Genomic DNA, 55,401 nt, shown 5'->3' on the forward strand with positions numbered 1-55,401 from the left:
AGTGAAGGAGAACTCACGGAAAGAAGGAGTGGATGCCGCATCCGCTCCTTCATTCCGTGCGAACTCCTTCGCAACGGGCGGAGCGGCGGACGGACGGACGGGCGGACGGACGGGCGGACCGGCGGCTACGCCTCGCCAAGGAAAGCCAGCGCCGCTTCCTTGAAGTCCCGCGAGCCCGGAGCGTTGAAGTGGTTCCGGTTCGGGATCTCGAAGAAGCGACCGTCGGGGGCGGCGGACGCCAGCGCCCGTGAGCCCTCGATGATGGCATCCTTCGATCCCGTGGCGAACAGGATCGGCCGGGTCGGCGCATCCGAAGGGTCGGGGTCGATCATGCCCGACGACCGCATGCCCTCCGCGAGCGCGACCAGCGCCTGCAGGTCGTTGCCGGGCACCCGCTCCGTCAGCGCGATGTAGTTCTGCGTCGTGGGGTCTTCGACGGGAGTGCCGTCGGCGATGTACGTGCGCACCTGGTCCAGGTCGAGACGGGCCAGGGGGATGCCGTCCGGCACTCCGCCGAGTACCGCCCGCCCGATGCGGTGCGGCAGCTCGCGCACCACCTCCCAGCCCACCCGGGCGCCCAGCGAGTAGCCGACGTAGAACGCGTCGTCCACGAGATACGTGTCCATCACGGTCTCGACATCCGTCACCAGAGTCCGGATGCGGTAGCCCTCCGGGTCGTGCGGCTTCTCGCTGCGCCCATGGCCGCGCTGATCGAGCGCGAGCACCCGATAGCCCGCGCGGGTGAGCTCGCGCACCCAGCCCGTGAGTACCCAGTTGTCGCGGGCGCTCGACGCGAAGCCGTGCACGATCACCACGACCGGGGCGTCGAACTCGCCCCAGGTGTAGGTCGCCAGCCGTGTGCCGTCCGCGGCGTACACGTGCTGAGGGTCGGGCATGCTGGTCAGGTCGGAGAGGGGGGTGGCCACCCCTCCATCTTGGCCCTGTTCCTGCGCGGTGGCCCCGGTGCAACCCCGAGACCCCGCCCTGACGCCGAGACCCCCTCCTGCCGACGTGGGCAGGAGGGGGTCTCGGCGCGAAGACGGAGTCTCAGCGGATGACGCGGATCAGACCCGATCCCGCAGGGCTGCGCCGAGCTCGGCATCCACGTTGGTCCAGTACTGGAAGAACCGCTCGCGGATGTCGTCGACCGTGATGGAGCGGCCCTGGCCGGTGAGGGTCTCCAGGAAGCGTGCACGCTGCTCCCCGTCGAACACCTCACGGTAGAGCGTGCCCGCCTGCCCGAAGTCGTCGTCCTCGGCGTGCAGGGTGGCGGCGGAGCGCACGAGCTCTCCGTCGGCCTCCCAGTTCGCCTCGTGCGCCACGGTCGGATCTGCTTCCGGGCCCCCGGCCGTGCCGAACGAGTTCGGGTGGTAGGTGCGGTGCGCGGCGTCGTTGAACTGGTACCGCATCGAACCCTCGTGCTGGTAGTTGCGCGACTCGGCGGCGTGCGGCTGGTTCACCGGCAGCTGGTTGTAGTTCGGGCCGATACGGTGGCGCTGCGCATCCGGGTAGGCGAAGATACGACCCATCAGCATCTTGTCCGGCGACAGGCCCGTGCCCGGCACCTGATTGCCCGGCGTGAAGCCCGCCTGCTCGATCTGAGCGAAGAAGTTCTCCGGGTTCCGGTTGAGGGTCAGCGTGCCGACCTTGATGCGCGGGTAGTCCTTGAGCGAGATGGTCTTCGTGAGGTCGAACGGGTTGAAGCGATAGTCCTTCGCCTCGCCGTACGGCATGATCTGCACGTAGAGGTCCCAGGAGGGGTGCTCGCCGCGGGCGATCGCGTCGAACAGGTCGCGACGGTAGTGGTCGGCGTCGGATCCGGCGAGCTGCTGCGCCTCTTCGGCACCCATCGCCTCGACGCCCTGGTGGGACACGAAGTGGTACCGCATCCAGAACAGCTCACCGGCGGCGTTCACCCACGAGAAGGTGTGCGAGCCGTAGCCGTTCATGTGCCGCCAGCTGCGCGGGAGGCCGCGGTCGCCCATGAGGTAGGTCACCTGGTGTGCGGTCTCGGGCGAGAGCGTCCAGAAGTCCCACTGCATGTCGGGGTCGCGCAGGCCCGAGTCGCCGAGGCGCTTCTGCGAGTGGATGAAATCGGGGAACTTCATCGCATCGCGCAGGAAGAACGTCGGGGTGTTGTTGCCGACGATGTCGAGGTTGCCCTCTTCCGAGTACAGGCGCAGCGAGAAGCCGCGCACGTCGCGCCACGTGTCAGGGGAGCCCTGCTCGCCGGCGACCGATGAGAAGCGGATCAGCGCCTCGCTCTTCGCGCCCGGCTGGAACACGGCCGCCCGCGTGAACTGCGACACGTCTTCGGTGACGACGAACTCTCCGAACGCGCCGCCGCCCTTCGCGTGCGGGTTCCGCTCCGGCACACGCTCACGGTTGAACGCCGCGATCTTCTCGACCAGGTAGTGGTCGTGCAGGACCGTGGGGCCATCCGGGCCGACCGTCAGCGAGTGCTCGTCGCTCACGATCGGGGTGCCGGCCTGGGTCGTGGTGGCCGGACGGCCGGGAACAGGGTTCGTCATGGTTCTCTCCTTCTGCGCGCAGGCGCGACGAATACACCCATCCGCGGATGGGCGATCGGCGAGCGGCTATTGCGCGGCGTTCTGGCAGCTGGGGCAGAGGCCCCAGAAGGTGACCTCGGCGGTCTGGACGGTGAATCCGCCCGTCGAGGACGGGGTGAGACACGGCGCTTCGCCGACCACGCAGTCCACATCGCCGACCGCACCGCAGGAGGTGCAGACGACGTGGTGGTGGTTGTCGTCGATGCGCCGCTCGTAGAGCGCCGCGGAGCCTGCCGGTTCGATCCGGCGGATGAGACCCGCCGTCGTCAGGTCCGCGAGGATGTTGTGCACCGACTGGATCGACGTGGTCGGCAGCACTTCGGACACGGCGCGGTAGACCCGCTCCGCATCCGTATGGGCCATGGAGTCCAGAGCCTCGAGAACGGCGACGCGGCCCGCGGTCGCACGCAGCCCGGCAACGCGAAGCGCCGAGTCGAGTTCCGTCTCCATGGTTCGAGCATACCCGTTCATTTGAATAACTCAAAAGAACGCATATCGGGATGCTGCCCCGCGCCGGTGGTCTCGCGGCTCAGGCGCCTTCAGCCCAGTCGAGCACGCGGGTGCCGATCAGCGTGAGCCAGCGGGAGGGGTGGCCCTCCCCGACGTCGACGGGAAACCAGGTGCGACCGGCGAGCGGAGTGCTCTGCACCCACGTGCCGTCCGCCCGTCGCGCGGCGCGCACCAGCTCGACGGCATCCGCGATCCGGTCGTCGGGGTCGACGCCTTCGACGAGCGACACCTCGCGGAAGTGGTCCAGGGCCGTGAGCGCGCTGTACCGGTGTCGACTCGGATACACGAAGCGCCCCACGAACGGGCCGACCTGCTCTCCGGTCGACTCGCGGTACAGCAGCCGCCGTCGCAGCAGGTACTCCTCGCCCGAGTGCCGCGCCTCGCGCAGTGACGTGTCGCCGGTGAGTCGCTCATAGGCGAGCATCCCGCGCACGGCGTTGAGCGTGGAGTGGAACGACGACCGCACCGAGTCGCCCTCCTCCGCCTCGCAGTTCCACCCGCCGTCCTCCAGGCGGTGGGCCGGGAACCAGCGGGCGAGGGCTGCGACGTCCGCTCCCAGCCACGCGCCGTTCGCCAGCGTGTACGCGTTGATGCACACGTCGACCTCGCCGCCCCAGTAGGGCAGGTCCTCGTACTCCCACCGGCTGTTCCGCGCCAGACGCTCCGCGGTGTCGCCGAGCACATCGGCATCCACTCCCCACTCGCGCAGAGCGTTCAGCGACCAGGTCGTGGCCGTCCACGGCTGCCCCGGCTCCTCTGCCTCCGGGCTGCCGAAGAAGCCCGCCGGGAAGTAGGCGCCCCCTGCCCACTGGCCGTCGTCGTCCTGTCGCGCGAGGAGCGCGGCGCCGAATCCCTCGGTCGCCACCCGGGCGCGCGTCGCCTGCCACACCTCTTCGGGCTCGTGGAGCAGGTCGCGCTCCACCTGCCAGCGCAGCGCGGGGTCCCCGTCGAGCAGCCAATCCGTCGTCTCGGTCGCGATCGCCATGCGGGCACGCTACTCCTCGGTGCGACGGACCGACACCCGTCCGATCAGGATTCGGCCGGTGCCGAAGGCAGCTCGGGGCCGTAGTTCCACGACAGGATCGCGGGCTGCTCGCGCGCGAAGCCGAGCACCGAGACCGATCCGGCATCCAAGCTGATCTGGGCGCCGAACCGCGGAGCGAGTCGCAGGTACACCGCCGTCAGGATGCGCAGGAAGTGGCCGTGCGCCACCAGCGCGACATCGCCCTGCGCCATCGCCGGCAGCACCCGGGTGAGCACCCGCGACGCCCGCGCGGCGACCTCTTCCACGGTCTCCCCGGGGGTGCTCCCGCTGATCACACCGTGGGAGAACGTGCTCCAGCCGTAGCCGAGTTCCGCGCGGATGTCCTTCGTCGTGCGGCCCTCGTATCCGCCGTAATCCCACTCCACGAGGAGGGGGTCGATCTCGGCGTGCAGACCTGCGAGCTCCGCGGTGCGCTGCGCCCGCACGAGAGGAGAGGTCAGGATGAGCGAGAAGTCGTAGTCCGCCACCAGGGCGCCGGCGCGGCGGGCCAGATCCTCCCCGCGCGCCGTGAGGGGGATGTCGGTGAGCCCGGTGTGTCTGCCGGCCCTGGACCATTCGGTCTCGCCGTGGCGCAGGAGGACCAGCTTTCCGGACGGTGCTTCGGAGACGGGGTGGTCGACGATCGATTCGCGTGCAGGCACAACGACACCGTAACCCGCGCCGGCCCCCTCCGCGGCCTCAGCCCCGGTCAGGTGCGCAGCGCCCGGCCCCACGGCTCGGCCGGATCGTGAATCGCCACGGCCAGCGTCGTGTCGGACTGACCGTAGTACGCGAACCACTTGTCCTGGAACTTCACGAGCCCCTCCACGAAGGTCACGTTCGAGACGAGCCCGTGCATGTCCTCGAACGTCTGTGGGCGCAGCCAGGGCTCCTGCAGCCGCGCGATGACCTTGGTCGGCTCATCCGGATCGATCGCGATCTGCCCGCAGCGGTAGTCGACGTCGACTGTGCCGTCCTCGTGCACGACCCGGGTGGCGCCGTTCGTGAGGAACAGCAGCAGGCCGTTGTCGGTGACGACGGGTGAGGTGCCGATCTCGACCAGCGCCTCGTCCCAGGTGCCCGGCGTGGGCGAGTACATCGGCTCGGTGTCGGCGGTGCCCGGAGTCCAGTGGATCAGGTCGTCGCTGGTCGCCCAGTAGATCGCGCCCTCGCCGAAGTACATCCACCACTTGCCGTGCATCCGCTGCGGCACGATCACACCCGCCTTGGACCAGTTGAACCCGCGCGGGTCCATGGTCTTGAAGGTGTCGAAGTCGTCGAACAGCGGACCGTGCTTGGTCCACGTGCGCAGGTCGGTCGAGGTCGCCAGGCACAGCTGCGCGCTCCGTCGATCCCAGCCCGTGTACGTGAGGTAGTAGGTGCCGTCGATCAGCGCGATACGCGGGTCTTCGCAGCCGTACGTCTCGTAGTCCTCCGAGGGGGAGAGGATCGGCGCATCCTCGCGCGTGAAGTTCACGCCGTCGCTCGAGCGGGCGATGCCGATGTGGGAGATGATGTCGTCGGCGTGCGCCCGATAGAGCAGCACCACCTCGTCGCCGTCGACGAGCGCCGCCGGGTTGTAGAGGTTCGCCGACTCCCAGCTGGCGCCGCGCGGACGCAGGATCGGGTTGCCCTCGAACGGGACGAATGGACCGAGGGGGAAGGATGCTCCGGTGAACATGGATGCCCTTTCTGGCTGAGTTGCGGGGTCAGCCCTTGACGGCTGCACCGAGGTCGGTGGCGCGGAAGAACCGCTGGAAGACGATGAACAGGATCACGACGGGGAATGCGAGCGCCGCGGCACCCGCGAGGATCGCGCCGTTCGGGTTCGCGGTGGACTGCGCGACGTTGGAGATGTAGTTCGCGAGGGAGACGGCCAGCGGCTGCAGGCTCGCATCCTTCGTGATGAGGAAGGGCCAGAGGAACTCGTTCCACGGCCCGATGAAGGTGACGAGCACGACGGTCACGAGCACCGGCTTGATCAGCGGGATCGCGACCGACGTCAGCAGGCGGATCTCGCCGGCGCCGTCGATGCGCGCGGCCTCGAAGATCTCCACGGGCAGTGCCTTGAAGAACTGCACGAAGATGAACACCGCCGTCGTGTTGATCAGGAACGGCAGGATCATGCCCAGATACGAGTCGCCGAGGCCGTAGCTGCGGGTGATCTGCACGTAGAGCGGGATCATCAGCAGCTGGAACGGCACCATCTGCACGAGCAGCATCAGCACCCAGATCACGCCCCGCCCGCGGAAGTCGAGGCGCGCGATCGCATAGCCGGCGAGCAGGCCGAACACGACCGTGCCCAGCAGCACGCCGGCCGTGAAGATCAGTGAGTTCAGCAGCGAGCCGACCAGATCGATGCGCGAGTCGATCGCGACGAAGTTGTCGACGGTCCATCCGCTGGTCGGGAACAGCTCGCTCGGGGAGTTCGTCGGACTCTCCTGGAACGCCCCCACGATCATGAAGTAGAACGGGAAGGCGAAGCCGATGGCCGCGATCGTGAGCAGGATGATGCTCAGGATGCGGGGCAGTGAACGCTTCTTTCGCATCATCGCTCCCTGGTCGCGCGGTTGGCCGCCAGCGACAGCATGCCGACGAGGACCACGAGGATCATGCCGATGGCTGCTGCGGTGTCGGGGTTCTGCTGCTGGATGCCCAGCTGGTAGATGAGCAGCACCGGGGTGGTCGATGCGCCGTCCGGGCCGCCACCGTTGGTGAGCAGGTAGGGCTCGGTGAACAGGTTGGCCCCGGTGATGATCGACAGGATCAGCACCAGGGTCGTGGCGCTGCGCACGCCGGGGATCGTCACGTGACGGAACCGCGAGAGCACCCCGGCGCCGTCGGTCTCGGCCGATTCGTACAGCTCCCTGGGCACGTTCTGCAGCGCGGCCAGGTACAGCAGGATGTAGAACCCGAGCTGCTTCCAGGTCACGTAGAGCGCGATCATCGGCATCGCGAGCCCGCTGTTCACGAGCCACGACGGATCGGGGGCGAGGGGGCCGAGGATCGTGTTGATCAAGCCGTTGCCCGAGAACAGCAGCATCCACACGCCCACGAGTGAGACGCTCGCGGTCAGGTACGGCACGTAGAACGCGACCCGGTAGGCCGCGACCCACTGGATGCCGGTGTTCAGGGCCGCCGCGAGCACGAGCGCGAGCACGGCCGTGAGCGGCACATTGATGACCAGGAAGATCAGGGTGTTGCGGAAGGATCCGAGCACCCGGGGGTCGGTGAGCACCGTGACGAAGTTGTCGAAGCCGACGAACGGCCGCTCGACCTCGGTGCCCGGTGCCGTGAAGAAGTAGTCGTGGAAGGCGATGTAGACCGCGAACGCGAGCGGGTACGCGAAGATCGCGAGCACGAACACGAAGTACGGCAGCGCGAACAGGCCGCCGATGGGTTGCGCACCCAGCCATCGGGTGCGCAACCGCTTTCGGTCGGTCATGACGTCACTCGGCGACGAGGTCATCGATCTTCGACGCGGCGTTGCCGAGGAAGTCGTCGATCGACTCCTTGTCGAAGATCACGGCGGAGGAGTACTCGTCACGGAAGGCCTGCCACGCCTCGACCGAGTTAGGGATGCTGGGCACGTCGGCCGTCTTCTCCGCCTGCTCGGCGAACGCGACGTAGTTGGGGTTGGCGTCGAAGTAGTCGCCGTAGGTGTCGGTGAGATCGGTGCGCATCGGCATCTGCCCGGTGGCCTCGAGAAGCTGTCCGTCGCTCTCCTCGCTCGTCGAGAACTTCAGGAACTCCCACGCCGTGCCCTGGTTCTCGCACGCCGTGAACATCGACACGCTCTTGGAGTCGGCGAAGGTGGTCGGGTTCTCCCGGCCGTCGCTGGTCGGCACCGGCATGAAGCCGACGTCGACCGTCTCGGCGTACGACGGGATCGCCCACGGGCCGGCGAGCTGCATCGCGGTGGTGCCGGCCGACATCGCGTCGTCGGTGGAGGCCTCGTTCGGAGAGAGCTTCTCGTCGTAGAACGTCTTCCAGAACTCGGACACGGTGCGTCCGGCATCCGAATCGAACGTGGACTTGCCGTCCTCGACCAGCATCGTTCCGTCGGTCTCCGCGAGATACAGCGGGTAGAAGTCGAACCACGGCTGATAGAACTCGCTGGTCGGTGCGGGCCAGATGGCGCTCTGCACGCCGGAGTCGACGATCGCGCGCGATCCCTCCAGGAAGGCGTCGTACGTGTTCATCTGCGGGTTCTCCGGGTCGATGCCCGCCGCCTCGAACAGCGCCTTGTTGTACATGACCATGACCGGGTTCGACTTCCAGGGCAGCTGGTAGAAGCTGTCGTCGGTCGCATAGGCGTCGACGTCGCCGCCGCGCTCGGTGATGTAGTCGCTGCCGCCCTCGATGCTGCTGAGGTCGACGAGGCCACCCTGCTTGACCCAGCCGGAGACCGCAGCCGGTGCCACGTTGTACACCAGGCAGGGCGCGGTGCCGGCGGTGATCGCGGCGGTGATCGCCTCTTCCGACGACGAGCCGGCGGGGATCTCCTGGGCGTTCACCTTCTCGTCGGGGTGCTCCTTGTTCCAGGCGTCCACGACGGCCTTGCCCCAGGCGACCTCCTGCTCGTTGTTCGAGAGCCAGACGTCGATGGGCCCGGTGCCGGACGCTTCGCCCTCCCCTCCGCCACCTCCTCCGCCGGAGCATCCGGTGGCGATGAGCGCGACGGCGCCGATGAGTGCGACAGCACTGATCTTCTTGTTCATGGTGTCCTCCTCGACACGGTGGGTGATGACTGGGCGGGTTATGCGGTTGCGGGTGCCGCTGTGCTCTCGCGGAAGTGCACGACGTTGCAATCGACGATCTCGGTGCGCGGCTCCGCCCCGAGGATGTCGGCCTGCAGCAGTCGGGCTGCGGCGCGACCTCGCGCGGCCGGATCCGACGAGACGCTGGTCAGCGCGGGGGAGAGATGGGCGGAGAGGTGGTCGTCGTCGAACCCGGAGATCGCGAGGTCGCGCGGGATCGCGAGACCCTGCGATCGCGCGTAGGACAGGCCGGCGATGGCCATGGTGTCGTTCGAGTAGAGGATCGCGGTCGGGCGGTCTGGCAGGGCGAGGAGCTCGGCCGTGCGGGTGCGTCCGCTCGCCGCGGTGAAGTCGCCCTCGCGGAGCAGCTCGTCGTCGCCGATCGCCTCGACGAACGCCTCTGCGCGCGCCTTCGAGTGCACGTAGTCGAGCGGCCCGGAGACGTGGGCGATGCGCTCGTGGCCGTCGGCGCGGAGCCGGGTGATGATCTCGCGCACCGGCGCGGCATCGTCGGTGCGGACGCACGAGAACCGGGTCGGCCGGTCGTAGGCGCCGACCAGCACCGTGGGCAGGCCCAGGTCGTCGAGGAACGGCACGCGCCAGTCGTCGGTGCGCAGGTCGAGCAGCAGGGCGCCGTCGGCGCGGCCGTGGGTGAGGGTGCGGTAGGCCCGCTCCTCGGCGGCGCGGTCGGGCACGACCTGGAGCAGGAGCGCCGTCTCGGTCGTGGCGAGCACGGACTCGACGCCGGCGATGAAGGCGGGGAAGAAGGAGTCGTTCGCGATGACCTCGGGGTCGCGGGCCAGCACCACGGCGATGGCGTTGGCGCGTCGGGTGGCGAGGGCGCGTGCGCTCTGACTCGGCACCCAGTTGAGCTTCTCGGCGGCGGCGAGCACCTTCGTCCTGGTCTCCTCGGAGATCGGGCGATTGCCGCTGAGCGCATGGGAGACGGTGGCCTTGGTCACGCCGGCCTCGCGGGCGACATCGGCGATGGTCGTGCGGCTCACAGCCACCTCCTCATGGACCTGGACGCACCGAGATGTTCATCGGTGAACCGGTTTGATGAGTGTAAACCGGTTTGACAGTGACTGTCAACGGATGTCGCCGCCGGACCGGTCGGTCGACAGTCCGGGTCAGCGGCGGACGATTCGCCGATGTGGTGACGATTCGCCGAGGAATCCCTCCGGATCTCTCGGTGAATCGTCCGGGACTCCGCGGATCGTCGGGGCCGGGCGGCCGGCCGGTCGGGCCGGGTCGAGGCCGGGGCCGGGGCCGGGTCAGACGAAGCGGACGGTCTGCTGCAGCCGGGTGCGCACGTCGAACAGCTCGTTGCCGCCGATCGCCCGTGCCTGCGGAACGCCCTGACGCAGCACCATCGCCAGCGCGCTGCGCCGCACCACCACGACCGGGACGCCCCGGGTCGTGCCCAGCGGGGTGACCGCCTGGGAGAGGTCATCGTCGGGCAGCACGATGATCGCTCCGCCGAACTTGACGCGGGCGGCCTTGGCGACCGTGCGCATGCGGCCGAGCGCGGCGGTGACGGGCGCGCGGGTGCCGAGGCTCGGGCCCGTGATTTCACCGCGGCGGAAGCCGACCATTCCGCCGAAGTCCTCCGACATCACGCCGTACAGTCCCGAGGGGCCGAGCACCACGTGGTCGAGCTTGTCGTCGGCATCCGCTCCGGCGGCGACGTCGTGCCACACCGTGTAGCCCATACCGAGGTCGGAGACCGTGCGCGCCGTGGCCTCTTCCGCCAGGGCATCGGCGAGGAGCCGGCGCAGATCGCGCGGCGCCGAGCGCACGAGTGCGGGGTCGTAGGGGTCGGGGACCTCGACACCGCGGCCGGCCCATTCGCGGATGAGGGTGAGGTAGCGCTCCCGCCGCCAACCGCCGGGGTGGCCGTACGACCGGGCGCGGGGGCGGGTGTCGGTGCGGGTCGGCGGTGGCCGCCATCCGCTCCACTCGGAGCCGGCCTCGTGGGTCACACCCGTCCGGCGGTCGTAGGCGGCACGGCCCTCTGCGGTGCCGACCAGTTCCCAGGCGCGCTGCACCTGGATGAAGACCGCCGCGTCGCCGCCGGTGTCGGGATGCGTCTGACGCAGGCGCAGACGGTAGGCGCGGCGCAGCTCGACGTCGTCGACGCCGGGGTCGACCTCGAGGATCTCGTAGGCCGAAGCCGAGAGCGGACTGTCGAACATCGCTCTCCCTCCGCGACCGCGGCATCCAGGATATCCGCCGATCCTTGTGGTTTCGCCGATCCCGCCGGCGTCAGCCGGGGACGTCTACGATGCGCTCGACGCCGAGGATGGGGACGACCGAACCGGCGGATGCCGCGGCCAGGTCGGCGGTGAGGCGAGCGAGCTCGTCCTCGGGCGCCCACAGCTCGAGCATGGCGGTCGCCGCGTACGTCGGCTCGCCCAGCGTCGCGCCGTGATGCGACGCCCAGTCGCGCAGCAGGTTGTCATAGCGCCCGGCATCCGCATGCGGAACCTCGAGCGTCACCTGCCGGAGCGCCGCTCGACGCACGAGCGCGGCCAGGTCGAGAGCCTCCGACACCGCGGAGGAATACGCGCGCACGAGGCCGCCCGCCCCGAGCTTGACTCCGCCGAAGTACCGGGTCACGACCGCGACCACGTCGGTCAGCTCGCGGCGTCGCAGCACCTCGAGCATCGGGACACCCGCGGTGCCCGACGGCTCCCCGTCATCCGACGACCGTGCCTGGTCGCCGAGCAGCCCGGTGACCATCGCGGTGCAGTTGTGGTTCGCATCCCACGCGCGCTTGCGGATGCCGGCGATCACGGCCTCGGCCTGCTCGACCGACGAGACGGGCTCGATGCGGGTGAGGAAGCGCGACTTGCGGATGACCGTCTCGTGCTCGACAGCCGCCGCGATGGTCGCGGGGTAGCTGCGGGGAGAGGTCACTCGCCTCACGATACCGAGGCCGCCGGAGGCTCAACGATCGACGAAGGCCATCTGCTGCGGGTTGTAGCGGTCGCCTGCCACGCCGATGCGCGTGGCGAGTGTCGACAGGTCGGCGACCTCGTCGGCGGAGAGCGCGACGGCGGTGCTGCCCGCGTTCTCGGCGATGCGCGCGGTGCGCCGGGTGCCGGGGATGGGCACGATCCACGGCTGCTGCGCGAGGAGCCAGGCGAGGGCGATCTGGCCCGGTGTGGCATCCCTCGCGGTGGCCAGTTCGGCGACGTGCGCCACGAGCGCCTGGTTCGCCGCCCGGTTCTCGGCCGTGAAGCGCGGGATCGTGGCGCGGATGTCGCCGGCCGCGAAGTCGGCCGCCGTGTCGACCGTGCCGGTCAGGAACCCCTTGCCGAGCGGGCTGAACGGCACGAACCCGATGCCGAGCTCGGCGAGCACGGGGAGGATCTCGGCCTCGGGCTCGCGGGTCCACAGCGAGTACTCGCTCTGGAGGGCTGTGACCGGGTGCACGGCGTGCGCGCGGCGGATGGAGGCTGCCGAGGCCTCGGAGAGCCCGAAGTGGCGCACCTTGCCCTCGGCGATCAGCTCGCCCACGGTGCCGGCGACGTCTTCGATCGGCACCTCCGGGTCGACACGGTGCTGGTAGAAGAGGTCGATCACGTCGGTGCGGAGGCTCCGCAGCGACGCCTCGGCCACCCGGCGGATCTGTTCGGGGCGGCTGCTCAGCCCGACGCTCTTGCCGTCCTCGATGTCCCACCCGAACTTGGTCGCGATGACGACCTCGTCGCGGATCGGCTCGAGCGCCTCGCCGACGAGTTCCTCGTTCACGTAGGGGCCGTACACCTCGGCGGTGTCGAAGAAGTCCACACCGTGGTCGACCGCCGAGCGCAGCACCGCGATCATGTCGTCGCGGCTGCCGGGGTTCGGGCCATAGCTCTGCGACATCCCCATGCAGCCGAGTCCGATCGCCGAGACCTGGAGTCCCTGTCCGAGAGTGCGAGTGTGCATGAGCTGTCCCTTCGTCGTGACCGCGAATCCGATCTGCGGCCGTGGAATCGACGCTACGCGTGGCGGCCGCTGCGAGGGAGGGCCTGACGGAACCCCGCTGGCCGGAGCCTCCCTGGCCACCCGGATCGATCGAACGATGGAGGCGCGCGCGGCCCGTCGGGGGAAGAATGTCAGCATGCCGCCCGCCGAGTCGCCGTCCACCGCGTCGCCGGTCCGCGGCACCCCGCGCACGTGGGCGAGCCTGGTCGGATCCATCCGCATCGGTCAGGCCGTCATCACGGTGGTGCTGCTTGTGGTCGGCGCATGGCGTGCGGCCCTCGACGGTGTGCCGCTGCCGTGGGTCCTGGCGCTCTCGCTCGTCTTCCTCGGTTGGTACGGCGGAGGGCTGCTGCTCAGCGAGCGCATTTCCGACCGCCGTCTGGCCACCTGGTGGTTGCTCGGGCTCACGCTCATCTGGCTCGGAGCGGTCGTCGTCTCGCCGGAGTTCGTATGGCTGGCTTTCCCGCTCTGGCTGCTCGCCGGATTCGTGATGCGGCTGCGATGGGCGCTGCTGCTGAGCGTCGCGATCCTCGCGGTCGTCGTGACCGCCCCGCTGCTCCACACCGGCACGACGAGCTACGCGAACGTGATCGGACCTCTGGTGGGCGGCGTCTTCGCCCTCGGGATCTCCCGCGGGTACCTCGAGCTCGTGCGCGACGGGCGCGAGCGTCGTCGGCTGATCGCCTCGCTCGTGGCGACGCAGGAGGAGATGGCCGCCCTGCAGGATGAGCTCGCCCGCACTCAGCGCGAGTCCGGGGCCAGTGAGGAGCGCACCCGGGTCTCGCGCGACATCCACGACACGGTCGCCCAGAGTGTGTCGTCGATCGGGATGCTGGCGCGCTCGGCGCTGGAGGCGGACGATCCGGCGCAGCGCACCCGCGCCCTCGAGCAGATCGGGGCGCTCGCCGCGGAGGGGATGGCCGATGCGCGACGCATCGTGAACGCGCTGATGCCGGCCGAACTCGAATCCACGGCTCTCGGCGACGCCCTCGCCCGGATGCTGGACCGTCTCGCCGACGAGACCGGGATCGCGACGACCCTGCACGCCGACGATGACCTGCCGTCGCTCGGCCTCGACGTCGAGGTGGCACTGCTGCGGACGGCGCAGTCGGCTCTCGCGAACGTCCGCTCGCACGCATCCGCGTCGCGCGTGGTGGTGACCCTGGCCGATGCCGGGGATGCGGTGCGACTCGACATCGTCGATGACGGCATCGGGTTCGACGCGACGCGGTGGGATGCTCAGGGTGGGGTGGCCGGGCAGGGCGGCGGCTACGGGCTGCGCTCGATGCGCGCGCGGCTGCGGGACCTCGGCGGTGGGCTCGACGTGGAGAGCGCCCCGGGTGACGGTACCGCGCTCTCGGCGCACGTCCCGTTCGGCGGTGCGGCGTCGGTGAGGCGTGGAACGGAGGGCGAGGGATGACCGCGGTGCGTGTGCTGCTCGTCGACGACCACCCCATCGTCCGCGCCGGCGTGCGCTCGCTGTTCGACCGTCGCGATGACGTCGAGGTGGTCGGCGAGGCGGCATCCGGGGAAGAGGCCGTGGCCCTCGCGCGGCACCTGCGCCCCGACGTCGTGCTCTGCGACCTGCGGCTCGGCGAGGGTATGGACGGCGTGCAGACGACGGCGGCCCTGCGCGCGCAGCATCCGGCCCCCGCGGTGCTGATCCTGACGACGTTCGACCGCGACGCCGAGATCCTCGGCGCGATCGAGGCGGGAGCCGCCGGCTACCTGCTCAAAGACGTGGCGCCCGACGACATCGTGCGGGCTATCCGGCAGGCAGCGTCCGGCGGACTCGTGCTCACTCCCGAGCTCAGTGAGCGGGTCGTGCAGGTCATGCGCGCGCCGCGGGTGCGGCTCACGGACCGGGAGCTCGACGTGCTGCGGCTGCTCGACACGGGCGCTTCGAACCGCGAGATCGCGAAGACCCTGTTCGTGACCGAGGCGACCGTGAAGACGCACCTCGTGCACGTGTTCGAGAAGCTCGGCGCCGACAGCCGCGCCCGTGCCATCGCGATCGCCCGCGACACCGGGCTCCTCTGAGCCGGCTTCCTCGGTCCCAGGACCGCCGCGCATCTCAACCGTTCGATGGATCCGGGCCGAGGCGGCTGCGCCGAGGCTGGAATCAGACCGAAAGGAACCCGATGCGCCGCCTCTTCTCCGCCGCGTTCGCCTACATGATCGTGGGCGTCGCCTCCGGACTCTTCTACCGGGAGTTCACCAAGATCAACGACTTCCCCGAGGGGGAGTCGACGCAGCTGGGGCTCGTGCACACGCACCTGCTCGTGCTGGGCTTCGTCGTGCTGCTGATCGTCCTGCTGCTGGAGAAGGTGTTCGCGCTCTCCGAGAGCCGCCTGTTCAGCTGGTTCTTCTGGCTGTACAACGCGGGCCTCGTGCTGACGTCGGCCATGATGGTCTGGCACGGCTGCCTCACGGTGCTCGGCCAGGAGTCGTCGAGCATGATCGCCGGCATCGCCGGGATGGGGCACATCCTGCTCAGCGCCGGCATGGTGCTGCTGTTCCTCGCGCTGCGCAAGCGACTGTTCGCCGCGAAGCCCGCCGCACCCGCCGCCGTCGCGGCCTGACCTGACTCGAGGCCGCCCGAGCTCAATCCGTGTCGGCCTCCACCGAGTCGTCGCGCAGGTGGGCGATGTGCGCCGCATGGCGTGAGAGGTGGTTCGGCGACTTCCGCACGAACAGCCACGCCACGAATAGCAGTACGAACCAGATCGGCGTCACCAGGAGCGCGGTCAGCGTGTCGGGCTGCGTCGTCAGCGCCCACAGGATGAACACGAAGAACGCGAGCACCACGTAGACCATGAACACCCCGCCCGGCATCCGGAACGTGGATGCCGCGACCTTGTCCTTGCGGGTGCGCCGGTACACGAGGTAGCTGCACAGGAAGATCGTCCACACGAACATGAAGCACAGCGCCGAGACCGTGGTCACCATGTCGAAGGCGGTGCCGATGTCCTTGCCCGCGTACAGCAGCACCACGCCGGACAGCAGCAAGATGCACGAGAGGAACAGGGCGTTCTGCGGCACGCGGCGGCGGGAGAGCCGGCCGAAGATCCGCGGGGCGTCGCCGTCCTGCGCGAGGCCGAACACCATGCGCGAGGTCGAGTAGATGCCGGAGTTGGCGCTCGACATGGCCGAGGTGAGCACGACCAGGTTCACGACCGTCGCCGCGATGCCGAGCCCGGCGAGGGCGAACATCGCGATGAACGGGCTCTCCCCGGCGACGTACTCGGTCCACGGGGTCACCGCCATCAGCACGATGAGTGCGCCCACGTAGAACAGCAGGATGCGGATCGGGATGGCGTTGATCGCCTTCGGCAGGTTGCGCTTCGGATCCTTGGTCTCGGCGGCCGCCGTGCCGACCAGCTCGACCCCGACGAACGCGAACACGGCGATCTGGAACCCGGCGACGAAGCCCATGAAGCCGTGCGGGAACATGCCGCCGTGGTCCCACAGGTTCGAGAAGCTGGCGGTCCCCGCGTCGTGCTGGAAACCGGTGAAGATCATCACGAGTCCGGTGATGATGAGCGCCACGATCGCGACGATCTTGATCAGGGCGAACCAGAACTCCATCTCGCCGAACGCGGCGACGGTCGGCAGGTTCAGCGCGAGGAGGATCACGATCACGAGGACGCCCGGGATCCACAGCGGGATGCCGGGGATGAGCGCATCCGTGTATCCGGCGATCGCGATCACGTCGGCGACGCCGGTGACCACCCAGCAGAACCAGTAGGTCCACCCGGTGAAGAATCCCGCCCACGGCCCGAGCAGATCGCTCGCGAAGTCGCTGAAAGACTTGTACTTCAGGTTCGACAGCAGCAGCTCGCCCATCGCCCGCATGACGAAGAACAGCATGAAGCCGATGATCATGTAGACGAAGATCACCGACGGTCCTGCCACCGAGATCGTCTTGCCGCTGCCCATGAACAGGCCGGTCCCGATCGCCCCGCCGATCGCGAGCAGCTGGATGTGGCGGTTGCTCAGCGCTCGCCGCAGATGCTCCTCCTCCTCAACGGCTCCCGTATCGCTCCGGCTTCCGGTTCCCCCCGAATACTGCTTCGTCACTCTCGTCCTCCGGTCTACGTCGACGGTGTCGCTCCGACGGTACCTTTCACCATGCCGAGCGACAGAATCGAGATCCGGGATACCACTTCGCCGAATCGATTCGATAGTCTGGTTCGGCCCCGATCCATCCCCTCAGTTCTGCGAGCCGCTTCTTCATGGCCACCTCCCTCACCACGGGCCGCCCGTGGCGCGTCATCCTCGCCTTCTCCATCCCGCTGCTCCTCGGCAACGTGGTGCAGCAGCTGTACCAGTTCGCCGACGCGATCGTCGTCGGACGGCACCTCGGCGTCACCTCCCTCGCGGCGGTGGGTGCGACCGGCAGCCTGCTGTTCCTGCTGCTCGGTTTCGCCTGGGGGCTGACGAGTGGGTTCGCGATCCCCATCGCCCAGGCCTTCGGAGCGCGGGACGACGCGGCCGTGCGCCGCTCGGTGGCCACGGGAGTGCTCCTCAGCGCCATCACGAGCGTGATCCTGACGGTGGCGGCTCCTCTCCTCGCCGGCCCGATCCTCACCCTGCTGCAGACACCGCCGGAGCTGATGGCCGAGGCCACGATCTTCACGCAGATCAGCTTCCTCGGTGCCAGCGCGACGATGTTCTTCAACTACCTGTCCGCGATCATCCGCGCGATCGGCGACTCCAAGACCCCCCTGGTGTTCCTCACCGTCTCGTGCGCGCTGAACGTCGGGCTCGTCGTGCTGATGGTCGGCCCGCTCGAGTGGGGAGTGGGCGGAGCCGCGCTCGCGACGGTCGTCGCCCAGGCCGTGTCGGTCGCCCTGTGTCTCGAGTTCGTGCGCCGCCGCCTGCCGATGCTGCACCTGCGTCGGGCCGACTGGCGGATCACCGGGGACGACATCTCCGAGCACCTGCGCCTCGGCCTGCCCATGGGCTTCCAGGCGTCGATCATCGCGATCGGCACGCTCACGGTGCAGGTCGCGCTGAACACCCTCGGGGCGGACGCGGTCGCCGCCTACACGACCGGTTCCCGGGTCGACAGCCTCGCCGTCGCGCTGCTGTCATCGCTGGGCCTCGCGGTCTCGATGTACGCCGCGCAGAACCACGGCGGCCGCCGGCCCGATCGCATCCGTCGCGGGGTCGTCGAGGCCACCTGGATGGCGGTGGGCGCCGGTGTGGTGCTCGGCGGCCTGCTGATCGCGTTCGGCGCACCCATGGTGCGACTGTTCATCGGCGCCGGTTCGGACGAGGTGGTCGACATGGCCCACCGGATGCTCATCATCAACGGCTGCGGCTACTGGGCGCTCGGGATGCTGTTCGTGCTGCGCGGCGCGCTGCAGGGGCTCGGGCACACGCTCGTGCCGACCGTGACCGGCGTGATCGAGCTGGTGATGCGCGTGGGCGCGGCCATCGTGCTGGGCGCGTGGATCGGGTTCGACGGCGTCGCGCTGAGCAACCCGCTCGCCTGGATCGGCGCGATCGTGTTGCTGGTCCCGGCCTATGTGCGTGCGCACCGCGAGCTCGGCCGGCTTCCGGTCGCACCCGCCGAGGCCACCGAGACCTCGGCGATCGCGATCGTCGGCCCGACCGACGGCTCGATGGTCGTGGATGCCGTCGTCACCCAGCCGGTGCGCGTGCTCCGCGCCCGTCGCCTGCGGTGGCCGAGCCGCCGCTGACCCCTCGCCGCCCCCGATTCCACGCCGCGAGATCTCCGTCTGCAGGATGATGCGGATGGGACTTGAGACGGATGGCCTTTCCACGACACACTTCTAGTGTCGAGGTAGCGGAGTTTCCGCTGGACCGGGGGGTCGTCATGACGACAATGAGAGTGGCCAACGATTTGGCCGAGGTGATGGTGCCGATCGGGTACGTGGGCGCGGCGATCGCCGGTGCCTGCGCGATCGTCGCCGCGGTGGCCGTGATCCGCGGGTCCGGAGGGCTCGTGGGGGGCGCGGTCGGCGTGTGGATCGTGGGCGCGCTGATGAGTGTCACCGCGTCGTTCGCACAGCAGTGGCTGCCGCTGATACTGGCGTGCGCCTCACTCGTGGGGATGCTCGTGATCGGTGGGGTCGTGCGGGCCATCGTGAACGCGGCCGGAGTCGGGCGGACCGACGATCTTGCCGTCGGCACGCTGCCGCGTGTGGCCTCCACGGCCAAGCCGGCCGTGGTGTCGAAGTCGTCGCTCGCGACGAAGTCCGCCGCGACGGCGTCGATACCGGTCGTGCCCTGAGCGCTCAGCGGTAGTCGCGGTCGCGGTGCTGTCCGGTCTCATCACCGGATTCGACCCGCGCCGCCTCTCGTGCGCGCAGCTCGACGCGGCGGATCTTGCCGGAGATCGTCTTCGGCAGCTCCGGCACGAACTCGATGATCCGCACCCACAGGTGCGACGACAGGCGGTCGTGCGCGTAGGCGAAGATCGCGCGGGCGGCATCCTCCGCGCTCGCGGCGGCATCCGGGGTCAGGCACACGTACGCCTTCGGTACGGCCAGACGCGTCGGGTCGGGGCTCGGGATCACGGCCGCCTCGATCACCAGGTCGTGCTCGAGCAGCACCGACTCGAGTTCGAACGGCGAGATCTTGTAGTCGGAGGCCTTGAACACGTCGTCCGAGCGACCGATGTACGTCAGGTAGCCGTCGTCGTCGCGCACCGCGATGTCGCCGGTGTGATGGTAGCCGCCCGCGCGGGATTCCGCTGTCTTCTCGGGGTCGTCGTAGTAGCCCGCCATGAGTCCGAGCGGCGGCTGCGACAGGTCGAGAGCGATCTCCCCCTCGCTCTCGACGACCTCTCCGGTGACCGGATCGAGCAGCACGACGGGGTAGCCGGGCAGCGGGCGTCCCATCGAGCCGACCTTGACCGTCTGACCGGGGGAGTTGCCGATGCAGGCCGTCATCTCGGTCTGCCCGAAGCCGTCGCGGATCGTGCCGCCCCAGGCATCGCGCACCCGGTCGATGACCTCGGGGTTCAGCGGCTCGCCCGCGCCGACCAGTTCGCGCGGCGGGTGGGTGAGACGGGCGAGGTCGGCCTGGATCAGCATCCGCCACACGGTCGGCGGCGCGCAGAAGGTCGAGACGTGATGCGTGTCCATCACCTGCATCAGGGTGTTCGCGTCGAACCGGTCGTAGTTGTAGACGAACACGGTCGCCTCCGCCAGGAACGGCGAGTAGAAGCTCGACCAGGCGTGCTTCGCCCAGCCGGGGGATGAGATGTTGAGGTGCACGTCGTCGGGCCGCACCCCGAGCCACCACATGGTCGACAGGTGCCCGATCGGGTACGAGACGTGCGTGTGCTGCACCAGCTTCGGCCGGTTCGTGGTGCCCGAGGTGAAGTACAGCAGCGCGGTGTCGGTCGCGGGGGTCGGTCCGTCGGGCTCGAAGGTGGTCGGCGCGGTGGCCGAGTCGGCGAAGCGTGCCCACCCCGTCGGGATGCCGTCGCCCACGCCGATGCGGAGGATGCCGGGGGCGATGTCCGCGAGACGGTCGGCGAGCGGGCCGAGGGTCACCACCGCGCTGGCGCGACCGTGTTCGACGCGGTAGGCGAGATCGGAGGCGGAGAGCAGCGTCGAGGTCGGGATCGATACGGCGCCGATCTTGGTGATCGCCAGCATCACCTCCCACAGCTCGATCGTGTTGTTGAGCATCACGATCACGTGGTCGCCGCGGCGGATGCCGAGGGTGGTGAGCCAGGCCGCGACCTGGTCGGAGCGCGTCGAGAGCTCGCCATACGTCCAGGTGCGCAGGCTCAGGTCGGCCTCGACGATCTGCACCGCAGGACGATCGGGGTTCTCGCCGGCGATGACGTCGAACCACTCGAGCGCGAAGTTGAACTCCGGGGCCTCAGGCCAGGCGAAACCGGCGCGGGCCGCGGTGTAGTCGGTGGCGTTCGCGAAGAGGAAGTCGCGCATCTCGCGGATGGTGTGCGTGGCGGCGGTGGCGCTGCGGCTCATGGTGCTCCCTTGCTGGCGTGCGTTCCATCTTCGCGCACAGTCCGTCGCGCTTCGCCCGTTCCGGTCGCGCTTCGCTGGTTCCGGTCGCAGTCTCTGCCGCCTCGTGTTGAGCTTCGCCCGTTCCGGTCGCAGTTCCTGCCGCCTTCGCGCGCGCGGGGCGACAGAAAGTGCGACCGGAACGCAGGCGGTGGCGGGGCGACAGAAGGTGCGACCGGAACGCAGGCGGTGGCAGGGCGACAGAAAGTGCGACCGGAACGAAGGCGAGGCAGGTCCGGGGTCAGCGGGGGAGCACGCCGGGGCCGTCGCGCAGCTCGAACACGAGCTGGGTCTCGGTGCCCCGCACGACCGGGTGCACCGTGATGTGCTCGAGCACGATGTCACGCAGTGCCGTCGCATCCTGCACGGCCACGTGCACCAGGAAGTCGTCGACGCCGGCGACGTGGAAGACCTGCAGCACCCGCGGGATGTAGGCGAGCGCGTCGAACAGCGCCGTCACCTTGGCGCCGGTGTGGTTGGCGAGGCGCACCTTGATGATCGCCTGCAGGGGGAAGCCGAGAGCCGCCCCGTCGATGCTGATGCGGGTGTCGCGGATCACGCCCCGCTCGCGCAGCGCCCGCACACGGTGCGCGCACGTCGACTCGGCGAGGCCGAGGCGATGCGCCAGAGCCTTGTTGGTCGTCTCGGCATCCCGAGTGAGGATCGCCAGCAGCTCGAGATCCGTCTCGTCGAGTTGTGCTTTCGCCAATGTGCTCCCCTTTCGGACGCCGGATGCTGCACAGAATAGCGTTGGATGCCGAATCGATTGCGTGTTCTGTCGACTTCCTGCGCCGATGCCGTGATTCCGGCAACGTGGAGACATGACTGCACCGCTGCATCCCGACACCGTCGCCGTCCACAGCGGGCGCTCCGATCTCGAGGGTCTCGGGGTCCACGCGCTGCCGATCGACCTGTCGACCACGAACCCGCTGCCCGACATCGAGCGCGGCGGCGACTCCTACGAGGCGATGGCCACGGGTGGCCGCCCGCCCGCCGACGGCAGCATGGTCTACGCGCGGCTGTGGAACCCGACGGTCGCCCGCTTCGAAGAGGCGCTCGCCGAGCTCGAGCACGCGGAGGCCGCGGTGGCCTTCGCCTCGGGGATGGCCGCGATGACGGCGGTGATCCTCGCGCACACGGGGGCGACGGGCGCACGCCACGTCGTCGCGGTGCGTCCGCTCTACGGCGGCACCGATCACCTGCTCGGGTCCGGACTGCTCGGCGTCGAGACCACGTACTGCCACCCCGATGAGGTGGCGGCGTCCATGCGGTCCGACACCGGGCTCGTGGTCGTCGAGACCCCCGCGAACCCCACGCTCGACATCGCCGACATCGCCGAAGTGGTGCGTCAGGCGGGTTCCGTGCCGGTCGTCGTCGACAACACGTTCGCGACCCCGATCCTGCAGAACCCGATCGACCTGGGCGCCGCGATGTCACTGCACAGCGCGACCAAATACCTCGGCGGCCACGGCGATGTGATCGCCGGAGTCGTCGCCTGCAGCGAAGAGACCGCGGAGGCGCTGCGCCGCGTGCGGGCGGTGACCGGGGGGCTCCTGCATCCGCTCGGGGCGTACCTGCTCCACCGCGGTCTCACGACCCTGCCGGTGCGGGTGCGGCACCAGCAGGAGAGCGCGCGGCGGGTGGTGCAGTGGCTGATCGACCGTCCCGAGGTCGCCGAGGTCTTCTATCCGGGTCTCGACGGAGACCCGCGGGGCATCCTGGAACGGCAGATGCGCGGCACGGGCGCGATGATCGCGATGCGGATGCGGGGCGGGTTCGCCGCGGCATCCGCCGTCACGACCGCGACGAGCCTGTTCACGCACGCCGTCTCACTCGGCGGGGTGGACTCGCTGATCCAGCATCCGGCCGCGCTCACCCACCGCCCGGTGCCGCCCGAAGCCCGCCCGTCCGCCGATGTGCTGCGTCTGTCGATCGGCCTCGAGGACGTCGATGACCTGATCGCCGATCTCGCCCAGGCGTTCGCGGCGGCGTCTTCGTCCGTCGAGCCACCCCTCTCCGTCCGAGCCACCCCCATGAGTGACGCGCGCAGGGGGGCCGTTCGCACATAGCGGGGTGGTTCGGGCGGTTCGCGGTCGCGGCAGTCAGAGCGAGGGGAGTCGGATCGTCCCGGTCGTGCTGTGCTCGGTCGGCATCCGGTCACGGTCGTAGGTGATCTCGCGGTAGCCGTGCGGGGTCGGCACTCCGTCCTCATCGAGGCTGACGAACACGATCTTCTCGATCGTCAGGATGCGCTTGCGCGTGATCATGTTGCGGGCGACCGCGCGCATCGTCAGCGACGTCGTGCCGAAGTGCGTGGCCTGCAGGCCGATCTCGATCAGGTCGCCCTGCACCGCCGATGCCTCGAAGTTGATCTCCGAGATGTGCTTGGTGACCGCGCGGTAGTTGCCCAGCTGCACGATCGCGTAGATCGCCGCCTCCTCGTCGATCCACTTCAGCAGGCTCCCACCGAAGAGGGAGCCGTTCGCGTTGAGATCCTCGGGCCGCACCCACTTGCGGGTGCGGAAGTTGAGTCCGTCTTCCGACCACTGCCAGGCCGGTGCCTTCTGCTTCGCCATGGGCACGAGAGTAGGCGGGGCGTGAGTCCGCGATGTTACGAGGCGTTTTCGGGGCGACGACGGACCGCCACAGGCTCCGTTTGTGGACTCGCCACAAGAAACTGAGTGCCAGCGTCGCTGAGACTTGGTTTCGAGCGGCAAATCCGCGGGTCGTGTACCGGCGCGCCCATACAGTCACCCGTGGCAACGACGCCACTGACCCCCGGGAGTCCTCGATGACGAGTACGAAACCCCACGCGCACGGCAACGGCATGCGCATCGCCGTGATCGTGCTCAGCCTGCTGCTGGCCGCGATGGTGATCCTGTTCTTCGTGGTGACGAACAAGATCGCCGCCGGCGCCTCCGAACTGGCCGACGGCACGACCTCGGCGAAGGGCGGTTCGGCCGAACTCGCCGCCGGTGCCACCGATCTCTCGGACGGTGCCGACCGACTCGCCGAGGGCAGCGACGACCTCGCATCCGGTGCGGCCGTCGCGAAGGACGGATCGCAGAAGGTGAGCGACGGTGCGACGAAGGCGGCAGCCGGCGCGACCACCCTCGCGGAGGGCGCCGGAAGTCTCGCCGCAGGTGCCGCCTCGGCCGTCGACGGCGCGGGCAGGATCAGCGGGGGAGCCCAGACCGCACTCGCCGGAGCGCAGGAGCTCGCGTCGAAGCTCGTGGAGGCGGATGCCGGAGCGCAGACCGTCGCGACGGGAGCAGCGAAGCTCGCGGCCGGGGTCGACGGTGCTCATCGGTACACGAACGCCGTGCTCGACGGTGCGACCAAACTGAGGGACGCGTTGACGGCGGGCGTGACCCCCTCGGTGCAGACCCTCGCCCGCCCCGACACGAAGACCGCCCTCCAAGGCCTCGCAGCCACCGCACCGGGCAACTCCCAGCGGCTCGCCGACGGTCTCGCCGGACTGCTCGCGGCCGACCCCGAGAACCCGACGCTGCAGGCGCTCGCGCGCCTCGCGGCCGGCGTGGATCAGCAGGTGGACGCCATGGCGGCACCGACGGCGGCGGCCCCCGCCCTCGCGCAGGGGCTCATCGGCGCCGCAGACGGTGCGACGCGCGTCACGGCCGGAGTGGGCGCGATCGTGAACGGCGACCCTTCGAAGGGATGGCCCGGAACCGTCGCCCTCGTCGACCCCGCTGCGGCCCCCGCCCTCGCCGCCGGCGCGCAGACCCTGAAGTCCGGCACCGCGCAGCTCTCGGCCGGCGCGGCCAAGCTGGCCACGGGACTGCAGACGCTGTCCTCCGGGGCCTCCTCGCTGTACGCCGGCACCTCGAACCTCAGCGCCGGTGCGACCCGGCTGAACGACGGCGCGACCACGCTCGCCACGGGGGTCGGCACCCTCCAGTCCGGTGCCGGCGACCTCGACGAGGGCATCGGAAAGCTGGCGACCGGAGCCGATGCCGTGGCGCAGGGCTCGGGAGACCTCGCGGCCGGCGGCGACAAGCTCGAAGCCGGCGCCGCCGACCTGGCCGAGGGCAACGGCCTGATCGCGGAAGGATCGGGCACGCTCGCGACCGCCACGGCCGGAGCCGCCCCGTCGATGCTGCCCTGGATCCTCGGTATCGCGCTCGCCGGCCTGATCGCGATCGGCTTCTGGGTCGGTCATCGCGTCAGCCATCGCCGCTCCCTCGCCCTCGCCGCCTGACCCCACCCCTCCCCACCCCTGCCTGAGCGGATGCCGTCCCACCGGCATCCGCTCAGGGCAGAGCGGCTCAGGGCAGAATCCGGCCGATCGCGTGCGGCGGCGACGGATGCTGGGGACATGAGCGAAGACAACCCCTCCATCCCGCAGTTCGGCCCCGAGGCCCGGCGCGCGCTGTTCCACGAGCGGGTGCTCGTGCTCGACGGTGCGCTCGACGACGACAACGGCACGCTGCTGATGACGCAGCTGCTCGCACTGTCGGCCGAGGACCCGGTCGCCGACATCGCCCTCTGGATCCACTCGCCCGGCGGCTCGGTGCCGTCGATGCTCGCGATCCGCGACATCATGCGGCTGATCCCCAACGATGTCGCCACCCTCGCCCTCGGACTCGCGTGCAGCGCGGGGCAGTTCCTGCTCTCCGCCGGCACCCCCGGCAAGAGGCGGGCGCTTCCGCACGCGCGCATCCTCATGCATCAGGGTTCGGCCGGCATCGGCGGTTCCGCGGGCGAGATCGAGACGCAGGCCCACGACCTGCGGCACATGCGCGACACGGTGCTGGGTCTCATCTCGGCAGACACCGGGCAGCCCCTCGACCGCATCTTCGAGGACTCGCTGCACGACCGCTGGTACACCGCGGCCCAGGCGCAGGAGTACGGGTTCATCGATGGGATCGTGGCCTCGATCGCCGAGGTGATGCCGCGACAACGCGCGCGCGTCGGGCTGGGGGTGAACGCATGAGCACGTACTCGATCCCGAACGTCATCGCGCAGCATCCGCGGGGCGAGCGCATCATGGACGTCTACTCCCACCTGCTCGCCGAGCGCGTCATCTACCTCGGCACGGGCATCGATGCGGGGGTCGCGAACGCCCTCATCGCGCAGCTGCTGCACCTCGACGCGGACAGCCCGGAGAGCGGCATCCAGTTCTACATCAACAGCGAGGGCGGCGATCCGGGGGCGGCGCTGGCGATCTACGACACGATGCAGCACATCCGTCCGGCCATCGCGACGACGTGCGTCGGGCAGGCGATCGGCCCGGCCGCGCTGCTCGTCGCCGCCGGAGAATCAGGGCAGCGTGCCGCCCTCGCCCACGCCCGCATCGTGCTGCATCAGCCGGCCGGGCAGTCGCGCGGCGCGATCCCCGACCTGATCCTCGCGGCCGACGAGGTGGTGCGGGTGCGTTCCGACATGGAGGAGATACTCGCCAGGCACAGCGGTCGCACGGTCGCAGAGCTTCGCGCCGACACCGACCGCGACCGGGTGTTCACGGCATCCGCGGCGCTGGACTACGGGCTGATCGACACGGTGCTCGGCCCGCGGGCCTGACCCCTCCGGGGGACGCTTCCCACGGACGGATGTCGGGAGGATGCACGGATGTCGGGAGACACGCCGTGGTTACTCCCGACATCCGTGAATTCTCCCGACAGGTGGCACCGAAAGGGCGGGTCAGGCGGTACCGAAAGGGGCGGGTCGGGCGGCTCGGGCGGGTCAGGCGGGTCAGGCGGCGAGGGCGAAGGAGCCGCGCGACACCGAGACCGAGACCGCAGCGGATGCCGGCTCCGCGGCCGCGCGCAGGTCATCGGCCACGGCGCTCGTGAGCTCGATCAGGCTGGTGTCGAGGGCCCCGGCGATCGCCGCGATCATCTCGCTCGACGGCTCCTTCAGTCCTCGCTCGACCTCGGAGAGGTACTGCGGCGAGACACCAGCCTTCTCCGCGGTCTCGGTGAGGGTCTCCTCGCGGTCGTGCCGACGGCGACGCAGCTGGTCGCCCAGCAGCTGACGCCACAGCGGCTCGGGACCGTTCGACTTCGGGCGATCGGTGCGAGGGGTGCGCGGGAACGAGATCAGGTCGGCCATGCCTCACGATAAACCGCGGCATCCGGCGGGTTCGAGCTGTTCTGCTCAGAGCAGAACCGCTGCCGCTCAGGCGTCGGCGCGGCCGGCGGTGTGTTCGGAAGACGTGCGTTCGGAAGCGGTGCGTTCGGAAGCGGCCTCGGATGCCGCTGCTTCGGATGCTGCCGCCTCGGTCGCCGCCCAACTGGCGAGCATCCGGAGCTTGTCGGCCGAAGGCGTCCCCGGCTCGGCCGTGTACGTCGAAAGGTGCAGCCCGGGGTCTGCCGGCAGCGCGAACGCCTCGTAGGTCAATTCGATCTCGCCGACCACCGGATGCGCGATGCGTTTCACGCCCGTCCGATGGAAGCGCACATCGTGGGCGGCCCACAGCGTGCGGAACCGCTCGCTCCTCGTCGAGAGCTCGCCGACGAGGTCGGTCAGCTTCCGGTCGAACGGGTCGCGTCCCGCCTCGCCCCGCATCGCCGCGACCAGCTCCCGGGTGTTGCGATCCCACTCGGGGTAGAAGTCCTGCGCGGCCGGGTCGAGGAAGGCGAAGCGTGCGCTGTTCGGCTTCGGCTGCGCGAACACGGGGGCATAGAGAGCACGGCCCAGCGCATTGGCGGCGAGGTAGTCGAAGTAGTTGTTGCGCACGACCGCCGGGGCCTCGGTCATCGCATCGAGCAGACGGAGGATGCTGGCGCGCAACTCACCGGACTTCTTCCGCGGAGTCCGCACGATCGGCGAGGCGTTCGCGGCGCGGGCGAGGTCGAACAGGTGAGCCGTCTCGGCTTCGTCGAGCTGCAGCGCCGTGGCGAGGGCGTCGAGCACGCTGCCGGAAGCCCCGGACAGGTCGCCGCGTTCGAGGCGCGTGTAGTAGTCGACGCTGACGCCCGCGAGCAGCGAGACCTCTTCGCGGCGCAGGCCCGGAACGCGGCGGTTGCCGCCGAATACGGGCAGGCCCGCCTGGTCGGGGGTGATGCGGGCGCGCCTCGTCGAGAGGAATTCGCGCACCTCGCTGCGGGTGTCCATGCTCCGACGCTACGCCCTCCGGCTCGGACGAGGGAGGTACTGGCGGTACCGGTCAGAGAGGGGGTATGCCAGGCCCTCCCTCCGATCTCGACGGCGGCGCACACTGGAGGCATGACCATGAATCTCACCCTCAACAACGGCGTCACCATGCCGGCTCTCGGCTTCGGCGTCTTCCAGGCCGCTCCCGAGGAGACGGTGGATGCCGTCGCCACGGCGCTCGAGACCGGCTACCGGCTCATCGACACCGCCGCGGCGTACGGCAACGAGCGCGAGGTCGGGGAGGCGATCCGTCGCTCCGGTATCCCGCGCGAAGAGGTCTTCATCGAGACCAAGGTCTGGATCAGCGACTACGGATACGACGAGACGCTGCACGCGTTCGAGAAGTCGACCGGAAAGCTCGGCGTCGACCAGCTCGACCTGCTGATCCTCCACCAGGCGCTGCCGACCCGGTTCGACCTGACCGTCGGGGCATACAAGGCGCTCGAGGCGCTGCTCGCCGACGGCCGGGTCCGCGCGATCGGGGTCAGCAACTTCATGGTCGACCACCTTGCGCGTCTCGCCGAGCAGACGAGCATCGTGCCGGCGATCAACCAGATCGAGGTGCATCCCTATTTCTTGCAGCGCGCCGTGCAGGAGGCGGATGCCGCGGCCGGCACGGTCACCCAGGCGTGGTCGCCGATCGGCGGGATCACCGCGTACCGCCCCAACGGAGCCTCCGTCTTCGACGACGAGACCCTCCAGGAGATCGCCGTCGCGCACGGCAAGTCGCCCGCCCAGGTGATGCTCCGCTGGCACCTGCAGCAGGGCCGCTCGGCCCTGCCGAAGTCGGTGCGTCCGGCACGGATCGCCGAGAACTTCGACGTCTTCGACTTCGAGCTCACGGCGGCGGAGCTGTCTTCGATCGACGAGCTCGACACGGGCGAGCGTCGCGGCCCGGAGCCCGAGGACGTCACCCTCGAGACCTTCGGTCGCGCGATCCCGGAAGCATGACCGGATGCGGTCGCTCCGGGGCTGAAGCGGCCGCCGGCTACAGTGCCGCGGTCACGCCGGGCAGGAGCTTGCCGAGGATCGCCCCGAGCTGCCCGCGCTCCTCGTCCGTGAGCGGGTCGAGCACGAGCTCGCGCACCTGCTCGACGTGCACCGGCGCGGCCGTGCGCAGCATCTCGCGGCCCTCGGCGGTCAGGGCGGCCGAGAGCGTGCGCTTGTCGGAGCTGCAGGATGTGCGTTCCACCCAGCCGCGCTCCTCGAGCGAGTCGAGGGCATGGCTCAATCGCGAGCGGCTGAGTCCGGCGATGCGGGCGAGCTCCGTCATCGTGACCGTGCCTTCACCCCGCCCGGCGAGGGTGATGAGGATCGCGTAGCGGGCGTGGTTCAGCCCGACCTCTTCCTTCAGGGTGCGGTCGAGCACCTGCGGGAGCAGTTGGACGAACCGGATGACGGGGAGCCAGGTCGCCATCTCGCCGTCGTCGAGTCGACGCGGATGCTGCGGCTCCGCGGTCATGGTGCCCTCCTCGAGTGTCACTCCTGTGTCACGCCGCCGACAGGTCGAGCGTGTGCGCGGTGTGGTCCCGCTTGGCCTGCAGGTAGCGGGAGTTGGCCTCCGACAGGTGCACCTCGGTGCGCACCCGCTCGGTCACGCGGATACCGAGTGCCTCGAGCTGCACGGCCTTGTCGGGGTTGTTGCTCAGCAGACGGATGCCGTCGACGTCGATCGCGTTCAGCATCTGCGCGGCGACGGTGTAGTCGCGCTCGTCCTCGCCGTGACCCAGGGCGACGTTCGCCTCATAGGTGTCGAGTCCGGCATCCTGCAGCGCGTAGGCGTCGAGCTTGGCGTACAGGCCGATGCCGCGACCCTCCTGGCGCAGGTACAGCAGGAAGCCGCCTTCGTCGGCGATGCGCTCGACGGCCTCGCGCAGCTGGGGGCCGCAGTCGCAGCGCTCCGAGCCGAAGACGTCGCCGGTCAGGCACTCACTGTGCGGGCGGACCAGGGGTGCATCCCCGCCGTCGACGGCGCGTTCGAGGGCCGAGCGCCAGTCGCCGAGGCCGAGCAGCAGGTGCTCGCGGCCGTCGACCAGGCCGTCGAAGGTGACGACATCTGCGGTGGTGGAGAAGCCGTCGCCGAAGCGCAGCGGCACGCGGACGCGGGTGCGTTCCGTGGCGACCGGAGCGACGGTTGAAGTTTCAATCATGTCGGGTGCAACGCGCCGCTCGACGAACTATTCCCGTGGATCGCGATCCGAGGGGTGCCCCGACAGAGCCTCCCACCCGGGACGGAATGCGCGTTGACTGGATCCACACGACAGAAGGAGCAGCACGAATGCGTGGAGTAGTCATGTACGCCCCCGGCGACGTCCGGGTCGAGGAGCGCGAGAAGCCGACGATCACCCGGCCGACGGATGCCGTCATCCGGCTCGCCGCGACCTGCATCTGCGGGTCGGACCTGTGGCCGTACCGCGGTGACGACAACGTCGACCACACGCCGATGGGTCACGAGTACGTCGGCGTCGTCGAGGAGATCGGCGACGAGGTGCAGACCCTGAAGGTCGGCGACTTCGTGGTCGGCTCGTTCATGGCCTCGGACAACACCTGCGAGATCTGCCAGGCGGGCTACCAGTCCCGCTGCGTGCACGTCGTCCCGATGGGAAAGTACGGCACGCAGGCCGAGTACTCGCTGATCCCGCACGCCGACGGCACGCTCGTCGTCACGCCCGGGCAGCCCGACGCCGACCTGATCCCCTCGCTGCTTGCGGCATCCGACGTTCTCGGCACGGGGTGGTTCGCGGCGGTCGCCGCTGAGGCGGGACCCGGCAAGACGGTCGCCGTCGTCGGCGACGGAGCGGTGGGCCTGCTCGGCATCCTCGCTGCCCGCGAACTCGGCGCCGAACGGATCATCGCGATGAGCCGGCACGCCGACCGGCAGGCACTCGCGCGCGAGTTCGGCGCCACCGACATCGTCGAAGAGCGCGGAGACGAGGGGGTGGCGCGCATCAAGGAGCTCACGAACGGGCTCGGCGCGCACTCGGTGATCGAGGCGGTCGGTACGCAGGAGTCGATGATGCAGGCCATCCGCTCGACCCGTCCCGGCGGACATGTGGGTTACGTCGGCGTCTCGCACGACGTGGCGCTGCCGGGCGAGGAGCTGTTCTTCTCCGGCGTGCACCTGCACGGCGGCCCCGCCCCGGTGCGGCGCTTCCTCCCCGAGCTGATCCAGCTCATCTGGGACCGGAAGATCGACCCCGGCAAGGTGTTCGACCTCACCCTCCCGCTCGAGGACGCCGCCGAGGGCTATCGCGCCATGGACGAGCGTCGCGCGACCAAGGTGCTGCTCACGCTCTGACGACGCGGGCATCCGCGCGTCCGCGACCCTCGCCCCGCGCTTCGCCCCGCGCTTCGTGCGGTGAAAAACAGTTCTGACGGCCGGATCCGCCAGATCCGGCCGTCAGAACTGCGATTGGCCGTCGGAAGGTGCGGTCGTTTCGGTGCCCGCCTGCGCCGCCCGCCGCCGCCGACGAACGAGCTTCAGCTCGCTGGCCAGGATGCCGAGCACGACGAGCGCACCGCCGATGAGCGCTGTCGCGGGCAGGCGTTCTCCGGCGATACGGCCGATGACCCCTGCCCACACCGGCTCTCCGGCGTAGATGATGGTCGCGCGCGTGGGGGAGACCGACTTCTGGGCCCAGTTCATGGTCAGCTGGATCAGGCAGCTCGCCGCACCCAGCCCCACCGCGCAGCCGACCCAGATCCACGAGAACTCCGGCACGCTCTCACCCACCACCGGCATCGTGAGCAGCCCCAGCACCCCGGCGGTCAGCAGCTGGATGACGGTGATGCGGCCGAGGTCGATCTTCCCGGCGAACAGGCTGATCAGGATGATCTCGGCCGCGATGGGCAGAGTACTGATCATGGTGACGATCTCGCCCGTGCCGAGGGTGAGCGCGAAGGCGTCGGGCCCGGCGATCAGCAGCAGCCCCACGAACGCCAACCCCGCGCCCACGAAGGCCATCGCCGGCGGGCGCTTGCGGAACACGGCCCACTGCGCGAGCGGCACCAGCGGCACGTACATCGCCGTGATGAACGCCGAGGTGCTGCTGTCGATCGTCTGCAGCCCGAGCGTCTGCAGTCCGTAGCCGAGGTAGATCATGATGCCGATCGCGACGCCGGCGCCGACATCGCGCCAGCGGATGCCGCGCAGCACCCGGCGGAAGATCACCACGCTGATCAGCCCGGCGATCAGGAACCGGATGCCGACGAAGAACCAGGGCCCCGAGTGCTCCATCGCCCAGTGCACGAGCAGGAACGTGCCGCCCCACACCGCGGTGATCGCGATGAGCGCGGCCTCCTGCGGGCGGAACCGCATCCACCGAAGACGAGAGGGCATCGCTGGCCCTTTCTCGACGTTGCCGGATCGAGCATAGTCGCGCGTCGAGGTCTCGAATCGCGCAGAGGGTTCGATTCGGCCGTCGGATCGGACCATTCGCGCGATTCGAAAGTGACACCGGAAGACGGCCACGGACCGGATGCCGCTGCGGACTCGGTAGCCTCGCAGGATGAGCGACTTCGTGAGTGCATCCGAGCTGGACGACCTGCTGAGCGGAGGTGCGCCCGTGCGTGTTATCGACGTGCGGTGGCGGCTCGATCGACCCGAGGCCGGGCATGACGACTACCTGACGGGCCACATCCCCGGTGCCGTGTTCGTCTCCCTCGACACCGAGCTCGCCACGCACGGCGAACCGTCGGAGGGGCGGCATCCGCTGCCGTCGACCGCCACGCTCCAGGCCGCGGCCCGTCGCTGGGGCGTCCGGGCGGGCGACACCGTCGTGGCCTACGACGACTTCAAGGGCATCTCCGCGGCGCGCGCCTGGTGGCTGCTGCGCCAGGGCGGCGTCGATGTGCGGGTGCTCGACGGCGGCATCCGCGGTTGGCAGGCCGCGGGGTTCGAGGTCGCGACCGACGACGTGGTGCCCGAGCCGGGCGACGTCGTGCTCGACGAGATCGGCGGCGACGCGCTGTCGATCGACGAGACGGCCGCGTTCCCGCAGTCGGGCGTGCTGATCGACGCGCGAGCGGCAGACCGGTACCGCGGCGACTCGGAGCCGTACGACCCGGTCGCCGGACACATCCCCGGCGCGCGGAACCTCCCGGAGCCCGTGCACTTCGATGCTGCGGGCCGGATCCTCGACCGCGAGACGATCCTCGCGTCCTTCGCCGAGATCGGGGTGACGCCCGGCACTCCGGTCGCCGCCTACTGCGGATCCGGTGTCACGGCCGCGCACACGGCACTCGTCCTGCACGAGGTGGGCATCGACGCCCGGGTCTTCCCCGGCTCGTGGAGCCAGTGGTCCAACACGCCCGGCCGCCCGGTCGCCACGGGCGATCAGCCCGGCTGATCCTCCCGCGGGCCGTATCCCCAGTGCAGCCCGAGCGCGCCGGGGCCGAACGCGCGACGCACCAGGTGCACCGACGTCCCTCGGGTGAGTGGCACGTCGGTGACGGTGACGCCGTCCGGAGTCTCGACCCGTTCCTCGCACCAGTCCGGCACGGCATCCGGGTGGAAGCGCGTCCACACCAGCAGCTCTCTGGCCTTCTGCGCCAGGGCATGGCCGGTGTCGCGCATCGGCGGATAGTCGGGCGGATACGTCACCGACCACTCGACCATCGCGGTGTCCGGTGCGGTCAGCGGCACGTCGAGTTCGAAGAGCACCCCGTGCACCTCGCCGTCGGGGTGCGAGTATCGGGCGGTGATGCGTCCGCCCGACACCGCGCTCAGAATCGGCGCGGGGGTGCTGACGCCCGGCGTGATCTCGAGGAACGGGATGGCCGTGATCGTGCCGATCGTGGACTGCACGATGCTGCGCGTGATGCTGTAGGCGACGTTCCCGTCGGCGTCGACGTCGGTCACGGAGTGGGTGGTCAGCTCGCGCGAGGTGTCGGGGTACGACGCGCCCAGCGCGCTGAAGGCCATCATGACGGCGCGCTCGAGCTCCTCCTCATCGAGGGGGAACTGGTTCGGTCCGAGCGGACCGGTCCTGTTCGTGGGGCCGAGGTGTCGGCGCAGCGCCCCGGCGTCGAGACAGAGGAGATCCTCGATGTCGACCAGCGCGGCGAGCGACTGCGCACCTTCCGGGCGACGCGCCCCCGAACGCCAATAGCTCAGCGTCGCCATCGACACCCGGTTCCCGCGCATGTTGAGCTGCTGATGCAACCACGACAGCGTCACGTGCCTCGCGTTGATCGCGTCGCGCAGAGTCGCCGCGAAAGCATCGGAGCCGGACCTGCGTTCGTCATACTCGTAACTCATCACAGCCCCCGTCCGGTATGTGAATACCACCGTCCTAAAGTGAGCATACGACCGCACGCGCACACCTCAGGGGACCGGGTGGGCATGTGGGGTCACTTGGTCGTCATCGCAGGCAGGGTGCCCGACCCTGCGAGACCGACCTGACGCAGTGATGCCCCCCCGTGCTGCGTACGTCGTGAAGCCCGGCAATCGATCTGGGGAGATCCGCCGGGCTTCACGAATCCTCCTCGGCACGCCCGTCGGCGTCGCGGCTCCGCGCCCCCGCGTAGACTGGGAGGAACACCCCGGAGGACTCTGGACCGTCATGTCTGCCCCTGCTCGCGCATTCACCATGCGCCACGTGCAATTGCTGCGCGCGCTGTTCGCCGCCGTCGCCGCACTGATGATCACGTTCTCATCGGACCACTCCGCCCCCGTCGGCCTCTCGGTCGTCAGCGGCTTCGTCTTCACCACTGCTCTCGTCCAACTGCTCGCGGCGTGGCTGGTGCTCCCGGCGGGTTCGCGCTGGTCGTACATCCTGCTCGCCGCGCTCGGCATCGTCGCCGGCGGTGTGAGCGGCATCCCGGCCTGGCGTTCCGACGACCTGTTCTTCATCGTCGTGTCGTCCTGGGCGATCGTGAGTGGCGGCGTCGAGATCCTCGCCGGCATCCGCTCGCGTCGTACCGCTGATCCGCTGTCGCGCGACGCGATCACCGTCGGCGCGCTGGGCGTGCTGCTGGGAATCGTTTTGCTGCTGATCCCGGCCGACTTCCTCCAGGAGTACACGATCGACAAGGCCGGCACGTTCGTGCTGTCCGGCATCATCCTCGGTGTCGGCATGTTCGGCGGCTACGCGGCGATCGTCGCGGTCTTCCTCGGCATCGCCGGACTCACCCCGAAGCGGGTGGATGCCGCCGCCACGGCCACCGAATCGAACGACAGTGCCGCCCCCGCGGAGCACGGAGGAGAGCGATGAGCGACGAGAAGCCCACCCGTCGGGACATCCTGCGCCCGCTGCACCTGCTGCTGATCGCGCTGGGCTGCGGCGTCTTCGCCATGGTGGTCACGCTCGTCTCCACCGGCGCTTTCACCGCGCGTGTGAACACGGCGATCGCGAACGGCACCTACGACGGTCTGACTCCCGTCGCGCTGGGGCTCGTCGTCGGCGGAGGGGCGTTCATCGTCACGCTGCTGATCCTGGCGATGCTGATCCTCGCGGTCGACCCCGCCGACGTCACCAAGACCATCGACCGTCCGGTGCTGTACGACCCGGAGCCCGAGGGCGAGGCGCTCGAGGGGGAGACCCCCGATTCCGAGGCGCCGGGTCGTCCGGCATCCTCCTGAGCCGCTGAGCATCGGGCCCGCGCGCTCGGTTGCTCGCGCTGAACATCGGATTAAAGCATGATCCGAACCCGCTCATCGGCGGTACTTTAGGCTGCCCCTCTGGCCGATCGTCTCTAGACATCCGATGTCTGGTGTCGCACACTGGCTCCTGTCGCGTCCCGCAGCAGTGACCGGCGGGACCGCACGGCACCAGATGATCAACGATGCTCCGGAGGTTTGCTGTGATGATGGACCCCATTTCCCGCCGACAGGCTCTACAGGTGGGCGGCCTCGCCCTCCTCGCCCCGCTCGTCCCTCAGTTCCTTGCGGCTCGGCCCGCCGGCGCGAGTGGAATCTCGGCTCAGGCGCCTCTGCGCGGGGTTGCCGACCGCGCGATCCCGCGACCGCAGCTGTCGCCGTACGCGCTCTGGTACGGGACGCCGGCGACGAACTGGGAGACGCAGGCGCTCCCGATCGGCAACGCCAGACTTGGCGCGAAGCTGTTCGGCAACCCCGATGCGGAGGTCATCCAGTTCAGCGAACAGAGCCTGTGGGGCGGTGTCAACGACTACGACAACGCCCTCGCCGGACAGCCCGACGGCGCATACGACACCAGCGTCACCGGGTTCGGCTCCTTCCGCGACTTCGGAGAGGTGACGGTGGCGTTCGGCGCCCGCAGCAAGGTCTCGTCCCCCGGCGGGCCCTACGAGGTCTCGGGTGGGGAGACCGTCGAGAAGACCTTCGACGGGAACCCGTCGACCAAGTGGTGCCTGATCGCACCGCCGGCCGAGGTGATCTGGCGGGCTGACCTCGCCGAGCCAGTGGCGGTGTCGTCGTATGCGCTCACGAGTGCCAACGATGTCCCGGCACGCGACCCGCAGGACTGGCGGGTCGAAGGGTCCGCCGACGGGACGACCTGGATCACCCTCGACACCCGCGCCGAGGCGCCCTTCCCGCAGCGGCTCCTCACCAAGAGCTTCACGTTGGCCAACACCACGGCCTACGCGTACTATCGAATCGTCTTCGCGCCCAAGGCGGGAGTCAGTCACTTCCAGGTGGGTGAGATCGCTCTCGGCGGCGTCGACCTCGCGCAGGGCAGTGCGGTCTACGTCTCCTCCCCGACCGGCCATGCCGATTCCCTCGTCGGCAGCATCGACGCCGACCCGACCACCGTGTGGGCGGTTCCGGCCGCCGGATCCGGGGCGGTGTGGCAGGTCGAGCTCGGGGCGAAGCGCGTGCTCGGCGGATACGTGCTCACGAGCGCGCCGGATGCTCCGGACCAGGATCCGCGGGACTGGGTCGTCTCCGGTTCGGACGACGGCCTCGACTGGAAGACGCTCGACACCCGCTCCGGGGAGACGTTCCCGCAGCGCGGCACCGGTCGGGCCTTCTCGTTCGCGAACTCCACCGCCTTCGCGATGTACCGCATCTCGTTCTCGGCGCCGGGCGCGATCCGCATCGGTGGCATCGCCTTCACCGGGAGCGGCTTCAGTACGGCAGGGGCCAAGGCGGTCGTCGACTACCGTCGTGCGCTCGACATCGCCGACGGCACCCACAGCACGCACTTCGCGACGGCACAGGGCACCGTGCTGCGTGAGGCCTTCGCGAGTCGGGATGCCGACCTCATCGCGGTGCGGTTCACGACCGATCGGCCCGGCGCGCTCACCGCCCTGATCACGATGACCTCGAAGCAGGAAGGCGTCGCGACCGCGGTGGACGCGACCGGCCGACGGCTGAGCTTCTCCGGCACGATGGCGAACGACCTCACACATGCCGCCGTCGTGCGCATCGCGGAGACCGACGGCGAGGTGGTCGCGGCGGAGAGCGGACTGCAGATCTCCGGTGCCGCATCGATCACGCTGCTGCTCGACGCACGCACCGACTACCGGCTGAGCGCCGCCCACGGCTGGCGCGGCGCCGCCCCGCAGCCGGCGATCGAGAAGGCGCTGTCCGCGGCATCCTCCCGATCCTGGAAGAAACTCCGCTCAGCGCACGTCGAACAGGTCAAGAGCCTCATGCAGCGCGCGAAGGTCGAGTGGGGTCTGACCGACGACGCTGTGCTGGCCCTGCCGATGGACCGCCGACTGCTCCGTTACAGGAAGGGCGAGGCCGACCCGACCCTCGAGCAGACGCTGTACGCCTACGGCCGCTACCTGCTCCTCAGCTCGTCGAAGCCCGGCGGGCTGCCCGCGAATCTCCAGGGACTGTGGAACAACAGCAACCAGCCGGCGTGGGCCAGCGATTATCACACGAACATCAACATCCAGATGAACTACTGGGGGGCCGAGACCGCCGACCTCCCGGAGTCGCACGAGGCGCTCGCCGCCTTCATCCGCGAGGTGGCGGTGCCCAGCAGGATCGCCACGCGGAACGCGTTCGGGACGGATGTGCGCGGGTGGACGGCGCGGACCTCGCAGAGCATCTTCGGCGGCAACGCCTGGGAGTGGAACACGATCGCCAGCGCCTGGTATGCGCAGCACCTCTACGAGCACTGGGCGTTCACGCAGGACAAGAAGTACCTGCGCGACCTCGCTTACCCGCTCATCAAGGAGATCTGCCAGTTCTGGGAGGACCAGCTCAAGGAGCTCCCGGACGGCACACTGGTCGCACCGATGGGTTGGTCTCCCGAGCACGGCCCTCGCGAAGACGGCGTGATGCACGACCAGCAGATCATCTGGGATCTGTTCCAGAACTACCTCGAGTGCGCGGAAGCCCTCGGCGTCGACAAGAAGTACCGACGGACCGTCGCCGACATGCAGGAGCGGCTCGCGCCGAACCGGATCGGACGCTGGGGGCAGCTGCAGGAATGGCAGACCGACCGGGATGACCCGAACGACATCCACCGGCACACCTCGCATCTGTTCGCCGTGTACCCGGGGCGCCAGATCACCCCGGAGACCCCCGACTTCTCTGCAGCGGCCCTGGTCTCGCTGAAGGCGCGCTGCGGCGAGAAGGACGGGGTGCCGTTCACCGCCGCCACCGTCTCCGGCGACAGCCGTCGCTCGTGGACCTGGCCGTGGCGCGCCGGCCTCTTCGCCCGCCTCGGAGACGCCGAGCGGGCCGGGATCATGGTCCGCGGGCTGCTCACCTACAACACGCTGCAGAACCTGTGGGCGAATCATCCGCCCTTCCAATTGGACGGCAACTTCGGCATCGTCGGCGCGATCGTCGAGATGCTGGTGCAGAGTCACGGCGAAGTCATCCGTCTGCTTCCCGCGCTTCCGGCGGACTGGTCGGCGACAGGGTCGTTCGAGGGGCTCCGCGCACGCGGGGGCTACCGCGTCGACTGCGAGTGGCGCGACGGGAAGGTCGTGACCTACGACGTCGTCGCCGACCGGGCGCCGAGCATGAGCAACGTGATCGTGGTCGTGAACGGGCAGCGCCGCAAGGTGAAGCCGGGCAACCCGAAGAACGGAAAGCCGATGCGCGACCTCGGCCCGGCCGACTGAGCACGCGTCGACGACGCTGTGTCGCGGTGCCGGCGTCTTCGGGCGTCGGCACCGCTGCCCGCGGATCCGGAATAGAGCCGCGGCGGATCGGCTTGTCCCTGAAGTGACTGCCTCCGTCGACCGCGCCTCCATCGGACTCCGGTCGCCGAGAGGCCCCATCCTCGGTGCGCTGATGCTCGCGACCGGGCTGATCGCGATCGACGCGACTATCCTCGCGACCGCGGTGCCCAGCATCGTCCGCGATCTCGGCAGCTATCAGCAGTTCCCGTGGCTCTTCTCGGTGTATCTGCTGGCGCAGGCCGTGAGCGTCCCCATCTACTCGCGGTTCGCCGACACGGTCGGCCGCAAACCGATCATCCTGCTCGGCATCGCACTCTTCCTGCTCGGGTCGATCCTCTGCGGCTTCGCGTGGAGCATGCCGGCGCTGATCGTGTTCCGCATCATCCAGGGACTCGGCGCCGGCGCCGTCGCACCGATGGCCATGACGATCGTCGGTGACATCTACACGGTCGCCGAGCGCGCCAAGGTGCAGGGTTACATCGCGAGCGTGTGGGCGATCTCGTCCGTCGTCGGGCCGGCGCTCGGCGGTGTCTTCGCGCAGCTCGACGCGTGGCGCTGGATCTTCTGGGTCAACATCCCGCTGTGCCTGATCGCGGCCTGGATGCTGCAGCTCAAGTACAAGGAGCAGAAGCAGACAGAGCGCCACCGGATCGACTACGCGGGAGCCGTGCTGCTCACCGTCGGGTTGACCGGCCTGATCCTCGGGATGCTCGAGGGCGGCAATGCCTGGGCGTGGATCTCCGTGCAGAGCGCGCTGTGCTTCGGGATCGGCATCGTGGCGCTCACGCTGTTCGCGATGGTCGAGCGCCGCGTCGCGGAGCCCATCGTCGACCTCCGCCTTGCGGCCAGACCGCTGATCCTGACCACCACCCTCGTCTCGCTCGGGGTGGGGGCGCTCATGATCGGCGTCACGAGCTTCGCGCCCGCCTACCTCGAGGGCTCACTGGGCATCGCGCCGCTGCTGTCGGGCCTCGCGGTCGCGGCGTTGACGCTCGGGTGGCCGATCGCCGCAGCGAACGTCGGACGCCTGTATCTGCGCATCGGGTTCCGCCGCACCACTCTGATCGGGATGAGCATCGCCGCGGTCGCCGCGATCGTCCTCGCGTCGGTGTCGTCGTGGCCGAACCCCTGGGTGCTGTCGCTCATCGCGTTCGTCCTCGGGTTCGGACTGGGGTGGAGCGCCGCGCCGACCCTGATCGCGGCCCAGTCCTCGGTGGGCTGGGGCGAGCGCGGAGCCGTGACCGGCATGAACGCGTTCGCGCGGTCAGCGGGCAGCGCCGTGGGCGTCGCGGTGTTCGGGGCGATCTCGAACGCGGCCATCGCCCAGGGCGCCGGGCCAGACGATCCGGACACGATCATCCACGCGTCGGTCTGGGTGTTCGTCGCGGTCGCCGTGACCGCCCTGCTCACGCTGCTCGCCGCCGCGTTCATGCCGAAGGACAAGGTCGAGGACCACTCCGGAGAGCCCGCGCCCTAGCCCGCGCTCATCCTGCCCATCCCGCGCCCGTCCGTCCCGCCCCCCGTCCGTCCCGCCCCTGTCCCGCGCCGCGGTCGCCCGTCCCATGCCGCGGTCGCCGAGTGCACGGGTTCGTGTCGAGCGCACGGGGAGTTCGCGCGAATACGCCGTTCGCTCGGCAACAACCCGTGCGCTCGGCGGCTCTGCGCGATGCGAATGCCCCGAGCAGGCGCTGGTCTGCCCGCCCCGTCCGCCATCCTCGAGTGCACGGGATCGTGTCGAGTGCACGGGATCCCCGCGTGAATCGGCCGTGCACTCGGCAACAATCCGTGCACTCGGCGACCCTGCGCGGCGCGGGGCGCGGGAGTGGCGCGGGGAGGGGAGAGGGAGAGTGGGAGGGGGAGGGGGACCGGCTAGCGGGCGAGGCGCTCGGCGATACCGGTGTACGTGGCGGGGGTCAGAGCGAGGAGGCGCTGCTTCGCGGCATCGCCGATCTCGAGACCCTGCACGAACTCCGCGAGGTCTGCGGCGCCCACCCGGTGACCGCGCGTGAGCTCCTTGAGCAGCGCGTACGGGTCGGTGATCGTGGACCGACCGGCGACCACCTCGGCGCGGATGACGGTCTGGATCGCCTCGGCGAGCACCTCCCAGTTCACGTCGAGGTCGGCGAGCAGCACATCGCGCGAGAGCGAGATGGCGTTAAGGCCACGGCGCAGGTTGTCGAGCGCGAGCAGCGAGTGCCCGAACGCCACGCCGATGTTGCGCTGCGTGGTCGAGTCGGTGAGGTCGCGCTGCAGGCGGCTGGTGACGAGGGTCTGACCGAGCGAGGCGAGCAGGGCGCCCGAGATCTCGAGGTTGGCCTCGGCGTTCTCGAAACGGATCGGGTTGATCTTGTGCGGCATCGTCGACGAACCGGTGGCGCCGGCGACCGGGATCTGCGCGAAGTAGCCCAGCGAGATGTAGGTCCAGATATCGGTCGCGAGGTTGTGCAGGATGCCGCCGGCATGACGCACGCGGTCGTAGAGCTCGACCTGCCAGTCGTGCGACTCGATCTGCGTGGTGAGGATGTTGAAGCCGAGCCCGAGGCCCTCGATGTACTCGCGGGCGATGGTCGGCCAGTCGGCATCCGGGTCTGCCGCGAGGTGCGCCGACCAGGTGCCGGTCGCCCCGGAGAACTTCGCGAGGTAGTCGGATGCGGCGATCTGGCCGCGCACGCGCTCCAGGCGCCAGGCGAAGACCGCGAGCTCCTTGCCCATGGTCGAGGGCGTCGCGGGCTGGCCGTGCGTGCGGGAGAGCATCGCGGCGTCGGCGTGCTCGACCGCGAGTTCGCGCAGCTTCGCGATGACGGTGTCGAGGGCCGGCAGCCAGACCTCCTCCACGGCGCGCTTCACGGTGAGCGCGTAAGAGGCGGAGTTGATGTCCTCGCTGGTGGCGGCGAAGTGCGTGAGTTCGGCGATGCCGTCGAGCCCGAGCGTCGAGAGCCGATCGCGCACGAGGTACTCGATGGCCTTCACGTCGTGCTGGGTGACGGCTTCCTTCTCGGCGAGCCAGTCGATCTCGTCCTGCCCGAAGTCGCGGTACAGCGCACGCAGGCGGTCCTTGTCGGCATCCGACAGGGGGCTCGTCTCGAACAGCGAGCGGTCGGTGAGGGCGATCAGCCACTCCACCTCGACCTCGACCCGTGCGCGGTTGAGCCCTGCCTCGGAGAGGAAGTCGGCGAGACCGGTGACGGCGCCGCGGTAGCGACCGTCGAGGGGGCTCAGGGGCTGCGGCGGGAGCGAAGGCTGGAAAGTCAGGGGAGTCCTCCTGATGAGGCCCCGAAGGTTCGGGGCGAGCGGGGGAGACGAAGAGCAGGTTCGAGCTGGCGGAACAGGCCCTGAGTCGCGGCCTCAATCATACCGAGCACCGAATCGAACATCGCCGCCCCCGCGTAGTACGGGTCGGGGACGTCGTGCGTGGAGGCGTTCGGATCAAACGCCAAGAGGAGCGTGACCTTGCCCTCTTCATCCTCGTCGTGCGCCCACTCCCGCAGGATGCGCTCGTGGGTGCGGTCGAGGGCGACCACAAGGTCGTTGTCGGCGAAGGCCGCGGCGGTGAACTGGCGGGCCCGATGCCGCGAGCCGTCGTAGCCGCGCCGGGCGAGGGAGTCGATCGTGCGGTCGTCGGCGCGCTCGCCCAGATGCCAGTCACCGGTGCCGGCGCTGCGCGAGACGATGCGAGAGCCGAGTCCCTGCCGCTCCGCGAGGTCGCGGAAGACGACCTCGGCCATGGGAGAGCGGCAGATGTTCCCCGTGCAGACGAAGATCACGCGGAAGGGATCCGGGGATGTCACACATACATTCTGCCCGCCTCCGCCGATCGTGCACAGCGGAAGTGGTCAGGCGCGCTTCCTCTGCACACTGAAATCCGGCTTTCCTCTCTCCACCGACCGCGGGAATCCGGTCGGTCACGGTCCCGCCGAACGCAGAGGCTGAGGGTCATGTACTCCCTCGCGCACAATCACGCCATCGCCTCCGACGCCAGCTGGGTCTGGATGCTCACCAGTTCCGAGATCGGCACGGCGATCTCGCTGCTCGAAGATGTCGGAGCCATTCTCGTGTCGCTCGTCGATGCGTCGGATTGGCAGTTCGAGGGGTTCCGCGCCCTGCATGAGCGGCTGGCGCGACTGCGCGAAGACTGCGGCGCCGAGATCGGGCATCTTCAGGTGCGTCAGTGGGAGCTGAACGCCGGAGGAGCGGAATGAGCGGGGTGGAGATCGAGCACGGCGGGGTGATCGCCGTCGACACCGAGCAGCTGCGCGATGTCGGGCGCCGGATGAGGGCGGTGGCGATGCAGTGCGAGGAGGCTCGGGCCGCGATCGTCCGCGCCGGCGCGCTGCTGGCCACTGAACCCGAGGTCGCCCCACAGGTCGATATCGGCTCGTTGCATCGCAGCGGGGAAGGCGTCGGCGTGCTGCGGGCGGAGCTGGAGGACGCCTGTGCAGGCACGCTCCTGATGGCGGACGCGTTCGAGGTGGTGGAGCTCCGCGCGCAGGCCGACGCCCTCGCTCTCGCAGACGATGCAGCTGCGAAGACGATCAAGGCGCGAATCGATCGGCTCATCGACGGCGACGCGCGCGTCGGAGTGATGGCCGATTGGCTGGTGGCCGACTGGGTGGGGCGCCGCCACGGAGGTCTGCCCGAGCCGATGGGAGTCTTCGGGATGCTGCCGTCGCTGCTCCTGGCCGGCGGGTTCGCCGGCATCACCTCCCTGCTCGGGAAGGTGCCCGCCGGGACCGTCCTGAAGGGGGTGGCCGACCCGGTGCGCGTGACGCCCACCGCCACGTCGACCCCGGCCGGTGCGCCCAAGGGAGTGGCCGGCGCGCTCACGCGCATGCCGTCGACGAGTGCGCAGGTGGCGGTCGAGAAGTACACGATGGCCGACGGCGCGACCCGGTATGTGACCTACGTCAAAGGCACGCAGAACTCCGTGCCGTGGGAGGCCGGCGAGGAGGATCCGTGGGACATGAAGTCGAACCTGGAGCTCTATCAGGGGCAGCGGTCGGCGTCGTATCAGGCGACCGTCGACGCCCTGGCCGCCGCGGGCGCAGAGCCCGGAGACCGGGTGGATGTGGTCGGGTACTCGCAGGGCGGGATGATCGCGGCGCGCCTCGCGATGGAGAGCGACTACGACGTGGCGATGCAGCTGACCGCGGGAAGTCCCCAGGAGTCGTCGCTCGACGACGGCCAGACCCTCATCCAGCTCTCGCACTCGGACGACGTCGTCGCCAGACTCGCCGCGGGAGGATCGGCCGAGGGAACCGGATCGCCCGACAGCTTCACCGCGACACGAGAGGTCGACCCCCAGGACGGCCTGTACGACCTGTCGCTGCAGCCGCACGCGCTCGAGGCCTATATCGAGACCGCGCAGCTGGTAGACGCCTCCTCCGATCCGCGTGCCGAGGCGCTCGACGCCTACTGGCGGGAGCTCGGCGATGCCGTCGAGATCGAACGCACCGAATTCCATGCCGAGCGGGTGCGGGAGCAATGACCCTGGGGGTGGTGTATCGGAGGTGTATCGTGCGTGTATGGCTCGCACGAACATCGACATCGACGACGATCTCGTCCGTGAGGTCATGCGCAGATACGACCTCTCCACGAAGAAGGAGGCGGTCGATCTCGCGCTCCGCAGGCTGGTCGGCGTGCCCCTGACGAAGGACTTCCTCCTCGGTCTGAAGGGCACGGGATGGAGCGGAGACCTCGACGCGATGCGCGACGATCCGCCGTCCCCGTGGGGCGACGCGTGATCCTCGTCGACTCCTCCGCGTGGATCGCCTACCTTCGTGGCCTCGACGTGCCGGTCGTCGAGCGACTCGACGCCCTGATCGGCGCGGGCGCGGACATCGCGATCACCGAGCCGGTGATCATGGAACTGCTCGCCGGGGCTCGGCGACCGCCGGAGCTCGCGAGGGTGGAGGCGCTCGCGAACGGGTTGCCGCTCGCGCCGCTGCGCACGGTCACCGACTTCCGAGATGCGGCAGAGCTCTACCGAGCCTCGGCGGCGAACGGGCACCCTATCCGCAGCATGGTCGACTGCCTGATCGCCGCCGTCGCGATACGCCGCGACGTCCCGCTCCTGCACGCTGACAGGGACTTCGAATTCCTCGCCGAGATCAGTCCGCTCCGACTCGACGTCGAGGCGTAGTCGCCGGGCTCAGTCGCGGCGCGAGCGATTCTTCTGCGGGCGGAGGATGAAGCCGAAGATGCCGTTGATCACCGAGATGATGAGCGCAGCGAGCACGCCCCACCAGAAGTCGCCGACCGTCAGACCCCAGCCGAAGCCGCTCGTGATCCAGGCGGTCAGCCACAGCAGGAACCCGTTGATCAGGAATCCGATCAGGCCGAACGTGATGATGTAGAGCGGGAACGCGACGATCTTCACGACCGTGCCGATGATCGTGTTGACGATGGCGAAGATCGCGGCCACCGCCAGCAGCGTCAGCACGACCTGCAGGGTCTCGCCGGGCGGGAACGCCCTGATCGTGACCTGGAGGGCGGGGATCAGCGTGACGACCCAGATGGCGAACGCGTTGACGACGACACGGATGATGAAGCGCATAGTCCGACCAGTGTCGCACGGACGCCGGTGAGAGTCAGCCTGCGGCGTCGCTCACGGGAATTCGGTTCGCGCGGATGCGCTGCTCCGACTCGTCGAGATCGATCGCGCCGGAGGCCACTCCGACGACGAGATCGAACGCATCGTCGGTGGTGAAGCGGTGCTTCCAGCCGTTGATCCACAGGAACGCGACGAAGCTCGTCCACGCCGTCCGCTTGTTCCCGTCGAATAGCGGGTGGTTGCGCGCCAAGGATTCGAGGAGCGCAGCGGCCTTTCGATCGATCGTTTCGTAGGCGTCGTCGCCGAACAGTGAAGCCGCGGGTCTCGCGAGGGCCGAGGCGAGCAGGCCTGCATCCCGAACGTGAAATCCGAGCCTTTCGACGATCTGGAGACCGTCTTCCAGGGTGAGGTACTCGGTCATGCGTCTTCGAGGCGCTCGAGCAGGGCTTTGTCATTGTCGAGCACGAAGTCAACGGCGGAATCCACGAGAGCCGAGCGGCTCGTGTCATTCGCGAACCGCGTCGCCGCCTCGATGATCACCGCGTGCTTCGACATGTGCCGCGCACGCGCGATCGCCTCGAGCTGTGCATCGAGTTCGTCCGGGAGCCGCACCGTCATCGCCATACCAAAATGGTACCACCGCCGATGTCGCGTGAACAGGGCCATCCCCGCCTCCGCCCCCCTCGTAGACTCGACCCGTGACCGAGCCGATCCTGCCCCGTATCCGACCCGCCATCGCCGCCCTCGCGCCGTACCGGCAGGGCAAGCAGGCCGGACCCGACGCGTTCAAGCTCTCCAGCAACGAGAACCCGTTCGAGCCGTTGCCGTCGGTGCTCGAAGCCCTGCAGCGCACGACGCCGATCAACCGCTACCCCGACGCCACCGCCGGCCGACTGCGCGAGCGCCTCGGTGCGCGCTACGGCGTCGCCCCCGAGCAGGTGCACGTCGCCTCCGGCAGCGTCTCGATCCTCCACCAGCTGATCCTCGCGACCGCCTCGGTCGGCGACGAGGTCATCTACGCCTGGCGCTCCTTCGAGGCATACCCGAGCCTTCCGCTGGTCGCCGGTGCGACCGGGGTCCAGGTGCCGCTCACAGCCGACTCCCGCCACGACCTCGACGCGATGGCGGATGCCGTCACCGAGCGCACCCGCGCGATCATCCTCTGCACCCCGAACAATCCGACCGGGCCGATCATCACCTCGGCGGAGTTCGCTGCCTTCGTCGAACGCGTCCCGAGCGACATCCTGATCATCCTCGACGAGGCGTACGCCGAGTTCGTGACGGCGCGGGATGCCATCGACGGTCTGGCCGAGCGCGTGTTTGAGCAGCACCCGAACGTGGTGGTGCTGCGCACCTTCTCGAAGGCCTACGGTCTCGCCGGCCTCCGCATCGGCTACGCGATCGGCCACGAGAAGGTGCTCGATGCCGCACGCACCACGGGCATCCCGCTCTCGGTCACCTCGGCCGCCGAGAACGCCGCCATCGCGAGCCTCGACGCCGAGCCGGAGCTCCTCGAGCGGGTGGCCATCATCGTCGAGCGGCGCGGAAGCCTGGTGGAGGGGCTTCGCGCGCAGGGCTGGGACGTCCCGGACTCCCAGTCGAACTTCGTGTGGCTGCCGACCGGCGAGCGCACCGACGAGGTGGCTGCTGCCTTCGTCGGGAACGACCTCGTCGTGCGTCCGTTCTCGGGCGACGGCATCCGCATCTCCGTCGGCGAGGAAGCCTCCCTCGACCGCGTGCTCGAGGTCGCCGCCTCGGTTCGCTGATCCGCGCTCGCCGCGTTATTCTGCGGTTTTCTCCGGCTTCCGGGCAGTTACAAGGGGCCCCTAGGTATGCGTGACCGGGCATGCCGACGCGGGTAGCGTGAGAGCGTGACCACCCCCGAGACCCCCCTTGTGAGCGTTCTGGATGAGACCGGACGGTTCGCGCCGTCCGCCGCCGCCGAGCGATATCTTCCCCTGATCGAGGCGATCGGCGATGCGGAGCTCGAGCAGTTCTACCGCGACATGGTCGTCATCCGCGCGATCGACACCCAGGCCACAAACCTGCAGCGGCAGGGGCAGCTCGCCCTGTGGCCGCCGAGCCGTGGACAGGAGGCCGCGCAGGTCGGCTCCGGTCGTGCTGCTCGCGCGCAGGACACGATCTTCCCCTCGTACCGCGAGCACGCGGTGACCCGCATCCGCGGCGTCGACCCGATCGACATCATCAAGCTGATGCGCGGCGTCTCGCACGGCGGATGGGACCCGACCGACCCGAAGAACGGCAACACGCGTCTCTACACGCTCGTGCTCGGCTCGCAGGTGCTGCACGCCGCGGGCTACGGGATGGGGCTCGTCTTCGACGGCCGCACCGGCACCGGCGATGTCGACCGCGACGAGGCCGTGATCGTCTACTACGGCGACGGCGCGTCCAGCCAGGGCGACGTGCACGAGGCGATGGTCTTCGCCGCGAGCTACCAGGCGCCGACCGTCTTCTTCCTCCAGAACAACCACTGGGCGATCTCCGTGCCGGTGTCGACGCAGTCGCGCGTGCCGCTGGTGCAGCGCAGTGCCGGCTACGGCATCCCGAGCGTCCGGGTCGACGGCAACGACGTGCTCGCCAGCTACGCCGTCTCCCGAGTCGCGCTCGATGATGCCCGCAGCGGCAAGGGCCCCCAGGCGATCGAGGCCGTGACCTACCGACTCGGCGCGCACACCACGAGCGACGACCCGACGAAGTACCGCGGCAGCGACGAGGAGCAGTACTGGGCCGGCCGCGATCCGATCGTCCGGATGCGCGCCTTCCTCGAGGGGCGTGGAGCATCGGCGCAGCTGTTCGCCGACGTCGAAGCCGAGGCGGCGGATGCCGCGGAAGACCTTCGCGCCCGCAGCGTCGAGCTCGGACCCCCCAGCGCCGACAAGATGTTCGACCACGTGTACAGCGAACCGCATCCGCTGATCGACCAGCAGAAGGCCTGGCACGCGCAGTACGAGGCGTCCTTCGAAGGAGAAGCCCGATGACCCTCGAGACGATGCCGCTCAGCAAGGCCCTGAACGCGGGCATGCGCAAGGCGATGGAGAACGACCCGAAGGTCCTGCTCATGGGCGAGGACATCGGCAAGCTCGGCGGCGTCTTCCGCGTGACCGAGCACCTGCAGCGGGACTTCGGCGACCGCCGGGTGCTCGACACCCCGCTCGCCGAGTCCGGGATCGTCGGCACCGCGATCGGCATGGCGATGGTCGGATACCGCCCGGTCATCGAGATCCAGTTCGACGGTTTCGTGTTCCCGGCGTTCGACCAGATCACCACGCAGCTCGCGAAGCTCACCAACCGGCACGAGGGCGCGCTCAGCATGCCGATCGTGATCCGCATCCCCTACGGCGGGCACATCGGCGCGGTCGAGCACCACCAGGAGAGCCCGGAGGCGTACTTCGCGCACACTCCCGGCCTGCGCGTGGTCTCGCCGTCGACGCCCAACGACGCCTACTGGATGATCCAGGAGGCGATCGCCTCGAACGACCCCGTGATCTTCATGGAGCCGAAGAGCCGGTACTGGCAGAAGGGCGAGGTCGAGCTCGACTCCTCCGCCGTCCCGCTGCACTCCTCGCGCGTCGTCCGCACCGGGAGCGACGTGACCCTCGTCGGGCACGGGGCCATGGTCACCACGCTGCTGCAGGCGGCCGCGCTCGCCGAGGCCGAGGGCACGAGCTGTGAGGTCGTCGACGTGCGCTCGCTCTCTCCGGTCGACTACGAGCCCATCCTCGACTCCATCCGCAAGACCGGACGCATGGTCTACGCGCAGGAGGCCCAGGGCTTCGGGAGCATCGGCGGCGAGATCGCGGCCACCGTCATGGAGCGCGCGTTCTATGCGCTCGAGGCTCCGGTGCTGCGCGTCTCCGGCTACGACACCCCGTTCCCGCCGGCGAAGCTTGAGGGCGCATATCTCCCGGATGCCGACCGCATCCTCGAAGCCGTCGACCGTTCACTGGCCTACTGACATCCCCGCTCGGCCGAAAGGACTCGTCATGAGCACGCAGAACTTCAACCTCCCCGACGTCGGGGAGGGCCTGACCGAGGCGGAGATCGTCGCCTGGAAGGTCGCCCCCGGTGACACGGTCGCGATCAACGATGTGATCTGCGAGATCGAGACGGCCAAGTCGCTCGTGGAGCTGCCGTCTCCGCACGCGGGTGTCGTCGGCGAGCTGCTCGCCGCCGAAGGAGCGACGGTCGAGGTCGGGTCGCCGATCATCACCTTCGTGACGGATGCTCGTGACGACGCAGGTCCCGGGGTCGTCACCACGGCCGAGGCGCCCGCGCCGGAGGAGGGCGGCGGCTCGGTGCTCGTCGGCTACGGCACGGGTGGCGGTGCGACCTCGCGCCGCAAGCGTCCGGCCGAGCGTCCGGTCCGCTCCTCGGTGGGAGTGATCGCCAAGCCGCCGATCCGCAAGCTCGCGCGCGATCTCGGCGTCGATCTCACCGCGGTCGCCGCGACCGGGGCCGACGGCGAGGTCACTCGCGACGACGTGGTCAAGCATGCCTCGCAGGCGAGTGTCTTCCGCAACATCGAGACGCCGGAGTGGGGCGATGTCCGCGAGGAGACGGTGCCCGCGCCGCAGGCTGCTCCGGCCGGACTCGCACGCGGTCTCACCGCGACCCGTCCTTCCGCCGCCGGCGACGACCGCACCGAGTCCATCCCGGTCAAGGGTGTGCGCAAGGCCACCTCCTCGGCCATGGTGCAGAGCGCGTACTCGGCCCCGCACGTGACGGTGTGGAAGGAGGTCGACGCCAGCCGCACGATGGAGCTCGTGAAGCGACTCAAGGCCTCGCCCGACTACGCCGACATCAAGGTGTCGCCGCTGCTCATCGTGGCCCGCGCCGTGATCTGGGCGGCCCGTCGCACGCCGATGGTGAACGCCGCCTGGATCGAGACGGACGCCGGCGCCGAGATCGCCGTGCGCCACTACGTGAACCTCGGTATCGCCGCCGCCACCCCGCGCGGCCTGCTCGTGCCGAACATCAAGGACGCGCAGGACCTGAGCATGAAGGACCTGGCGCGGGCGCTGAACCGCCTGACGCTCACGGCGCGAGAGGGCAAGACGCCGCCGGCCGATCAGCAGGGCGGCACGATCACGATCACGAACATCGGCGTGTTCGGGATGGATGCCGGCACCCCGATCATCAACCCCGGCGAGGCCGGCATCGTGGCGATGGGCGCCATCAGCCAGAAGCCGTGGGTCGTCGACGGCGAGGTGCGTCCGCGCTGGGTGACCACGGTCGCCGGATCCTTCGACCATCGCGTGATCGACGGCGACGGCATGAGCCGCTTCATCGCCGACGTGGCATCCGTGCTCGAGGAGCCCGCGCTGCTGGTCGAGTGAGGGCGGAGCGTCGGACCTGAGCCGCAGCATCCGGAACGAAGGAGATCTCGCGTTCTGAAGGACCCCATCCCCAGGATGCTCCTTCACAACGCGAGATCTCCTTCGCGTTGTGCGAGGCCGGGCGGGGCGGCGAGACCGGCGGACGAGTCGCCGCGGGACTGACCCTGCGCTACGCGGTCGCGCGCAGGCGTTGCTCGGCGAGGAGCGGCACGGTGCGTTCGCGGGCGGCGCGCCGCGCGGTGGCGACCGCGCCGACAGAGACGACCTCGGCGCCGAGCGTCGAGGCGAGGATCTCGGGCGCGGGGAGGTGCAGCTCTTCCGGGAGGATGCGTCGGGCGGCGGCGAGCACGGGCTCGATGCTCTCGGCCACCGCGCCGCACACGACCACGCGTGCCGGGTCGTACATGCTGCCGAGCACGCCGACGATACGAGCGACCACTGCGCCCACGCGTTCGGCGACGAGCAGGGCGTCGGGGTCACCGGACGCGGCGAGAGTCAGCACGAGGCGCGGGTCGATGCGCTCCGCATCCACCAGGCGGCCGAGCGCGCCGTCGGCCGGAACGGCGCCGGAGGCCACAGCCGCTCGCGCCGCCTCCTGCAGGGAGTACGGCAGTCCGTTGGCGGAGCCGACTCCGACGATGTGGTCGAACACGACGCCCTCGCCCACGCCGCCGTGGGCCCCGTGGAGCACGTGCCCGTCGACGACGACCCCGCCGCCGTAGCGCTCGCTCGAGAGCAGGGCGACGTAGTCCCGGCATCCGATGGCCGCGCCGAGTGCTCCCTCGGCGACCGCGGCGAGCTGTGCATCGTTCTTGATCTCGACGACGGGTGCCCATGCGCCCAGCGCCTCGGCGAGGCCGGGGTTGGTGCGTTCCCAGAAGCCGTCGGGGTGCGGGGGTGAGATGCCGTCACGGTCGACGGGTGCCGCGACGCCGACGCACAAGGCCAGCACGCGGTCGCGGGCGACTCCCGCCTCGTCGAGTGCGGCGCCCAGGCATTCGACGATCAGCGCGCGCCGTGCGGCCGCGGACTGCGTCTGGTCGGCCGCGACGCGGTGATGAACCAGGGTCTGGTCGAGCGGATCGGCCACGGTGACCGCGATGTGGGTGTCGCCGGCGTCGATGCCGACCACGACGCCGAGGTCGGGGGAGAGCGCGAATCGGCGGGCGGGGCGCCCCGAGCGGTAGCTTCCGGCCACGCGGGCGTTCGGGAGCTCACGGAGCACCTCCGCGCCGACCAGGGTGTCGATCGCATCGATCGCGGTCGAGCGGGTCAGCGAGGTGCTCGCCATGACGTCGGTGGCGGTGAACTCGCCCGCGTCCCACGCGAAGCCGAGGATGGCGCCGACGCTCGCGCGCCCGGTGCCGAGTCCCGCGGAGACTTCTGTCACGCCCCTTGCCTTCCTGTCGCCCGAATGAGAGAGTACCGTTCATCAGAGTAAATTCGCTCACTAGATTTACTTTGCGGATCTACCCATCGAAAGGACGACGGTGTCTGTTGAACGAACACGCGCGACGCGGCTCGTAGCCGCAGCCCTCGGCGCGACGCTGGTCGGCACCGCCCTCGCGGGCTGCTCCGCCGACTCGGGGGCGGAGACCATCCGCTTCACCTTCAGCAAGCGTGAGGCGATCGAATTCATGACCGCCCTCGTCGCCGACTACAACTCCTCGCAGAGCGACGTGAAGGTCGAGATCGACACTTCGGGAGTCGACGTCGTCTCCGCCAGCTTCGTGCGCGGCAACCCGCCCGACATCATGCTGGCGAACTACAACTACGAGGTCGCGAGGTTCGTGCAGCGCTGCGCACTCACCGACCTCTCCGAGACCGACGCCGCGGCGAGCATCCGCGACGACCTGCAGCCGCTGATGGATCAGTACGGTTCGTGCGAGGGGCGGCAGAGCGCCCTGCCGTACTCGGTGATGGCCGCATCCGTCATCTACAACAAGGACATCTTCGAGGAACAGGGCCTCGAGGTCCCGCAGACCTGGGACGAGCTGCTCGCCGTCTGCGACCAGCTGAAGGCCGCGGGCATCGACCCGTTCTACGGCACCTTCAAGGACGACTGGACAGTCGGTCAGGGCTGGTACGACTACACGGCGGGAGGCTCGGTCGACGTCATCGAGTTCTTCGACGCGCTCGCCGAGGAGGGCACCGCGGTCGGACCGGATTCCGAGGTCTCGTTCGAGAAGGACTTCGCCGAGCCCATGGACCGGATGCTGCAGCTCGCGAACGACTACACGAACGCGGATGCCGCGAGCCGCGCCTACGGAGACGGGAACCTGGCCTTCGGGAAGGGCGAGGCGGCCATGTACCTGCAGGGGCCGTGGGCGTTCAGCGAGATCGCGAAGACCGCGCCCGACCTGGACCTCGGCACCTTCCCGCTCCCGATGACCGACGACCCCGCCGACCTCGAGGTACGGGTCAACATGGACCTCGCCGTGATGATCCCGGAGGAGTCGCGGCACCAGGAGGCCGCCCTCGACTTCCTCGAGTACCTGTACCTGCCCGAGCACATCGAGGAGTACAACGCCTCGCAGCTCGGCTTCACCCCGACGAAGGATGCTCCGGCTCCTGAAGACCCTCGAATCGAGGGGATGATCCCCTACTACGAGGAGGGACGGATCTATCAGGGGCCCTCCGTGCTGGTGCCCAAGACCCTCCCGATCTTCAACTACGCACAGGCGATGGTGCTCGGGGCCTCCCCGGCGGGCATCCTGCGCACCATGGACGCGGACTGGGCGCGCATCGCCTTCCGCGCCCCCATCCCTTCGACCGGCGAAACCTCGTCCGGCGACGCTTCCGCACCCGGCGAGACAGAGGAGTCCGCGCCATGACCACCACGACGGCCCCGACCGACACGACCGCGATCGTCACCGGCGGTGGCGCACGCACGCTCCGTCGGCGCAGCCGCCGGGTCGAGCCCATCTACTATCTGTTCCTGCTGCCGACCCTCGTGATCTTCACCCTCGCGATCACGGTCCCGGGTGTCATCGGCATCTTCTTCAGCTTCACCGACTCGATCGGCATCGGCGCGTGGAGCTTCAACGGCTTCACGAACTACATCGCCCTGTTCAGCGATCCGGCGATCCTGCAGAGCTACCTGTTCACGTTCGGCTTCTCGATCGCCACGGTCATCGTGGTCAACGTGATCGCGTTCCTGCTCGCGGTCGGCCTCACCTCCCGCATCCGCTTCAAGACGGGGCTGCGCACGATCTTCGTGATCCCGATGGTGATCTCGGGCATCATCATCGCGTACGTCTTCAACTTCCTCTTCTCGAACTCGATCCCCGCGGCGGGCGCGGCGGCGGGCATCCCGTGGCTGGAGACGAGCCTGCTCGCCAACCCCGACCTGGCCTGGGTGGCCATCGTGATCGTCACCGCCTGGCAGGCGGTGCCCGGCACCCTGCTCATCTACATCGCGGGACTCCTGTCGGTGCCCGGCGAGGTCTACGAGGCGGCCAGCATCGACGGTGCCAGCAGGACGCAGCAGCTGACCCGCATCACGATTCCGCTGGTCGCGGGCTACGTCGTGATCAACGTGATCCTCGGATTCAAGGGCTTCCTCAACGCGTACGACATCATCGTCGGTCTCACCAACGGCGGCCCCGGCACCTCCACCCGCAGCGTCGCGATGACGATCATCGCGGGCTTCAACGGCGGCGACTACGCCTACCAGATGGCCAACGCGACCATCTTCTTCATCGTCGCCGTGCTCATCTCCCTCCTCCAGCTGTCGCTGACGCGCGGAAGGAACGCCCTCTGATGTCGACGCAGACGATCACCACCCAGACTGCCTCCGGCAGGAAGCCGCGCACCCGCATGGAGCGCGTGAACTGGTCGGGCACGATCATCCTCATCCTGTGCGCCGTCACGGTGTTGCTGCCGCTGTACGTCACGATCTCGATGGCCTTCAAGACGACGGGGCAGGCGGTCGACGGCAATGCGTTCTCGCTTCCCGCGCCGTTCAGCATCGACGGCTTCGTGGAGGCCTGGAACCTCACGAAGTTCCCGGTCGGAGCGGGCATCTCCCTGCTGGTCACCGCCGGGACCGTGGTCGCGACCATCGTGCTCGCGGCCTTTGCGTCGTACGCGATCGTGCGCAACTGGGACCGGCGCCTGTTCCGCTACTCGTTCTTCTACCTGCTCGCGGCGATGTTCATCCCGTTCCCCGTCGTTGCCCTGCCGCAGATCCAGCTCACCGGACGCGTCGGGCTCGACAATCCGCTCGGTGTGATCATCCTGGCGACGATGTTCCAGCTCAGCTTCAGCGTGCTGCTGTTCACCGCGTTCCTGCGTTCGATCCCGATCGAGCTCGAGGAGAGCGCCCGCATCGACGGAGCCACCACGTGGCAGACGTTCTGGAGGCTGATCTTCCCGCTGCTCGCCCCGATGAGTGCGACGGTCGGCATCTTCGCATTCCTCTACGCCTGGAACGACTTCATGATGCCGTCGCTCAT

At 69.4% G+C, this 55,401-nt stretch carries 56 protein-coding genes (1 of these 56 only partly in view); 27 read left to right on the forward strand and 29 right to left on the reverse strand.

The genetic code is table 11. The features are described from left to right. Positions 1-125: 125 nt before the first annotated feature. The 13 genes from DW298_RS07705 to DW298_RS07765 form a co-directional block, all read right to left on the reverse strand. Positions 126-926, reverse strand: a complete 801-nt coding sequence (locus DW298_RS07705; protein WP_136041871.1) for an alpha/beta hydrolase — start codon at positions 924-926, stop codon at positions 126-128. Between the two features lie 138 nt (positions 927-1,064). Continuing rightward, positions 1,065-2,531 carry a catalase gene (locus DW298_RS07710; RefSeq protein ID WP_136041872.1) on the reverse strand — a complete coding sequence of 489 codons (1,467 nt, stop codon included), beginning with the start codon at positions 2,529-2,531 and terminating at the stop codon, positions 1,065-1,067. A 66-nt stretch (positions 2,532-2,597) separates the two neighbouring features. After that, on the reverse strand, positions 2,598-3,020 hold the full coding sequence (locus tag DW298_RS07715; RefSeq protein ID WP_029264333.1) for a Fur family transcriptional regulator: 423 nt from the start codon (positions 3,018-3,020) through the stop codon (positions 2,598-2,600). 79 nt (positions 3,021-3,099) lie between these two features. Continuing rightward, complete coding sequence (locus DW298_RS07720; protein ID WP_136041873.1) at positions 3,100-4,065, reverse strand: squalene cyclase; 966 nt, start codon at positions 4,063-4,065, stop codon at positions 3,100-3,102. 44 nt (positions 4,066-4,109) lie between these two features. Further along, the gene (locus DW298_RS07725; protein WP_240745056.1) at positions 4,110-4,766 is read right to left on the reverse strand and encodes a histidine phosphatase family protein; all 657 of its coding nucleotides are present in this window, start codon (positions 4,764-4,766) and stop codon (positions 4,110-4,112) included. A gap of 47 nt (positions 4,767-4,813) precedes the next feature. Continuing rightward, the gene (locus tag DW298_RS07730) at positions 4,814-5,785 is read right to left on the reverse strand and encodes a glycoside hydrolase family 130 protein (protein ID WP_136041874.1); all 972 of its coding nucleotides are present in this window, start codon (positions 5,783-5,785) and stop codon (positions 4,814-4,816) included. Positions 5,786-5,813: 28 nt separating this feature from the next. Next, the gene (locus DW298_RS07735; protein WP_136041875.1) at positions 5,814-6,656 is read right to left on the reverse strand and encodes a carbohydrate ABC transporter permease; all 843 of its coding nucleotides are present in this window, start codon (positions 6,654-6,656) and stop codon (positions 5,814-5,816) included. Then, the gene (locus DW298_RS07740; protein ID WP_136041876.1) at positions 6,653-7,549 is read right to left on the reverse strand and encodes a sugar ABC transporter permease; all 897 of its coding nucleotides are present in this window, start codon (positions 7,547-7,549) and stop codon (positions 6,653-6,655) included. The genes DW298_RS07735 and DW298_RS07740 overlap by 4 nt, the downstream gene beginning before the upstream one ends. Positions 7,550-7,553: 4 nt before the next feature. Then, positions 7,554-8,825: an extracellular solute-binding protein gene (locus DW298_RS07745; RefSeq protein ID WP_136041877.1), complete on the reverse strand. Its 1,272-nt coding sequence runs from the start codon at positions 8,823-8,825 to the stop codon at positions 7,554-7,556. Between the two features lie 38 nt (positions 8,826-8,863). Then, the gene (locus DW298_RS07750; protein WP_136041878.1) at positions 8,864-9,868 is read right to left on the reverse strand and encodes a LacI family DNA-binding transcriptional regulator; all 1,005 of its coding nucleotides are present in this window, start codon (positions 9,866-9,868) and stop codon (positions 8,864-8,866) included. Between the two features lie 270 nt (positions 9,869-10,138). Beyond that, on the reverse strand, positions 10,139-11,059 hold the full coding sequence (locus DW298_RS07755) for a J domain-containing protein (protein WP_136041879.1): 921 nt from the start codon (positions 11,057-11,059) through the stop codon (positions 10,139-10,141). 70 nt (positions 11,060-11,129) lie between these two features. Continuing rightward, positions 11,130-11,783, reverse strand: a complete 654-nt coding sequence (locus tag DW298_RS07760) for a YigZ family protein (RefSeq protein ID WP_136041880.1) — start codon at positions 11,781-11,783, stop codon at positions 11,130-11,132. A gap of 30 nt (positions 11,784-11,813) precedes the next feature. Further along, positions 11,814-12,800, reverse strand: coding sequence for an aldo/keto reductase (locus tag DW298_RS07765; RefSeq protein ID WP_136041881.1), 987 nt, complete (start codon positions 12,798-12,800; stop codon positions 11,814-11,816). 175 nt (positions 12,801-12,975) lie between these two features. Here DW298_RS07765 and DW298_RS07770 point away from each other — a divergent pair, with 175 nt between their 5' ends. The 3 genes from DW298_RS07770 to DW298_RS07780 all read left to right on the forward strand — a co-directional run bounded on the left by DW298_RS07770 (position 12,976) and on the right by DW298_RS07780 (position 15,421). Beyond that, positions 12,976-14,259, forward strand: a complete 1,284-nt coding sequence (locus tag DW298_RS07770) for a sensor histidine kinase (RefSeq protein WP_240745057.1) — start codon at positions 12,976-12,978, stop codon at positions 14,257-14,259. Next, positions 14,256-14,879: a response regulator transcription factor gene (locus DW298_RS07775; RefSeq protein ID WP_136041883.1), complete on the forward strand. Its 624-nt coding sequence runs from the start codon at positions 14,256-14,258 to the stop codon at positions 14,877-14,879. Before DW298_RS07770 ends, DW298_RS07775 begins: the two co-directional genes overlap by 4 nt. A gap of 101 nt (positions 14,880-14,980) precedes the next feature. After that, on the forward strand, positions 14,981-15,421 hold the full coding sequence (locus DW298_RS07780) for a DUF2871 domain-containing protein (RefSeq protein WP_136041884.1): 441 nt from the start codon (positions 14,981-14,983) through the stop codon (positions 15,419-15,421). Positions 15,422-15,443: 22 nt separating this feature from the next. Here the strand turns inward: DW298_RS07780 and cycA are convergent, their stop codons facing one another. Beyond that, positions 15,444-16,919 (reverse strand): D-serine/D-alanine/glycine transporter, encoded by a 1,476-nt coding sequence (gene cycA, locus DW298_RS07785; RefSeq protein WP_136041885.1) that lies wholly within the window; start codon positions 16,917-16,919, stop codon positions 15,444-15,446. A gap of 155 nt (positions 16,920-17,074) precedes the next feature. Between cycA and DW298_RS07790 the strand changes: the two genes are divergently transcribed. Next, positions 17,075-18,547 carry an MATE family efflux transporter gene (locus tag DW298_RS07790; protein ID WP_136041886.1) on the forward strand — a complete coding sequence of 491 codons (1,473 nt, stop codon included), beginning with the start codon at positions 17,075-17,077 and terminating at the stop codon, positions 18,545-18,547. Positions 18,548-18,684: 137 nt separating this feature from the next. Then, positions 18,685-19,101 (forward strand): hypothetical protein, encoded by a 417-nt coding sequence (locus DW298_RS07795; protein ID WP_136041887.1) that lies wholly within the window; start codon positions 18,685-18,687, stop codon positions 19,099-19,101. 4 nt (positions 19,102-19,105) lie between these two features. Here DW298_RS07795 and DW298_RS07800 read toward each other — a convergent pair whose 3' ends face one another. Together DW298_RS07800 and DW298_RS07805 are read right to left on the reverse strand one after the other, a co-directional pair. After that, the gene (locus DW298_RS07800; RefSeq protein ID WP_136041888.1) at positions 19,106-20,815 is read right to left on the reverse strand and encodes an AMP-binding protein; all 1,710 of its coding nucleotides are present in this window, start codon (positions 20,813-20,815) and stop codon (positions 19,106-19,108) included. 277 nt (positions 20,816-21,092) lie between these two features. Then, positions 21,093-21,560, reverse strand: a complete 468-nt coding sequence (locus DW298_RS07805) for an Lrp/AsnC family transcriptional regulator (RefSeq protein ID WP_136041889.1) — start codon at positions 21,558-21,560, stop codon at positions 21,093-21,095. Positions 21,561-21,672: 112 nt separating this feature from the next. On the opposite strand from DW298_RS07805, the gene DW298_RS07810 reads away from it, so the two are divergent. Then, positions 21,673-22,920: a PLP-dependent aspartate aminotransferase family protein gene (locus tag DW298_RS07810; RefSeq protein WP_136041890.1), complete on the forward strand. Its 1,248-nt coding sequence runs from the start codon at positions 21,673-21,675 to the stop codon at positions 22,918-22,920. Positions 22,921-22,953: 33 nt separating this feature from the next. On the opposite strand, the gene DW298_RS07815 is transcribed toward DW298_RS07810, so the two are convergent. Continuing rightward, on the reverse strand, positions 22,954-23,427 hold the full coding sequence (locus DW298_RS07815; RefSeq protein WP_136041891.1) for a hotdog domain-containing protein: 474 nt from the start codon (positions 23,425-23,427) through the stop codon (positions 22,954-22,956). A 215-nt stretch (positions 23,428-23,642) separates the two neighbouring features. Between DW298_RS07815 and DW298_RS07820 the strand changes: the two genes are divergently transcribed. The 3 genes from DW298_RS07820 to DW298_RS07830 all read left to right on the forward strand — a co-directional run bounded on the left by DW298_RS07820 (position 23,643) and on the right by DW298_RS07830 (position 26,392). Continuing rightward, a complete protein-coding gene (locus DW298_RS07820; RefSeq protein ID WP_168429542.1) occupies positions 23,643-25,070 on the forward strand; it encodes a hypothetical protein in 1,428 nt (475 codons plus the stop codon). 117 nt (positions 25,071-25,187) lie between these two features. Continuing rightward, positions 25,188-25,805, forward strand: a complete 618-nt coding sequence (locus tag DW298_RS07825) for an ATP-dependent Clp protease proteolytic subunit (protein WP_205820296.1) — start codon at positions 25,188-25,190, stop codon at positions 25,803-25,805. Further along, positions 25,802-26,392, forward strand: coding sequence for an ATP-dependent Clp protease proteolytic subunit (locus DW298_RS07830; protein ID WP_136041893.1), 591 nt, complete (start codon positions 25,802-25,804; stop codon positions 26,390-26,392). The genes DW298_RS07825 and DW298_RS07830 overlap by 4 nt, the downstream gene beginning before the upstream one ends. 171 nt (positions 26,393-26,563) lie before the next feature. Here DW298_RS07830 and DW298_RS07835 read toward each other — a convergent pair whose 3' ends face one another. Then, a complete protein-coding gene (locus DW298_RS07835) occupies positions 26,564-26,923 on the reverse strand; it encodes a helix-turn-helix transcriptional regulator (protein ID WP_136041894.1) in 360 nt (119 codons plus the stop codon). 66 nt (positions 26,924-26,989) lie between these two features. Beyond that, positions 26,990-27,928 carry a helix-turn-helix transcriptional regulator gene (locus DW298_RS07840; RefSeq protein ID WP_136041895.1) on the reverse strand — a complete coding sequence of 313 codons (939 nt, stop codon included), beginning with the start codon at positions 27,926-27,928 and terminating at the stop codon, positions 26,990-26,992. 117 nt (positions 27,929-28,045) lie between these two features. Between DW298_RS07840 and DW298_RS07845 the strand changes: the two genes are divergently transcribed. Beyond that, positions 28,046-28,918: an aldo/keto reductase gene (locus DW298_RS07845; protein WP_205820310.1), complete on the forward strand. Its 873-nt coding sequence runs from the start codon at positions 28,046-28,048 to the stop codon at positions 28,916-28,918. 37 nt (positions 28,919-28,955) lie between these two features. On the opposite strand, the gene DW298_RS07850 is transcribed toward DW298_RS07845, so the two are convergent. Both DW298_RS07850 and ribA read right to left on the reverse strand, forming a co-directional pair. Continuing rightward, positions 28,956-29,429, reverse strand: coding sequence for a MarR family transcriptional regulator (locus tag DW298_RS07850; RefSeq protein ID WP_136041897.1), 474 nt, complete (start codon positions 29,427-29,429; stop codon positions 28,956-28,958). Positions 29,430-29,457: 28 nt separating this feature from the next. Next, on the reverse strand, positions 29,458-30,117 hold the full coding sequence (ribA, locus tag DW298_RS07855; protein WP_136041898.1) for a GTP cyclohydrolase II: 660 nt from the start codon (positions 30,115-30,117) through the stop codon (positions 29,458-29,460). A gap of 128 nt (positions 30,118-30,245) precedes the next feature. On the opposite strand from ribA, the gene DW298_RS07860 reads away from it, so the two are divergent. Then, on the forward strand, positions 30,246-31,265 hold the full coding sequence (locus tag DW298_RS07860; protein ID WP_136041899.1) for a zinc-dependent alcohol dehydrogenase family protein: 1,020 nt from the start codon (positions 30,246-30,248) through the stop codon (positions 31,263-31,265). 102 nt (positions 31,266-31,367) lie between these two features. Here DW298_RS07860 and DW298_RS07865 read toward each other — a convergent pair whose 3' ends face one another. Further along, positions 31,368-32,306: a DMT family transporter gene (locus DW298_RS07865; RefSeq protein ID WP_168429541.1), complete on the reverse strand. Its 939-nt coding sequence runs from the start codon at positions 32,304-32,306 to the stop codon at positions 31,368-31,370. A gap of 169 nt (positions 32,307-32,475) precedes the next feature. On the opposite strand from DW298_RS07865, the gene DW298_RS07870 reads away from it, so the two are divergent. After that, positions 32,476-33,315 (forward strand): sulfurtransferase, encoded by an 840-nt coding sequence (locus DW298_RS07870; RefSeq protein ID WP_136041900.1) that lies wholly within the window; start codon positions 32,476-32,478, stop codon positions 33,313-33,315. On the opposite strand, the gene DW298_RS07875 is transcribed toward DW298_RS07870, so the two are convergent. Continuing rightward, positions 33,303-34,226, reverse strand: a complete 924-nt coding sequence (locus DW298_RS07875) for a hypothetical protein (RefSeq protein ID WP_136041901.1) — start codon at positions 34,224-34,226, stop codon at positions 33,303-33,305. The genes DW298_RS07870 and DW298_RS07875 overlap by 13 nt on opposite strands. Positions 34,227-34,530: 304 nt before the next feature. Here DW298_RS07875 and DW298_RS07880 point away from each other — a divergent pair, with 304 nt between their 5' ends. The 4 genes from DW298_RS07880 to DW298_RS07895 all read left to right on the forward strand — a co-directional run bounded on the left by DW298_RS07880 (position 34,531) and on the right by DW298_RS07895 (position 40,514). Beyond that, a complete protein-coding gene (locus DW298_RS07880; RefSeq protein WP_136041902.1) occupies positions 34,531-35,181 on the forward strand; it encodes an acyl-CoA synthetase in 651 nt (216 codons plus the stop codon). Then, positions 35,178-35,549: a hypothetical protein gene (locus DW298_RS07885; RefSeq protein ID WP_136041903.1), complete on the forward strand. Its 372-nt coding sequence runs from the start codon at positions 35,178-35,180 to the stop codon at positions 35,547-35,549. The genes DW298_RS07880 and DW298_RS07885 overlap by 4 nt, the downstream gene beginning before the upstream one ends. A gap of 224 nt (positions 35,550-35,773) precedes the next feature. Continuing rightward, the gene (locus tag DW298_RS07890) at positions 35,774-38,977 is read left to right on the forward strand and encodes a glycoside hydrolase N-terminal domain-containing protein (protein ID WP_205820299.1); all 3,204 of its coding nucleotides are present in this window, start codon (positions 35,774-35,776) and stop codon (positions 38,975-38,977) included. Between the two features lie 103 nt (positions 38,978-39,080). Continuing rightward, positions 39,081-40,514, forward strand: coding sequence for an MFS transporter (locus DW298_RS07895; protein ID WP_205820301.1), 1,434 nt, complete (start codon positions 39,081-39,083; stop codon positions 40,512-40,514). A gap of 392 nt (positions 40,515-40,906) precedes the next feature. Here DW298_RS07895 and purB read toward each other — a convergent pair whose 3' ends face one another. Both purB and DW298_RS07905 read right to left on the reverse strand, forming a co-directional pair. Beyond that, complete coding sequence (gene purB / locus DW298_RS07900) at positions 40,907-42,289, reverse strand: adenylosuccinate lyase (RefSeq protein WP_136041904.1); 1,383 nt, start codon at positions 42,287-42,289, stop codon at positions 40,907-40,909. Continuing rightward, positions 42,286-42,825, reverse strand: a complete 540-nt coding sequence (locus DW298_RS07905; protein ID WP_205820302.1) for a low molecular weight protein-tyrosine-phosphatase — start codon at positions 42,823-42,825, stop codon at positions 42,286-42,288. Before DW298_RS07905 ends, purB begins: the two co-directional genes overlap by 4 nt. A 147-nt stretch (positions 42,826-42,972) precedes the next feature. On the opposite strand from DW298_RS07905, the gene DW298_RS07910 reads away from it, so the two are divergent. From DW298_RS07910 to DW298_RS07925, 4 genes are read left to right on the forward strand one after another with little or no spacing between them, the layout of a single operon-like run. Further along, complete coding sequence (locus DW298_RS07910) at positions 42,973-43,236, forward strand: hypothetical protein (RefSeq protein WP_136041905.1); 264 nt, start codon at positions 42,973-42,975, stop codon at positions 43,234-43,236. Continuing rightward, the gene (locus DW298_RS07915) at positions 43,233-44,522 is read left to right on the forward strand and encodes a hypothetical protein (RefSeq protein WP_136041906.1); all 1,290 of its coding nucleotides are present in this window, start codon (positions 43,233-43,235) and stop codon (positions 44,520-44,522) included. Before DW298_RS07910 ends, DW298_RS07915 begins: the two co-directional genes overlap by 4 nt. 37 nt (positions 44,523-44,559) lie before the next feature. After that, positions 44,560-44,778 (forward strand): type II toxin-antitoxin system VapB family antitoxin, encoded by a 219-nt coding sequence (locus DW298_RS07920; protein WP_136041907.1) that lies wholly within the window; start codon positions 44,560-44,562, stop codon positions 44,776-44,778. Continuing rightward, on the forward strand, positions 44,775-45,176 hold the full coding sequence (locus DW298_RS07925; protein ID WP_205820303.1) for a PIN domain nuclease: 402 nt from the start codon (positions 44,775-44,777) through the stop codon (positions 45,174-45,176). The genes DW298_RS07920 and DW298_RS07925 overlap by 4 nt, the downstream gene beginning before the upstream one ends. 9 nt (positions 45,177-45,185) lie before the next feature. Here DW298_RS07925 and DW298_RS07930 read toward each other — a convergent pair whose 3' ends face one another. Genes DW298_RS07930 through DW298_RS07940 form a run of 3 tightly spaced genes read right to left on the reverse strand, consistent with a single transcriptional unit; the run spans position 45,186 to position 46,211 of the window. After that, positions 45,186-45,590 carry a phage holin family protein gene (locus tag DW298_RS07930; protein WP_136041909.1) on the reverse strand — a complete coding sequence of 135 codons (405 nt, stop codon included), beginning with the start codon at positions 45,588-45,590 and terminating at the stop codon, positions 45,186-45,188. A gap of 34 nt (positions 45,591-45,624) precedes the next feature. After that, on the reverse strand, positions 45,625-46,008 hold the full coding sequence (locus DW298_RS07935) for a type II toxin-antitoxin system death-on-curing family toxin (RefSeq protein WP_136041910.1): 384 nt from the start codon (positions 46,006-46,008) through the stop codon (positions 45,625-45,627). Further along, positions 46,005-46,211 carry a ribbon-helix-helix protein, CopG family gene (locus DW298_RS07940; RefSeq protein ID WP_136041911.1) on the reverse strand — a complete coding sequence of 69 codons (207 nt, stop codon included), beginning with the start codon at positions 46,209-46,211 and terminating at the stop codon, positions 46,005-46,007. Before DW298_RS07940 ends, DW298_RS07935 begins: the two co-directional genes overlap by 4 nt. Before the next feature lie 74 nt (positions 46,212-46,285). Between DW298_RS07940 and DW298_RS07945 the strand changes: the two genes are divergently transcribed. From DW298_RS07945 to DW298_RS07960, 4 genes are all read left to right on the forward strand, one after another. Continuing rightward, positions 46,286-47,353: a histidinol-phosphate transaminase gene (locus tag DW298_RS07945; protein WP_136041912.1), complete on the forward strand. Its 1,068-nt coding sequence runs from the start codon at positions 46,286-46,288 to the stop codon at positions 47,351-47,353. Between the two features lie 105 nt (positions 47,354-47,458). Continuing rightward, positions 47,459-48,586: a thiamine pyrophosphate-dependent dehydrogenase E1 component subunit alpha gene (locus tag DW298_RS07950; RefSeq protein WP_136041913.1), complete on the forward strand. Its 1,128-nt coding sequence runs from the start codon at positions 47,459-47,461 to the stop codon at positions 48,584-48,586. Then, on the forward strand, positions 48,583-49,563 hold the full coding sequence (locus tag DW298_RS07955) for an alpha-ketoacid dehydrogenase subunit beta (protein ID WP_136041914.1): 981 nt from the start codon (positions 48,583-48,585) through the stop codon (positions 49,561-49,563). The genes DW298_RS07950 and DW298_RS07955 overlap by 4 nt, the downstream gene beginning before the upstream one ends. 28 nt (positions 49,564-49,591) lie before the next feature. Then, positions 49,592-50,944 (forward strand): dihydrolipoamide acetyltransferase family protein, encoded by a 1,353-nt coding sequence (locus tag DW298_RS07960; RefSeq protein ID WP_136041915.1) that lies wholly within the window; start codon positions 49,592-49,594, stop codon positions 50,942-50,944. Positions 50,945-51,113: 169 nt separating this feature from the next. On the opposite strand, the gene DW298_RS07965 is transcribed toward DW298_RS07960, so the two are convergent. Further along, positions 51,114-52,334, reverse strand: a complete 1,221-nt coding sequence (locus DW298_RS07965) for an ROK family protein (RefSeq protein WP_136041916.1) — start codon at positions 52,332-52,334, stop codon at positions 51,114-51,116. A 100-nt stretch (positions 52,335-52,434) separates the two neighbouring features. Here DW298_RS07965 and DW298_RS07970 point away from each other — a divergent pair, with 100 nt between their 5' ends. The 3 genes in view from DW298_RS07970 to DW298_RS07980 are tightly spaced (each overlapping or abutting the next) and all read left to right on the forward strand, a layout consistent with a single transcriptional unit that may run on beyond the window. Continuing rightward, a complete protein-coding gene (locus DW298_RS07970) occupies positions 52,435-53,778 on the forward strand; it encodes an ABC transporter substrate-binding protein (RefSeq protein ID WP_136041917.1) in 1,344 nt (447 codons plus the stop codon). After that, positions 53,775-54,707: a sugar ABC transporter permease gene (locus DW298_RS07975; protein WP_205820304.1), complete on the forward strand. Its 933-nt coding sequence runs from the start codon at positions 53,775-53,777 to the stop codon at positions 54,705-54,707. Before DW298_RS07970 ends, DW298_RS07975 begins: the two co-directional genes overlap by 4 nt. Then, a protein-coding gene (locus tag DW298_RS07980; protein ID WP_136041918.1) for a carbohydrate ABC transporter permease crosses the window boundary here: on the forward strand, positions 54,707-55,401 show its 5' portion. Its footprint extends 184 nt past the window's final position; 695 of the gene's 879 nt are visible here — the first part of the coding sequence; its start codon is at positions 54,707-54,709; its stop codon lies beyond the right edge, outside the window. The genes DW298_RS07975 and DW298_RS07980 overlap by 1 nt, the downstream gene beginning before the upstream one ends.

It is taken from the genome of Microbacterium sp. A20 (assembly GCF_004794515.1).
GTDB lineage: Bacteria > Actinomycetota > Actinomycetes > Actinomycetales > Microbacteriaceae > Microbacterium.

What these genes read in the sequence shown, in the direction of transcription:
- DW298_RS07710 (WP_136041872.1), bottom strand. Translation starts at nt 2,531, where the DNA reads ATGACGAACCCTGTTCCCGGCCGTCCGGCCACCACGACCCAGGCCGGC.
- DW298_RS07715 (WP_029264333.1), bottom strand. Translation starts at nt 3,020, where the DNA reads ATGGAGACGGAACTCGACTCGGCGCTTCGCGTTGCCGGGCTGCGTGCG.
- DW298_RS07720 (WP_136041873.1), bottom strand. Translation starts at nt 4,065, where the DNA reads ATGGCGATCGCGACCGAGACGACGGATTGGCTGCTCGACGGGGACCCC.
- DW298_RS07730 (WP_136041874.1), bottom strand. Translation starts at nt 5,785, where the DNA reads ATGTTCACCGGAGCATCCTTCCCCCTCGGTCCATTCGTCCCGTTCGAG.
- DW298_RS07735 (WP_136041875.1), bottom strand. Translation starts at nt 6,656, where the DNA reads ATGATGCGAAAGAAGCGTTCACTGCCCCGCATCCTGAGCATCATCCTG.
- DW298_RS07740 (WP_136041876.1), bottom strand. Translation starts at nt 7,549, where the DNA reads ATGACCGACCGAAAGCGGTTGCGCACCCGATGGCTGGGTGCGCAACCC.
- DW298_RS07745 (WP_136041877.1), bottom strand. Translation starts at nt 8,825, where the DNA reads ATGAACAAGAAGATCAGTGCTGTCGCACTCATCGGCGCCGTCGCGCTC.
- DW298_RS07755 (WP_136041879.1), bottom strand. Translation starts at nt 11,059, where the DNA reads ATGTTCGACAGTCCGCTCTCGGCTTCGGCCTACGAGATCCTCGAGGTC.
- DW298_RS07765 (WP_136041881.1), bottom strand. Translation starts at nt 12,800, where the DNA reads ATGCACACTCGCACTCTCGGACAGGGACTCCAGGTCTCGGCGATCGGA.
- DW298_RS07770 (WP_240745057.1), top strand. Translation starts at nt 12,976, where the DNA reads ATGCCGCCCGCCGAGTCGCCGTCCACCGCGTCGCCGGTCCGCGGCACC.
- DW298_RS07775 (WP_136041883.1), top strand. Translation starts at nt 14,256, where the DNA reads ATGACCGCGGTGCGTGTGCTGCTCGTCGACGACCACCCCATCGTCCGC.
- DW298_RS07780 (WP_136041884.1), top strand. Translation starts at nt 14,981, where the DNA reads ATGCGCCGCCTCTTCTCCGCCGCGTTCGCCTACATGATCGTGGGCGTC.
- DW298_RS07790 (WP_136041886.1), top strand. Translation starts at nt 17,075, where the DNA reads ATGGCCACCTCCCTCACCACGGGCCGCCCGTGGCGCGTCATCCTCGCC.
- DW298_RS07795 (WP_136041887.1), top strand. Translation starts at nt 18,685, where the DNA reads ATGACGACAATGAGAGTGGCCAACGATTTGGCCGAGGTGATGGTGCCG.
- DW298_RS07800 (WP_136041888.1), bottom strand. Translation starts at nt 20,815, where the DNA reads ATGAGCCGCAGCGCCACCGCCGCCACGCACACCATCCGCGAGATGCGC.
- DW298_RS07810 (WP_136041890.1), top strand. Translation starts at nt 21,673, where the DNA reads ATGACTGCACCGCTGCATCCCGACACCGTCGCCGTCCACAGCGGGCGC.
- DW298_RS07815 (WP_136041891.1), bottom strand. Translation starts at nt 23,427, where the DNA reads ATGGCGAAGCAGAAGGCACCGGCCTGGCAGTGGTCGGAAGACGGACTC.
- DW298_RS07820 (WP_168429542.1), top strand. Translation starts at nt 23,643, where the DNA reads ATGACGAGTACGAAACCCCACGCGCACGGCAACGGCATGCGCATCGCC.
- DW298_RS07825 (WP_205820296.1), top strand. Translation starts at nt 25,188, where the DNA reads ATGAGCGAAGACAACCCCTCCATCCCGCAGTTCGGCCCCGAGGCCCGG.
- DW298_RS07830 (WP_136041893.1), top strand. Translation starts at nt 25,802, where the DNA reads ATGAGCACGTACTCGATCCCGAACGTCATCGCGCAGCATCCGCGGGGC.
- DW298_RS07835 (WP_136041894.1), bottom strand. Translation starts at nt 26,923, where the DNA reads ATGGCCGACCTGATCTCGTTCCCGCGCACCCCTCGCACCGATCGCCCG.
- DW298_RS07840 (WP_136041895.1), bottom strand. Translation starts at nt 27,928, where the DNA reads ATGGACACCCGCAGCGAGGTGCGCGAATTCCTCTCGACGAGGCGCGCC.
- DW298_RS07845 (WP_205820310.1), top strand. Translation starts at nt 28,046, where the DNA reads ATGAATCTCACCCTCAACAACGGCGTCACCATGCCGGCTCTCGGCTTC.
- DW298_RS07850 (WP_136041897.1), bottom strand. Translation starts at nt 29,429, where the DNA reads ATGACCGCGGAGCCGCAGCATCCGCGTCGACTCGACGACGGCGAGATG.
- ribA (WP_136041898.1), bottom strand. Translation starts at nt 30,117, where the DNA reads ATGATTGAAACTTCAACCGTCGCTCCGGTCGCCACGGAACGCACCCGC.
- DW298_RS07860 (WP_136041899.1), top strand. Translation starts at nt 30,246, where the DNA reads ATGCGTGGAGTAGTCATGTACGCCCCCGGCGACGTCCGGGTCGAGGAG.
- DW298_RS07865 (WP_168429541.1), bottom strand. Translation starts at nt 32,306, where the DNA reads ATGCCCTCTCGTCTTCGGTGGATGCGGTTCCGCCCGCAGGAGGCCGCG.
- DW298_RS07870 (WP_136041900.1), top strand. Translation starts at nt 32,476, where the DNA reads ATGAGCGACTTCGTGAGTGCATCCGAGCTGGACGACCTGCTGAGCGGA.
- DW298_RS07875 (WP_136041901.1), bottom strand. Translation starts at nt 34,226, where the DNA reads ATGAGTTACGAGTATGACGAACGCAGGTCCGGCTCCGATGCTTTCGCG.
- DW298_RS07880 (WP_136041902.1), top strand. Translation starts at nt 34,531, where the DNA reads ATGTCTGCCCCTGCTCGCGCATTCACCATGCGCCACGTGCAATTGCTG.
- DW298_RS07885 (WP_136041903.1), top strand. Translation starts at nt 35,178, where the DNA reads ATGAGCGACGAGAAGCCCACCCGTCGGGACATCCTGCGCCCGCTGCAC.
- DW298_RS07890 (WP_205820299.1), top strand. Translation starts at nt 35,774, where the DNA reads ATGATGGACCCCATTTCCCGCCGACAGGCTCTACAGGTGGGCGGCCTC.
- DW298_RS07910 (WP_136041905.1), top strand. Translation starts at nt 42,973, where the DNA reads ATGTACTCCCTCGCGCACAATCACGCCATCGCCTCCGACGCCAGCTGG.
- DW298_RS07915 (WP_136041906.1), top strand. Translation starts at nt 43,233, where the DNA reads ATGAGCGGGGTGGAGATCGAGCACGGCGGGGTGATCGCCGTCGACACC.
- DW298_RS07920 (WP_136041907.1), top strand. Translation starts at nt 44,560, where the DNA reads ATGGCTCGCACGAACATCGACATCGACGACGATCTCGTCCGTGAGGTC.
- DW298_RS07930 (WP_136041909.1), bottom strand. Translation starts at nt 45,590, where the DNA reads ATGCGCTTCATCATCCGTGTCGTCGTCAACGCGTTCGCCATCTGGGTC.
- DW298_RS07935 (WP_136041910.1), bottom strand. Translation starts at nt 46,008, where the DNA reads ATGACCGAGTACCTCACCCTGGAAGACGGTCTCCAGATCGTCGAAAGG.
- DW298_RS07940 (WP_136041911.1), bottom strand. Translation starts at nt 46,211, where the DNA reads ATGGCGATGACGGTGCGGCTCCCGGACGAACTCGATGCACAGCTCGAG.
- DW298_RS07955 (WP_136041914.1), top strand. Translation starts at nt 48,583, where the DNA reads ATGACCCTCGAGACGATGCCGCTCAGCAAGGCCCTGAACGCGGGCATG.
- DW298_RS07960 (WP_136041915.1), top strand. Translation starts at nt 49,592, where the DNA reads ATGAGCACGCAGAACTTCAACCTCCCCGACGTCGGGGAGGGCCTGACC.
- DW298_RS07975 (WP_205820304.1), top strand. Translation starts at nt 53,775, where the DNA reads ATGACCACCACGACGGCCCCGACCGACACGACCGCGATCGTCACCGGC.